Annotated in this window: 50 protein-coding genes and 1 pseudogene (1 of these 51 only partly in view); 38 read left to right on the forward strand and 13 right to left on the reverse strand. The window is 60.9% G+C overall.

What is annotated here, in order from left to right; genetic code table 11:
• Nucleotides 1-69: the start of a hypothetical protein gene (locus tag CVS29_RS05815; RefSeq protein ID WP_110105411.1), read on the reverse strand. It extends 255 nt beyond the left edge of the window; the window shows 69 of its 324 coding nt (coding positions 1-69); the start codon lies at nt 67-69; its stop codon lies off the left edge, out of view.
• A gap of 305 nt (nt 70-374) precedes the next feature.
• Between CVS29_RS05815 and CVS29_RS05820 the strand changes: the two genes are divergently transcribed.
• Both CVS29_RS05820 and CVS29_RS05825 read left to right on the forward strand, forming a co-directional pair.
• On the forward strand, nt 375-614 hold the full coding sequence (locus CVS29_RS05820) for a type II toxin-antitoxin system Phd/YefM family antitoxin (protein ID WP_245932088.1): 240 nt from the start codon (nt 375-377) through the stop codon (nt 612-614).
• Nucleotides 615-633: 19 nt separating this feature from the next.
• Nucleotides 634-891, forward strand: a complete 258-nt coding sequence (locus tag CVS29_RS05825) for a type II toxin-antitoxin system RelE family toxin (protein ID WP_110105412.1) — start codon at nt 634-636, stop codon at nt 889-891.
• A gap of 159 nt (nt 892-1,050) precedes the next feature.
• Here CVS29_RS05825 and CVS29_RS18815 read toward each other — a convergent pair whose 3' ends face one another.
• Nucleotides 1,051-1,350 carry a beta/alpha barrel domain-containing protein gene (locus CVS29_RS18815; RefSeq protein ID WP_245932089.1) on the reverse strand — a complete coding sequence of 100 codons (300 nt, stop codon included), beginning with the start codon at nt 1,348-1,350 and terminating at the stop codon, nt 1,051-1,053.
• Nucleotides 1,351-1,658: 308 nt separating this feature from the next.
• Nucleotides 1,659-2,111, reverse strand: coding sequence for an Lrp/AsnC family transcriptional regulator (locus tag CVS29_RS05835; RefSeq protein ID WP_110105650.1), 453 nt, complete (start codon nt 2,109-2,111; stop codon nt 1,659-1,661).
• A 258-nt stretch (nt 2,112-2,369) separates the two neighbouring features.
• Between CVS29_RS05835 and CVS29_RS05840 the strand changes: the two genes are divergently transcribed.
• From CVS29_RS05840 to CVS29_RS05865, 6 genes are read left to right on the forward strand one after another with little or no spacing between them, the layout of a single operon-like run.
• On the forward strand, nt 2,370-3,551 hold the full coding sequence (locus tag CVS29_RS05840) for a thiamine pyrophosphate-dependent dehydrogenase E1 component subunit alpha (protein ID WP_110105414.1): 1,182 nt from the start codon (nt 2,370-2,372) through the stop codon (nt 3,549-3,551).
• Nucleotides 3,548-4,618, forward strand: coding sequence for an alpha-ketoacid dehydrogenase subunit beta (locus tag CVS29_RS05845; RefSeq protein ID WP_110105415.1), 1,071 nt, complete (start codon nt 3,548-3,550; stop codon nt 4,616-4,618). The genes CVS29_RS05840 and CVS29_RS05845 overlap by 4 nt, the downstream gene beginning before the upstream one ends.
• A complete protein-coding gene (locus CVS29_RS05850) occupies nt 4,615-5,991 on the forward strand; it encodes a dihydrolipoamide acetyltransferase family protein (protein WP_110105416.1) in 1,377 nt (458 codons plus the stop codon). The genes CVS29_RS05845 and CVS29_RS05850 overlap by 4 nt, the downstream gene beginning before the upstream one ends.
• Nucleotides 5,992-6,027: 36 nt before the next feature.
• Nucleotides 6,028-6,300 (forward strand): MBL fold metallo-hydrolase, encoded by a 273-nt coding sequence (locus CVS29_RS05855; protein WP_110105417.1) that lies wholly within the window; start codon nt 6,028-6,030, stop codon nt 6,298-6,300.
• 29 nt (nt 6,301-6,329) lie between these two features.
• The gene (locus CVS29_RS05860; protein ID WP_110105418.1) at nt 6,330-6,542 is read left to right on the forward strand and encodes an MBL fold metallo-hydrolase; all 213 of its coding nucleotides are present in this window, start codon (nt 6,330-6,332) and stop codon (nt 6,540-6,542) included.
• Between the two features lie 31 nt (nt 6,543-6,573).
• Nucleotides 6,574-7,806, forward strand: a complete 1,233-nt coding sequence (locus CVS29_RS05865) for an MFS transporter (RefSeq protein WP_110105419.1) — start codon at nt 6,574-6,576, stop codon at nt 7,804-7,806.
• On the opposite strand, the gene CVS29_RS05870 is transcribed toward CVS29_RS05865, so the two are convergent.
• Nucleotides 7,790-8,275, reverse strand: a complete 486-nt coding sequence (locus tag CVS29_RS05870; RefSeq protein WP_110105420.1) for a hypothetical protein — start codon at nt 8,273-8,275, stop codon at nt 7,790-7,792. The two genes, CVS29_RS05865 and CVS29_RS05870, sit on opposite strands and share 17 nt — an antisense overlap.
• Nucleotides 8,276-8,337: 62 nt before the next feature.
• Nucleotides 8,338-9,240 carry a phosphatase PAP2 family protein gene (locus CVS29_RS05875; RefSeq protein WP_110105421.1) on the reverse strand — a complete coding sequence of 301 codons (903 nt, stop codon included), beginning with the start codon at nt 9,238-9,240 and terminating at the stop codon, nt 8,338-8,340.
• Nucleotides 9,241-9,299: 59 nt separating this feature from the next.
• On the opposite strand from CVS29_RS05875, the gene CVS29_RS05880 reads away from it, so the two are divergent.
• A complete protein-coding gene (locus tag CVS29_RS05880; protein ID WP_110105422.1) occupies nt 9,300-10,304 on the forward strand; it encodes an o-succinylbenzoate synthase in 1,005 nt (334 codons plus the stop codon).
• Nucleotides 10,305-10,458: 154 nt separating this feature from the next.
• Nucleotides 10,459-12,273: a 2-succinyl-5-enolpyruvyl-6-hydroxy-3-cyclohexene-1-carboxylic-acid synthase gene (menD, locus tag CVS29_RS05885; RefSeq protein WP_245932106.1), complete on the forward strand. Its 1,815-nt coding sequence runs from the start codon at nt 10,459-10,461 to the stop codon at nt 12,271-12,273.
• On the opposite strand, the gene CVS29_RS05890 is transcribed toward menD, so the two are convergent.
• The 4 genes from CVS29_RS05890 to CVS29_RS05905 all read right to left on the reverse strand — a co-directional run bounded on the left by CVS29_RS05890 (nt 12,257) and on the right by CVS29_RS05905 (nt 16,409).
• Complete coding sequence (locus tag CVS29_RS05890) at nt 12,257-13,048, reverse strand: amino acid ABC transporter ATP-binding protein (protein WP_110105424.1); 792 nt, start codon at nt 13,046-13,048, stop codon at nt 12,257-12,259. The two genes, menD and CVS29_RS05890, sit on opposite strands and share 17 nt — an antisense overlap.
• A complete protein-coding gene (locus tag CVS29_RS05895) occupies nt 13,041-13,997 on the reverse strand; it encodes an amino acid ABC transporter permease (RefSeq protein WP_170120910.1) in 957 nt (318 codons plus the stop codon). Before CVS29_RS05895 ends, CVS29_RS05890 begins: the two co-directional genes overlap by 8 nt.
• Nucleotides 13,994-14,917 carry an ABC transporter substrate-binding protein gene (locus CVS29_RS05900; RefSeq protein ID WP_110105426.1) on the reverse strand — a complete coding sequence of 308 codons (924 nt, stop codon included), beginning with the start codon at nt 14,915-14,917 and terminating at the stop codon, nt 13,994-13,996. The genes CVS29_RS05895 and CVS29_RS05900 overlap by 4 nt, the downstream gene beginning before the upstream one ends.
• Nucleotides 14,918-15,083: 166 nt before the next feature.
• Nucleotides 15,084-16,409, reverse strand: a complete 1,326-nt coding sequence (locus CVS29_RS05905; protein WP_110105427.1) for an isochorismate synthase — start codon at nt 16,407-16,409, stop codon at nt 15,084-15,086.
• Nucleotides 16,410-16,533: 124 nt separating this feature from the next.
• Here CVS29_RS05905 and CVS29_RS05910 point away from each other — a divergent pair, with 124 nt between their 5' ends.
• The 3 genes from CVS29_RS05910 to CVS29_RS05920 are packed head-to-tail and all read left to right on the forward strand — an operon-like array spanning nt 16,534 to nt 19,705.
• Entirely contained in the window at nt 16,534-17,262 is a 729-nt protein-coding gene (locus CVS29_RS05910; RefSeq protein WP_110105428.1) for a demethylmenaquinone methyltransferase, read from the forward strand.
• 20 nt (nt 17,263-17,282) lie between these two features.
• Complete coding sequence (locus tag CVS29_RS05915) at nt 17,283-18,605, forward strand: geranylgeranyl reductase family protein (RefSeq protein ID WP_110105429.1); 1,323 nt, start codon at nt 17,283-17,285, stop codon at nt 18,603-18,605.
• Entirely contained in the window at nt 18,602-19,705 is a 1,104-nt protein-coding gene (locus CVS29_RS05920) for a polyprenyl synthetase family protein (RefSeq protein ID WP_110105430.1), read from the forward strand. The genes CVS29_RS05915 and CVS29_RS05920 overlap by 4 nt, the downstream gene beginning before the upstream one ends.
• 32 nt (nt 19,706-19,737) lie before the next feature.
• Here CVS29_RS05920 and CVS29_RS05925 read toward each other — a convergent pair whose 3' ends face one another.
• From CVS29_RS05925 to CVS29_RS05935, 3 genes are all read right to left on the reverse strand, one after another.
• Nucleotides 19,738-20,337, reverse strand: a complete 600-nt coding sequence (locus CVS29_RS05925) for a hypothetical protein (protein ID WP_110105431.1) — start codon at nt 20,335-20,337, stop codon at nt 19,738-19,740.
• Nucleotides 20,338-20,400: 63 nt separating this feature from the next.
• Entirely contained in the window at nt 20,401-20,832 is a 432-nt protein-coding gene (locus CVS29_RS05930) for a hypothetical protein (protein WP_110105432.1), read from the reverse strand.
• A gap of 49 nt (nt 20,833-20,881) precedes the next feature.
• Nucleotides 20,882-21,526 carry a trimeric intracellular cation channel family protein gene (locus tag CVS29_RS05935; protein WP_110105433.1) on the reverse strand — a complete coding sequence of 215 codons (645 nt, stop codon included), beginning with the start codon at nt 21,524-21,526 and terminating at the stop codon, nt 20,882-20,884.
• A 126-nt stretch (nt 21,527-21,652) separates the two neighbouring features.
• On the opposite strand from CVS29_RS05935, the gene CVS29_RS05940 reads away from it, so the two are divergent.
• Both CVS29_RS05940 and CVS29_RS05945 read left to right on the forward strand, forming a co-directional pair.
• On the forward strand, nt 21,653-22,615 hold the full coding sequence (locus CVS29_RS05940) for an ABC transporter ATP-binding protein (RefSeq protein WP_110105434.1): 963 nt from the start codon (nt 21,653-21,655) through the stop codon (nt 22,613-22,615).
• 1 nt (nt 22,616) lies between these two features.
• Nucleotides 22,617-23,837 carry an ABC transporter permease gene (locus tag CVS29_RS05945; protein ID WP_110105435.1) on the forward strand — a complete coding sequence of 407 codons (1,221 nt, stop codon included), beginning with the start codon at nt 22,617-22,619 and terminating at the stop codon, nt 23,835-23,837.
• A 25-nt stretch (nt 23,838-23,862) separates the two neighbouring features.
• Here CVS29_RS05945 and CVS29_RS05950 read toward each other — a convergent pair whose 3' ends face one another.
• Entirely contained in the window at nt 23,863-25,194 is a 1,332-nt protein-coding gene (locus CVS29_RS05950) for an NAD(P)/FAD-dependent oxidoreductase (protein ID WP_110105436.1), read from the reverse strand.
• A 156-nt stretch (nt 25,195-25,350) separates the two neighbouring features.
• On the opposite strand from CVS29_RS05950, the gene CVS29_RS05955 reads away from it, so the two are divergent.
• From CVS29_RS05955 to CVS29_RS06070, 23 genes and pseudogenes are all read left to right on the forward strand, one after another.
• Nucleotides 25,351-26,961, forward strand: coding sequence for an MFS transporter (locus CVS29_RS05955; protein WP_373366703.1), 1,611 nt, complete (start codon nt 25,351-25,353; stop codon nt 26,959-26,961).
• A 74-nt stretch (nt 26,962-27,035) separates the two neighbouring features.
• Complete coding sequence (locus CVS29_RS05960) at nt 27,036-27,521, forward strand: CBS domain-containing protein (protein ID WP_110105651.1); 486 nt, start codon at nt 27,036-27,038, stop codon at nt 27,519-27,521.
• A 77-nt stretch (nt 27,522-27,598) separates the two neighbouring features.
• The gene (gene pdhA / locus CVS29_RS05965; RefSeq protein ID WP_110105438.1) at nt 27,599-28,639 is read left to right on the forward strand and encodes a pyruvate dehydrogenase (acetyl-transferring) E1 component subunit alpha; all 1,041 of its coding nucleotides are present in this window, start codon (nt 27,599-27,601) and stop codon (nt 28,637-28,639) included.
• Complete coding sequence (locus tag CVS29_RS05970) at nt 28,636-29,649, forward strand: alpha-ketoacid dehydrogenase subunit beta (RefSeq protein WP_110105439.1); 1,014 nt, start codon at nt 28,636-28,638, stop codon at nt 29,647-29,649. The genes pdhA and CVS29_RS05970 overlap by 4 nt, the downstream gene beginning before the upstream one ends.
• A 9-nt stretch (nt 29,650-29,658) precedes the next feature.
• On the forward strand, nt 29,659-30,972 hold the full coding sequence (locus CVS29_RS05975) for a dihydrolipoamide acetyltransferase family protein (RefSeq protein ID WP_110105440.1): 1,314 nt from the start codon (nt 29,659-29,661) through the stop codon (nt 30,970-30,972).
• A 215-nt stretch (nt 30,973-31,187) separates the two neighbouring features.
• On the forward strand, nt 31,188-31,901 hold the full coding sequence (locus CVS29_RS05980) for a sirohydrochlorin chelatase (protein ID WP_245932090.1): 714 nt from the start codon (nt 31,188-31,190) through the stop codon (nt 31,899-31,901).
• Between the two features lie 137 nt (nt 31,902-32,038).
• Nucleotides 32,039-33,136 carry a thioredoxin domain-containing protein gene (locus CVS29_RS05985; protein ID WP_170120911.1) on the forward strand — a complete coding sequence of 366 codons (1,098 nt, stop codon included), beginning with the start codon at nt 32,039-32,041 and terminating at the stop codon, nt 33,134-33,136.
• Nucleotides 33,137-33,272: 136 nt separating this feature from the next.
• Nucleotides 33,273-35,054 (forward strand): nitrite/sulfite reductase, encoded by a 1,782-nt coding sequence (locus CVS29_RS05990; RefSeq protein WP_110105442.1) that lies wholly within the window; start codon nt 33,273-33,275, stop codon nt 35,052-35,054.
• Entirely contained in the window at nt 35,051-35,764 is a 714-nt protein-coding gene (locus CVS29_RS05995; RefSeq protein WP_110105443.1) for a phosphoadenylyl-sulfate reductase, read from the forward strand. The genes CVS29_RS05990 and CVS29_RS05995 overlap by 4 nt, the downstream gene beginning before the upstream one ends.
• Nucleotides 35,761-36,714 (forward strand): sulfate adenylyltransferase subunit CysD, encoded by a 954-nt coding sequence (gene cysD / locus CVS29_RS06000; protein WP_110105444.1) that lies wholly within the window; start codon nt 35,761-35,763, stop codon nt 36,712-36,714. Before CVS29_RS05995 ends, cysD begins: the two co-directional genes overlap by 4 nt.
• Nucleotides 36,714-38,102, forward strand: a complete 1,389-nt coding sequence (locus CVS29_RS06005; RefSeq protein ID WP_110105445.1) for a sulfate adenylyltransferase subunit 1 — start codon at nt 36,714-36,716, stop codon at nt 38,100-38,102. The genes cysD and CVS29_RS06005 overlap by 1 nt, the downstream gene beginning before the upstream one ends.
• Nucleotides 38,103-38,309: 207 nt before the next feature.
• Complete coding sequence (locus tag CVS29_RS06010) at nt 38,310-39,293, forward strand: urea transporter (RefSeq protein WP_146212999.1); 984 nt, start codon at nt 38,310-38,312, stop codon at nt 39,291-39,293.
• A 70-nt stretch (nt 39,294-39,363) separates the two neighbouring features.
• Complete coding sequence (locus tag CVS29_RS06015) at nt 39,364-41,493, forward strand: HelD family protein (RefSeq protein ID WP_110105447.1); 2,130 nt, start codon at nt 39,364-39,366, stop codon at nt 41,491-41,493.
• A 121-nt stretch (nt 41,494-41,614) separates the two neighbouring features.
• Entirely contained in the window at nt 41,615-42,196 is a 582-nt protein-coding gene (locus CVS29_RS06020) for a hypothetical protein (protein WP_110105448.1), read from the forward strand.
• A gap of 173 nt (nt 42,197-42,369) precedes the next feature.
• Nucleotides 42,370-43,383: a GTP pyrophosphokinase gene (locus CVS29_RS06025; protein ID WP_110105449.1), complete on the forward strand. Its 1,014-nt coding sequence runs from the start codon at nt 42,370-42,372 to the stop codon at nt 43,381-43,383.
• A gap of 124 nt (nt 43,384-43,507) precedes the next feature.
• Nucleotides 43,508-44,686 (forward strand): ABC transporter substrate-binding protein, encoded by a 1,179-nt coding sequence (locus CVS29_RS06030; protein WP_110105450.1) that lies wholly within the window; start codon nt 43,508-43,510, stop codon nt 44,684-44,686.
• Nucleotides 44,687-44,859: 173 nt separating this feature from the next.
• Nucleotides 44,860-46,047, forward strand: a complete 1,188-nt coding sequence (locus CVS29_RS06035; RefSeq protein ID WP_110105451.1) for an ABC transporter substrate-binding protein — start codon at nt 44,860-44,862, stop codon at nt 46,045-46,047.
• Nucleotides 46,044-46,841, forward strand: a complete 798-nt coding sequence (locus CVS29_RS06040; RefSeq protein ID WP_110105452.1) for an ABC transporter ATP-binding protein — start codon at nt 46,044-46,046, stop codon at nt 46,839-46,841. Before CVS29_RS06035 ends, CVS29_RS06040 begins: the two co-directional genes overlap by 4 nt.
• Nucleotides 46,834-47,730: an ABC transporter permease gene (locus CVS29_RS06045; RefSeq protein WP_110105453.1), complete on the forward strand. Its 897-nt coding sequence runs from the start codon at nt 46,834-46,836 to the stop codon at nt 47,728-47,730. Before CVS29_RS06040 ends, CVS29_RS06045 begins: the two co-directional genes overlap by 8 nt.
• A gap of 131 nt (nt 47,731-47,861) precedes the next feature.
• Nucleotides 47,862-49,115, forward strand: a complete 1,254-nt coding sequence (gene cobA, locus CVS29_RS06050) for a uroporphyrinogen-III C-methyltransferase (RefSeq protein ID WP_110105454.1) — start codon at nt 47,862-47,864, stop codon at nt 49,113-49,115.
• 33 nt (nt 49,116-49,148) lie between these two features.
• Complete coding sequence (locus CVS29_RS06055; protein WP_179442487.1) at nt 49,149-50,609, forward strand: FAD-dependent oxidoreductase; 1,461 nt, start codon at nt 49,149-49,151, stop codon at nt 50,607-50,609.
• Nucleotides 50,610-50,727: 118 nt separating this feature from the next.
• Nucleotides 50,728-51,996, forward strand: coding sequence for a hypothetical protein (locus tag CVS29_RS18380; RefSeq protein ID WP_170120912.1), 1,269 nt, complete (start codon nt 50,728-50,730; stop codon nt 51,994-51,996).
• Between the two features lie 101 nt (nt 51,997-52,097).
• A pseudogene (locus tag CVS29_RS06070) lies at nt 52,098-53,071 on the forward strand (DUF320 domain-containing protein); the annotation flags it as partial.

Below are 53,071 nucleotides of genomic sequence, written 5' to 3' on the forward strand. Positions count from 1 at the left end.
CGCGATATTAAGGCCCAGCAGCGTCAGACCACTGAGAATTCCTAGAGCCTTCTTGGTACCTTTTGACATTTGCATTCCTTCTCAGAACCGTTCGAATGCCGCCTAGGAGCCACGTGCGGTCACATCTGAGTCCATGCCCCAGTATTCCTTGTTTGGAGCCTGCAAGAGTGCAGCGAAATGAGCCAGATGGACCTGTCTGTGGTCTGATGCTTATTTCCCTTTGACTCCGGGGCGTTTCCTCTGCTCGATTGCGCTTCGCAGCCGAGGCTGAGCCTCTATGGGTAGATGCATCACTGTGCTCGATATCGTCTCGCTCCGGGTTCCTTCAGTGGGTATCCCGATCAGCGTGATTTTTCTTTCAAGGAACTCATTTGATGTACATTTTGACTATATCCACAGTCAGCGTCGCAGACGCACGCAACCACTTTTCAGACGTCATTGATCGCTCGAAGACCGAAGCGGTGTTTATCGAGCGTCGCGGTCACCGCGCCGCAGTGGTTGTCAGTCCTGAGCGCTACGAGCAGATGCTTGAAGCTCTGGAAGAAGCCGAAGATATCGCCGCGTTCGACGAGGCGATGGCCGAGGAGGCCCCAATATCCCTTGGGCTCAGGTGAAAGCCGATCTGGGCTGGGTATGACCTACCAAGTCGAGTTGCGTCCGGCCGAAGTTCGCGCGTTGAAGCAAATTGATCATCAGGATCGCGACCGCATTCGCGGAGCGATCGCGCTCCTCGGTGAGGATCCACGGCCACCAAGCGCCAAAGCCCTCCAAGGACGTCCCGGTCTGGGAGTTCGCATTGGGGACTACCGGATCGTCTACTTGGTTAACGACAACCTCCTCGTTGTCGCAGTCATCACACTCGGGCATCGCTGTAACGTCTACGAACGCTGACGGCCCGCCGACGAATCCGCTTTTGGTAACCTCCTGTGTGCCTTAGACGTTCCCCATAGGGACAGTGCTCCGAGGGGGTCCTGAAAGTTCGGACGGCGTCTTGACTGCGAAAACCCACCCCCACGGCTGGGTGGGAATACCCGCGCACCGTGCCGCTGTTCATGAGTACAGTGGCGGCATCAGCCATGGCGGTCGGGGTGACCCGTTGCATCCACGGGTCGTAAGAAATACGGGCCACACCCAGTCCCCGCCCAATCCCGGCCGCGAGTGCCTTCGCCATGGTTTTGTCCAGACCAAGATGCGCTTGGCCCCCACCTCAAGCCAGGCGCGGCCACGTTCGACGGCGGCCTCCAGCAATTCGCGCGGTTCCCGGTCCGCGCCGCGAAGGTAAGCGTCGGCGCTGGCGTTGAAGACAAAGTCGATGCCCTCCGTGTCGCCGGCGTCATCCGCTGCTTTCATGCGCGCAACCGACTGGTTTAGCGGCAGCAGGTGGTTCCCGATGGTGCCCCGACGCAGATAGCATTGCGGATGTGCTCGCCGTCCTCGTAACCGTAGACTGCTGCAATCGAGTGGCTGGCGTTGCCAGCACCATGGTGCTGGCAAGTTCGGCAATGACCGTGGCGTTGACCGCATCCCACACATTGGCCAATTGCAGGATGCTCGAGACATGGCGGAGACGGAGAAACTCGGTGGTTTCCATGTCATCAGCGTAGCTTCGGCGCGCCGGTTCCAACAGGCCTGACCCTCCAGCGGAGCGGAAATTTAGCTCACCGTGTGTCCAAGTCCTCAAAAATCAGGAAGGTCTGAGTGTCCAGCACGCTTGCCATCGATTGCAACCGGTTAAAAATTACCCGCCGTAGTCCCTGATTGTCCTCGGCCCGGACCAACAGGATCACGTCAAAATCGCCACCCACCAGCGCAATGTGTTCCACCTCTGGAATGGCTCGCAGTTCCTCACGCAATTCACGCCAGGAGTGCTGGCTGACCTTCAATGTCACATACGCAGAGGATTTCAACCCCGCCTTCACCGGGTCCACCACGGCCGTGAATTTTCTGAGCACCCCTGTAGAAGTTAGTCGGGAAATTCGGGCGTAGGCATGGGCGCGGGAGATGTGCACGTTCTGAGCCACTGCGCTCACAGACATCCTTCCATCAAGGGTTAGCTCGGCCATGATCCGCCGGTCCACCTCATCCAGCGGGACGGGGGTGTGCTCTGCCATGACTCTCCCAAGGGTGCCGGTGACGTTCTGCGACGAGACAACTTGGATGGGCACCGCGCCTCACCACTAGTTGTGTCTTCCAGACTATGGAGATGGTGAGAAAAATTCCAGAGTTTTCCCGATTCCTGGATACAAAGCGGTGAAAAATCCATACTTAGCAGAACGGAACATCTTTAGAGCTACATACCGCTGGATGAGGCTGTGAGGCAGTGCCCAACGTGGCACGCCCGCCATTGCTTGGAAGAAAGTGGGCGTTCAATGACGAACCATCCGGAATTTCTAGAGCACCCGGGAAACGCGGCACTGCTCGCCGGACACCAGGGCGAATATCTGCTGCCATCCGCCACCGCAGTGCAGTTCATCTCCGCTGAAGGCACCGCAATCACCACTGATAAATACAAGGAATGCTACGTATTTCCGGCTCCTGAAATCCTGCTGGAAGGGTACGGGGAATTGGTGCTGGGCCGGCGGATCAATGAGCAAGCCAGCGCGTTGGTTCGGCAGGGGCGGATGGCAGTGTATCCGTCGTCGTACGGGCAAGAAGCGTGCCAGGTGGCGGCATTTATGACACTGCACCGCAGTGACTGGCTGTTCGCAACGTATAGGGACACGGTGGCCGTGATGGGACGCGGCGTAAAACCCATGGAGGCCTTCGAATCGCTGCGCGGGGACTGGCATAGCGGATTCGACCCGCACCAATACAACGCTGCACTGCCCACCACCCCGCTGGCAACGCAGTTATTGCATGCCGTCGGGGTTGCGCACGCGGCCAAACTGCGTGGTGAGGACACCGTGGTGCTGGCCCTGTGCGGAGACGGTGCCACGAGTGAGGGCGATTTTCATGAGGCCCTGAACTTCGCGGCTGTCTTCCACATACCCGTCGTGTTTCTCGTGCAAAACAACCAGTACGCCATTTCCGTTCCGCTCATTCACCAATCGGTGGCGCCCTCGCTGGCCCACAAGGCGATTGGCTACGGCATGCCGGGGGAGCGTGTGGATGGAAATGATCTGGCCGCACTGCTCGCTGTCTTGGGCAGCGCCGTTGAACGGGCCCGCAATGGCGGCGGGCCGGCGCTCGTGGAGGCGCACACCTACCGGATGGAATCGCACACAAATGCCGATGACGCCACCCGTTACCGCAGTGCCGAGGAGGTGGCTCAGTGGGTGCCCAAGGATCCGCTGGTGCGGCTGAAAAAGTACCTGGTCCACGCCGGAGTGTTGGGTTCCGCCGACGCCGAACGTTTCGCCGTGGCCGCTGAAGCTCTCGCGAAGACGCTCCGTGACGGACTCAATGAACGCACCGAGGCGGACCCGCAGGACATGTTCCGCTTCGTCTACAGCGAGCCGACCCCGCAGCTTCGCGAGCAAAGCAGGATGCTCGCAGCGGAACTGGCCGCCGCCGGTGTGGCTCAGACCTCAGTAGATGGAGACTTGCCATGACTGCCGCACCAGTTCTGAATCCGCTGGAACTGACGGGGATCCAGGAACTCACGTTTGCCAAGGCGCTCACCCTGGCCCTGCACGATGCCATGGCGGCGGATCCCGCCGTCGTCGTTTTCGGCGAAGATGTGGGCACGCTTGGCGGAGTGTTCCGTGTGACAGAAGGGCTAACCGCCACATTTGGTTCGGAGCGCTGCTTTGACACTCCATTGGCCGAATCAGGGATTGTCGGTATGGCCACGGGGATGGCGATCAACGGCATACGCCCCGTTGTAGAGATGCAATTCGATGCCTTCGCCTACCCCGCGTTCGAGCAAATCGTCAGCCACGTCGCCAAGATGGGAAACCGCACGCGCGGACACGTCCGCCTGCCTTTGGTCATCCGTATCCCCTACGGTGGTGGCATTGGCGGGGTGGAGCACCACTGCGATTCCTCCGAAGGCTACTACGCTCACACTCCGGGGCTGACAGTGCTGACGCCGTCGAACGTGCAAGACGCCTACGTCCTGTTGAGCGATGCCATCGCCAGCCCGGACCCCGTGGTGTTCATGGAACCGAAGAAGCTGTACTTTTCCAAGGCCACGGTTGACCTGGACGCCCTGCGCGCCCGGTATGCCTCCTCGGGAGAGCGTGGAGGGGCCCGTACCGTGCCGTCCAGCATCGGGCAGGCGGCGATTGTCCGGGAGGGTTCCGATGCAACGCTTATTGCCTACGGTCCGTCCGTGGCTCCGGCGCTCGCCGCCGCCGCCACTGCGGCTGAAGAAGGCAGATCGCTGCAGGTGGTGGATGTGCGCTCCCTTGTCCCGTTCGACGACGAAACCATCAGTGCCGCCGTCAGATCCACCGGGCGCGTGGTGGTCATTGCAGAGGCTTCCGGTTTTGCCTCGATGGCTTCTGAAATTGCCGCCCGCGTTCAGGAACGCTGTTTCCATTCGCTCGCGGCGCCCGTACTGCGTGTGACAGGTTTCGATGTGCCATACCCGGCACCAAAATTGGAAAAATACTACCTTCCGGGGGTCGATAGGATCTTGGATGCCGTGGACCGGCTGCAATGGGGGCAATCATGACTGAACAGGTGTTCCTGCTGCCGGATCTGGGTGAGGGGCTTGTTGAAGCGGAGCTGGTGTCCTGGCTGGTGGCCGTGGGTGACCTGGTCCATGTTGACCAGCCCATCGTTGAGGTGGAAACCGCCAAATCTGTGGTGGAGGTCCCCTCGCCATATGAGGGGACTGTGGCAAAGCTGCACGGAGCCGAGGGCGATACAGTAGCGGTTGGCACACCGCTGATCACGATCCTTGCCGGGGCTGATTTTTCCATGCCGGGCAATTCTGCGCTTGAAACTGAGCCAGCACCACAAAGTCCAGCACAGCAAAGTCCAGCACAGCAAAGTCCAGCAGCGGCTGGCTCCGGGAATGTTCTCATCGGCTACGGAACCACGGGATTGGATGGCACAGGCCGCAGCAGGCCCCCTTTACGCCAGAACCCCCTGGTAATTTCGCCAATAGTGCGGAAAATAGCGCAAGATCACGGGATCGCGCTCGCCGGCCTCCACGGTTCAGGTGCTGACGGGCTGATCTTGAAATCAGATGTTGAGGCAGCCATGCTGACGGCCGCAAACGAGCCGCCCGCAAACGAGCCGGCCGCAACACATGTACTCACCGAAACGGCACCTTTGCTCCCACAGCGCGAAGGTCAGGGCAACGAACAGGGGGCCTTCGGAGCGGTTGATCAGCGCACTGGACTGCCAGTTCTTGCACGCACCCCGCTGACAGGTTTCAAGAAGGCGGCGGCTGCGGCACTGGTACGCAGCCGCCGTGAGATTCCCGACGCCACTGTGTGGGTGGAAGTGGATGCAACAGCGCTGATGGAATTGCGCAGCGGGCTCAAGGAACAAGGAGAGGCGCCGGGGGTGTTGGCGTTTTTGACTCGCTTTGCGGTGGCCGGATTGTTTAAGTTCCCTGCATTGAACATGCAACTGGACTCCAGTACCGGTCAGGATGAGCTGGTTGAATTCGGTGGCATTAATGTGGGTTTTGCCACCCAGACCGAGCGGGGGCTCATGGTGCCGGTGCTCCGCAATGCCCAGGGGCGCAGCGCCCGGGAGCTGGAGCTCGCCATTCGTGCGCTCACCGAGAGGACGCTCGGTGGCCATGCTGGGCCGGAGGAACTGGGGGTGGGAACATTTACGATCAACAATTACGGTGTGCTGGGTGTGGACGGCTCAGCCGCCATCATCAATTATCCGGAGGCGGCCATGCTGGGGTTGGGACGCATCATGGATAGACCCTGGGTGGTGGACGGGCAGCTGTGCGTGCGGAAAGTGACCCAGCTGACCTTGGCGTTCGATCACCGCGTCTGCGATGGAGAAGTTGCCGCCGGGTTCCTACGCTTCATAGCCGACGCCATGGAGCATCCTGCGAAGATGCTGGCCGAGCTCTAAGGCTCACTCCTCATCCTTCTAGGCTGGAAGCACTGGATGGGAGAATTTATGGTGCACAACGGCGTGACCTGGCAGGCGCTGGGCGCACACTCCTTCATGCTGCGTAGCTCAACGGTCCGGGCGCTGGTCAACACGCACGCCCACTGGGACCATTTCTTTGGCAACGCCATTTTTAAGAACGACGGCGTCACCGACTTTTGGGCGCACGCCACCACTGCGCGGGTTATGGCTGAGACGGGTGAATGGCAGCGGCTGGAAGTTGCCAGCCTCGAACCGGTCATGGCTGCCGGTGCCGGTGACTTGAGGTAGGTGTCCTCGGTGAACTTGGCGCCCCATGGGTGCTCTTTGCCGGGGATGTTCTGGAGGAGGGCGCGCCGGCATCGGTAGAGCTGGAATCCTCCGTGCCGGGCTGGGCTGCTGTGCTGGACAGGCTGGCGAAGATGGGCGGAAAGTACTCCATCATGGTGCCCGGACACGGTAACCCCGTTGGCGCAGAATTCGCAGCCGCGATGGCAGTCCACTTCTGGGCCCGCTGGCAGCGCAATAGCTAGTGCCGGCGTAGCCGGGTTTAGAGTTGAGACAGTGAGTAAGCGAACCAATCCCGAAGGCTTTAGCCTACGGTCCATTGCCATTCCGGCGTTTGGGCCATCCTTGTTGTTCGGTATTGGTGAGGGTGCCATTCTGCCCGTCATCCCGCTGAGCTCCATTGGGATGGGATCCTCCTTGGCTGGTGCCGCGCTGGTGGTGTCACTGATTGGTATTGGCTCACTGGTCAGTAACATTCCGGCCTCGATCCTGACGGCGAGGTTTGGCGAGCGTGTGGGCATGCTAGGGGCTGCGCTGTTGAGCCTGTCCGCCATGTTAATTTGTGTCTTTGCCCAGGAACTTTGGCTTTTTGCCGCCGGGGTGTTTTTAATAGGCGCCGCCGCGGCCGTGTTTAACCTAGCCCGCCAAAGCTACCTCACCGAGGCGGTGCCGCCAATGCTGCGCGCCCGGGCTATGTCCACACTGGGCGGGATAGGCAGGATTGGGCTGTTTGCGGGCCCCTTTATTGGTGCTTTGGTGATTCATCTGGTCGGTCTTTCGGGGGCGTATTGGGTGGCGGCCGTGGCTGTTGCGGCGGCAGGTGGTGTGGCGTGGGGATTGCCCGATCTGGTCAGCCCCGCCAGTACTGCTCCCGGCGGTACAGCGCCCGGCAGCGCGGCTCGCAGGGGCCCGCAACCCACTGTGGCATCGCTGTTGGTGGCTCACAGGCGAGTATTTTTCACCGTAGGAATAGGGGTGCTGTTGGTCAGTGCCGTCCGCTCTTCACGCCAAGTGGTGTTGCCCCTCTGGGCAGATAGCCTGGGACTAAACCCGGCCACAACCTCGCTTATTTATGGGCTCTCCGGCGCTATCGACATGCTCGTTTTCTACCCTGCTGGCAAGATCATGGATAAAAAGGGCCGTGCAGCCGTGGCAGTGCCATCCATGGTCCTCATGGGCCTGGCCCTGTTGCTGATGCCCCTGACTACTGGTGCGGCCACGCTCATGCTGGCCGGGTTGCTGATCGGTTTTGGTAATGGCATTGGATCAGGGCTGGTCATGACGCTGGGGGCAGACTATTCCCCACGCCGTGGCAGGGCACGGTTCTTGGGAATCTGGCGCTTCCTGGCGGACAGTGGCGGCTCCGCCGGGCCCGCCATTCTGGCCGGACTGACAGCCGCCGTCTCCCTTTCCTTCGGCATTGCAGCCTCGGGGCTTCTGGGCCTGGCAGCGGCTGCTGTTCTTTGGTATTGGATACCGCGCAACAAGGACGCTATTTCGCCAGAGTGAGTGAAATATCTTCAGTATGACCCGCCAGGCTGACCCTGATAATTGAGTTTGAGAAGACACTTTCCGGCACGGCAATGCTGGATGTCCAGGGTGCCATATCGGCGGTGCAGACCCCGCCACCGTTTTTCATTTGCGTGGTGATTTCAAGGTGGTTTCCATCGGTGAGCGTCAGGGAATTGACCCATGCAGGACAGGAGGAGCTGCCGTAGGTGGTCACGTAGAGCAGTTTCTTTGCTACGGATAGTTCCGCAGCCCAAGACTTATCAGCAGCGTGGACAGCAGCCTCAGAGACGCCCCGTGTGCCTTGCGGATCCGGTGAGGTACCCGCAGGGGAGCACCCGCTCATAGTGGCTGCCAACAGGCCGGTGACCAACAAACCGGAGACGAGAAATCCGGAGCGTAAAATTCTGGCTGCCAGAATTCCCCGCAGTGAGTCTAAATGCCGTGAGCGCGCCCCCTTGGTAGTCATCCAGTCACTGTAGCCGCAGCCCAGCCACTTTTCCACGGTGAGGCAGAGGTGAGGGAGAGGGGTTAACGTACGCGCCGGCGTCGTACGGGCAAGGTCAGCAGCAGCGTTCCGGCAAGGGTGAGCCCATAGCCGGCAACCACAATTTGACCCACGCCGATCAGGAGATAACTGGTGCTGCTGTCGGCATCGAAGCCCCAGATCCGGCGCAGGACCAAGGTCACGGCCAGTGCGGACAGCACGGCAATCACGCCAGGAATGAGCGTCCACCCGCGCGCCGAAGCCCAGTGGGCTTTGGACCCCAACCAAACATTCCAGGTGGAGCCGGTACGCATGACCCACAGGGCGGCCAGAGCCGTCCAGAACGCCACCACGAAGAACGCAGCCAAGACGTCTGAGGGGCGGTGCCACTGGTTGATGAGGGTGGCGATCCCAGCGAGGATGGCGTAAGTTCCGCCCACAAAGGCCGCCGCGGGCCGCCATCGGGGGGAGACCACTAGAAAGACCGCCGCCGCAGCGCTGGCAGCCAGCGTGCTGTGTCCGGACGGGAGAGAGTTCAACGCCAACGTGGCCACGCCCATATCGGGGCGGTCTGGCAGGCCCGCTTTGATCAGTTGTGTGGAGAGGTTGGCAGCGGCCATGGCAGCCAAGGCGATGCCGGCCGCCTTCCATCGCCGCCGGGCCAGCGTGACAAAAACCACCACCACGGTTGCCAACACCACGGACGTGGCGGGCAAGAGATCCAGAATTTGGGCGCTCTGCGCACCGATGCGTGCCTGCGCCACGGCAGCCTCAACCAGCGCTGACTCGTCAATGTACTGGCCCGTGGTGGTGTTGACGAAGATACGGTAACTCAGGATGAGCCCGGCCAGACTGATCAAGGCTGCTATGACAAATGGCCACGCAGCAGTCCGCGCTGGTGCGGAACCTCTGGGGCCTGTGCGGGACAGGGCAGCATGGGTATTCATTGTTCCTAGGTTCCCACATTTTCATGGGAGCTTGCTGACCACCGCGGTACAGTGGCACCATGCTCACCCTCCCGCCACTTGATGAAATCCTTGCCACCGCCCATGTTGTGGCCCTGCCCATGAAAGTAAAGTTCCGGGGGGTGGAGCTGCGTGAGCTCATGGTTTTTTCCGGGCCTGCCGGGTGGGCGGAATTTTCCCCGTTCCTGGAGTACAGCGACGTCGAATCGGCCAGGTGGCTGGCCTCGGCTCTGGAGGCGGGCTGGGTTGGGTATCCGGAATCGGTGCGGGACTGGGTCCCCGTGAATGCAACACTTCCTGCGGTTTCACCCGCAGAGGTCCCCGGCGTGTTGGCAGCTTTCAACATGGGCTCAGCTGGTGCAGCCCAGAGCGTGAAGATCAAAGTAGCTGAGGCTGGCCAGTCACTGGGCGAGGATGCCGCCAGGGTGGGAGCGGTCAGGCATCTGCTGCCCGAAGCCAAAATTCGTATTGATGCGAACGGCGGATGGGATGTGGGGCAGGCAGTTAAAGCGTTACGCATGCTGTCCGTGTTTGGACTGGAATATGCCGAACAGCCAGTAGCCACCATTGCCGAGATGGCCGCTGTCCGCAGCGCACTGGATGGTTCGGTTCTGATTGCAGCCGATGAAAGCGTCCGTAAGGCCACAGACCCACTGGCGGTGGCTCGTGCCGGTGCTGCCGATCTGTTGGTGGTCAAGGCCGCGCCGTTGGGTGGTGTGCGCAGGGCCTTGGAAATTGTGGCCGAGGCCGGGCTGCCTGCCGTGGTGAGTTCCGCCCTGGACTCCTCGGTGGGGATCAGCGCCGGATTGGCGTTGGCCGCCGCGCTGCCCGAATTGCCCTACGCGTGTGGCTTGGGCACGGTATCGCTGATGGCCGCAGACATTGCCTCCCCGAGCTTGGTGGCAGAAGCTGGTGGCATGAACGTGCGTGAGGTGGTGGCAGATCCGGGACTTTTGGCGCAGTTTGCCGCCCCCGCAGACCGCCGTGACTGGTGGCTGGGCCGGCTTGGGCGCGTTTACGCCGTGCTGGCAGGCGCTGAGGCCTAACCCCAACTTCGATCCGTGAGAAATGGTCGCTTCCATCCCGGAAAGTGGCTGATTAGCGACCATTTCTCACGGATCGATGCGGTGCCGCATCGCAGTGCTGATCCGCGCCAGGCTGAGGTTGGCTAGAGTTGGTGGCGTGACTTCACTTAGCTCAATGGATTGTGCCCGCTACGTTATAGATGCGCTGGAGCGTGCCGGCGTGCACCACGTGGTGGTGGCCCCTGGTTCCCGCAGCGCCCCACTCGCCTATGCCTTGGCGGAGGCCGAAGCCGACCGCCGGATCAAGGTGTCTGTGCGCATCGACGAGCGCGTTGCCGGGTTCACAGCCTTGGGGTTGGCGCTTGGCAGCGGCGAGGCCGTTGCCGTGGTGACCACCTCTGGCACGGCTGTAGGCAATCTGCTCCCGGCCGTCATGGAAGCCAACCATGCAGGGGTTTCCCTCATGGTGCTCTCCGCAGACCGGCCCGAGGAGTTGCGCGGAACGGGAGCCAATCAGACGACGGTGCAGCTGGATTTGTTCGGCGAGCATGTGCGATTCGCCACCGATGTTCCGGCCGGAACTGACCCCACGGGGGCCATATCCACCGCTATCAGCGCGGCACGCGGCCGTCTCGAGGGCATTCCCGCCGGCCCCGTGCAGGTAAATCTGGCCTTCCGCGACCCGCTCACACCCGCCCTGGACGGTTCCGAATGGGAGCGGCTTTTACCTGTCATCGAGACCCCTGACGCTTCCGCTGAGCTCCTGATGGACGACGCCGTCAACTCCTCCGCGATCAGCGGCACCGAGGTAGCTCCCGCGGAAGAGGACCGAGCCACCGCGGAAGATGTCCCGCCGGAGATAGTCCAGCCCTCCTCAAATCCCACGTCCAGCCACCGAACAGTAGTGGTTGCCGGGCACGGGGCCGGTCCGGAAGCGGAGTACTTTGCCCGAATGTTGGATCTGCCACTGCTGGCTGAACCGTCATCGAACGCCCGCTTTGGTCCGAACGCGATTGGTCCGTACCGGCTGCTGCTGGAGCTTTTTGGGCCAGGCAGCGCCCAGCCCATCCAGCGCGTGGTGGTCTTTGGGCGCCCCACCCTGTCCCGCCACATCAGCACCTTATTGGCACGCACCGATCTGGAACGGGCCTTGTTTGTGCCCCAACCCGTGCCGTGGTTTGACGCGGGACGCCGCACTGAATTAGTTCTGACCCAGTGGGACCAGCTTGTTGGATTCGCCGGAGCGGGCCCGCACGGATGGCTGGAAGCCTGGCAGGAAGCCGCTGCGAGGGCTGAAGAAGCGCTAGATGCCGCCCTGGATGCTGACCCGGATACGCAACCTGCTCAGCCGGTGCAGCTGACTGGGCCCGCACAGCTGACTGGGCCCGCAACGGCTCGCGCCGTCTGGGCAGCCGCCCACCGTGACGCTGGCAGTAATCTCATGCTCGGCTCCTCAAACCCTGTCCGTGATGCAGACCTTGCGGGCCGGCCAACACCGGCGAACAGTGCCATGGTCTTTGCCAACCGAGGCTTGGCCGGAATTGATGGCACTGTTGCCACAGCCACCGGGCTGGCGCTGGCCTCGGGGCGGCCCACGCGACTACTCCTCGGTGACCTCACATTCCTGCACGATTCCGGGGCCCTTATGATCGGCCCCACAGAAGCGTTACCTCAACTGCAAATCATTGTCCTCAACGATGGCGGCGGGGGGATCTTCACGCTGTTGGAGCACGGTTCGCTGGGCCAGTCACCAGGCTATGCGGGCGCCGTGGAACGCTTCTTTGGTACACCCCACACCGTGAACCTCGCGGCACTGGCCACCGCTTATGGCTGGTCCCACACGCTGGTGCGCACCAGGGAGGAACTCAACGCAGCGCTCACCTCGCCGGTGCTGGCACCGGAAATTATTGAGGTGGCCGCGGCGGAGCGGTCAGGCCTGCGGGAACTGCACGCCCACATTGAGCGTGCAGTTCTTACAGGACGCGGCTAAGGAACTCCTTGGTGCGAGCGTGCTGCGGGTTGGCGATGATCTCGCGGGGGTTCCCGGATTCCACTACCACACCGGCATCCATGAACGTCAGGGTGTCTCCCACTTCGCGGGCGAAGCCAATCTCGTGGGTTACCACGATCATGGTCATGCCGGATTTGGCCAGGTTTTTCATGACTTCCAGGACGTCCCCCACCAGTTCCGGGTCAAGGGCGGAGGTGGGCTCATCAAAGAGCATCAACTCCGGTTCCATGGCCAAGGCCCGGGCTATGGCAACACGTTGTTGTTGACCGCCGGAGAGCTGGGCAGGGTAGAAATTGGCGCGGTCACTTAGACCCACCATCTCCAATAATTCACGTGCTTTGAGCTTCGCGGCTGCCTTGGACTGACGCTTGACCTGGGTAGGTGCTTCAATCACGTTTTGCAGGGCAGTCTTGTGGGGGAACAAGTTGAAGCGCTGGAACACCATGCCAATTTCGCGGCGCTGGGCCGCGATCGCCTTGGTGTTCAGATCGTGCAGTTTGCCGTTGACTTCCCGGTAACCGATCAAGTCATTGTGCACGTAGATGCGGCCTGCACTGAGGGTTTCCAAAAGGTTGATGCAGCGCAACAGGGTCGATTTTCCCGAGCCCGACGGGCCAATGATGACGGAGACCTCGCCCGGGTTGACAGTCATGTCAATGCCTTTGAGGACGTGGTGGTCACCAAAGAACTTGTGCACGCCCTGAATCTCCACCAAGGGCTTAGGTGTGGCGGCTTTGTAGGTTGAGTCAGGCAAGGTTGTTCCCCCTGGGCTTCAAGATGGGGTCAGTGGTGGCCGGTGGTTTCTCTTTGACGGGTGCCTTCATAACGTTGTCAACGCCCTTACCGAAGTGCCGTTCAATGTAATACTGACCCACCATCAACACTGATGTGATGACCAAGTACCAAATCGCTGCCACAATGAGCAGCGGGATGGGTAGGTAAGTCCGGTTAGCAATGGTGTTGGTGACAAATGTTAGGTCCAAGGTGAATGGGATAGCCAACACCAATGAAGTGGTTTTCAGCATGCCAATAGTCTCATTTCCCGTGGGTGGGACTATGACACGCATGGCCTGCGGGAGGATGATCCTCCACATGATCTTTGAACGACGCATGCCCAACGCTTCGGCGGCTTCCATCTGGCCGTTGTCTACCGATTTCAGTCCGGCACGGAAAATCTCAGCCAAGTAGGCGGACTCGTTCAAACCGAGACCAACAATCGCGCCCACCAAGGCAGTGATTACGGTTTCGGTATTGACGGAGAACCATTCAGGGCCAAATGGCACGCCAATGATGATCTTGGGAAACAGCACGGCTACCAGGCCCCAGAAAACCAGCTGGGTGTAGACCGGGGTGCCACGGAAGAACCAGACCCAGAACCAGGCTACGTACCTGAAAAGTGGGTTGTCTGACTGGCGCATGAAAGCCAAGCAAATTGCCAATGCAATGGCCAGCACCATGGAGGAGACAGTCAGTAACAGTGTCCAGCCAATACTTTGAAGTACAAGAACATCGAATAGATATTTGCCAACGGTGTCCCAGCGGAAGTTCTTGTTCGTGACCAGGCTTTGGATCGCCAGTGCAACAAACAGAAGAATAAAGGCGGCGCCAACCCACCGGCCGGGGTGACGAACAGGAACTGCCTTGATCAGTTCAACTCCGCCGGCCCCGCCCGATGACTGCACCCCACGGGCGGGTGTGCTCAATTGCTTGTCACCGGGTTCAGGACAGCCTTGGAGATAGCACCTTCATTATTGTTCCAGTCCTTCAGGATTTGGTTGTAGGTGCCGTCTTCCATGAGCTTGTTCATGACCTTCTCGATGACCTCCGCGAATGCTGTGTCATCCTTGGCGATGGCGATTCCCTGCTCAGCGGAGTCGTAAACGTCGCCGAGCGTTTCCAAAGAATCTCCGGTCTTCTGCAAGGCGTTCTTAATGATGGGGGAGTCTGCGCTCATGGCGTCGATGCTACCGCTGACCAGACGCGTGGTGACATCCGTCTGGTTCTTCAGCGAGATGATCTCAATGGCCGGTTTGCCGTCAGCAACGCACTTTGCGGAACGGTCCTTCACATCGGGATCTTCCTCGACAGTGCCGGTCTGCACGCCAATCTTCTTCCCGCAAATGTCATCAAGGTTGATGTTCTTAGGGTTGCCCTTCTGGACAGCCCACCAAACGCCAGCGTTGAAGTAGCTGACAAAGTTCACGGCTTTTGAACGTTCCGGGGTGATGGTGAACGAGGAGATTCCTAGATCATATTTGGATCCGAGCGAGGGCAAGATGGTGGAGAACTCGGAGGTTTGTACCTTGACGTCCTTGCCCAGTACGGCTCCAATGGCCTTGGCAATGTCAACGTCGTAACCGATGGGAGTCTGGCCGTCGGTGGCGAGGAATTCTGCTGGTTCGTAGGAGGTGTCAGATCCCACGTTGAGGGTCGACTTATCCTTAAGCGCAGCAGGTAGGAGTGCGATCAGTGCATCGTCCGCCTTGACCGTGGAGGGATCGAAGGTGGCGCCGCCGCTGCCCGTTGTGGTGCCTTCCTCAGCGTTGTTGCAACCGGTCAATGCCAACGCTGAAACGGCCAGAACAGCCGCAAATCGCAGGCCCAGTTTGGATGAGATGTGCATGATTTACCCTTTGTGAAGTCCCTGAGGAGCCAGTATTTGAAATCTAGTGTAGCCTGCCAGTGACTTGCGTCACGGTAAACAAGTTTTTACTAGTGAACAACTAAATGTTGGCTCGCGCAAGAGCTCGCACACTGAGGGTGTCTGAAAACCAGGGCAGATCGGTGCCCTACGGGTGGTTGGGGAGGTTCAGAGCCTGCAGCATGGGCCGAAATTTGGCCCATGTCTCGGCCAGTTCGGCAGCCGGATCGGAGGCCTCAACAATGCCCGCGCCGGCGTACAAACGAACGGTGTGTTCGTCCTCCAGGACGGCTCCGCGCAAAGCAATGCCCCATTCGCCGTTGCCCGCCCCATCCAGCCAACCCACCGGTCCCGCATAAGGACCGCGGTCCATTTTCTCCAGATCCAAGATCAGCTTCCCGGCTTCTTCCCGAGGGGTTCCACACACGGCCGCAGTGGGGTGCAGGGCCTCAACCAGCGCCAAAGACGTGGGTAGATGGCCATTTGAGCTAGCTAATTGGGCAGTCACATCGGAGGCCAGATGCCACACGTTGGGTAGCTCCAAAATGAATGGCTCTGCCGGGAAAGAGAGGTCCGTGGAGAAGGGTGCCAGCTGCCGGGTAAGTGAGCGGACGGCAAAATCGTGTTCTTGGCGTTGTTTGAGTGAACCTCCAAGAACCGTATCCGCAAAGCCTGTTGAGCCGGCCGGTTCATCCTCGCGGTCAAGCGTTCCTGCCAGGACACGTGCTTGAGCTGTGGAGCCATCAACCTTGATGAGTATCTCCGGTGTGGCGCCCACCAGACCACGGACGCCGTAGGTCCAACATTGACCGTAAAGCTCCACTAATCGTTGCAGAATTGAAACCCGCCGCACTGGTTCCGGGAAGGACGCCACCACATCCCGTGCCAAAACCACCTTTTCTAAGCCACCTGCGGTAATGGCATTGACCCCCGCGCGGACGGAATCCTTCCATTGCTCTTCGGAGAGTGCCCCTGGTCTTAGCGTTCCAACAGAGGGGGTGGCCGGCGTCGAACTTCTAGCGGTGGCCAGGGCCCGCAGCAGGTTCAGGGCGGATTTAGCGGTAGGGACTGCGCCGTCCAGGGACAGCTGGGTGAGCCAGGCCGTGCCGGAGGAGAAGCCCACCACCAAGGCAGGGACTATGAGTACGGATTCGAAGGCGCTGCTTTTTGAGAAGGCAAAAGAGCCAAAGGCCATGGTGCCGGTGCCGGGCATGCGCACGGGATCGTTCACGGCAGCCGTGGCCACCAGTGATTTCCACCACTGTTCGGCGTCGGCAAAGCGCGTGGGGCCTGTGGCGGCAAAGGAGGCGATTTCGCCAAAACCTAGCAAGCCCTCGCCTAGGCGCAACCAGCACAGCGGTCCAACGCCTGGATCAGCCCCCAGCAAGTCCGCAGGGCCGGTGATGCCAAGCTCCGTCAGCGTGGCCGGGGTGAGGGCCAAGGTGAGGGTACGCAGCGAAAAGGAAACAGTCATGATGAGTCCAGATTACTCTCTGGGGCGCCAAAAACAGGTGCTTGCACGGTGTGATGGCCCACAACCTTGCCCAAACATCGGCGAACAATGCGCGAAGCTGCACAAAGTTTGAGAGACTAAGGGAGTGAACCGTGCATCCTTGGAGAAGCGTCCGGAAGAAATGGCCGCCATGTTTGACGACGTGGCCCCCAAATACGACGTCGTCAACGATATTTTGTCGATGGGACAGACGCGCCGCTGGCGGCGCATTGTCCTCGAAGCCGTGGATGCAAAGCCCGGCCAGCGGGTGTTGGATCTCGCCGCCGGCACCGGCACCTCGAGCGAACCGTTTGCCGACGCTGGCGTGAACGTGGTGGCCTGCGATTTCTCCGTGGGCATGCTCAAAGTTGGTAAACGCCGCCGCCCGGACATTGACTTTATTGCCGGGGATGCAACCAACCTGCCGTTTGCCGATAACTCCTTTGACGCTTCCACCATCTCCTTTGGCTTGCGTAATGTGATGGATCCGAAAAAGGCGTTGCGGGAGATGCTGCGCGTCACCAAGCCCGGCGGCACGCTGGTGGTGGCCGATTTCTCACACCCCACCTTTGCCCCTTTCCGCACTGTTTACACCGAATATTTGATGCGAGCCTTGCCTCCCATCGCCAAAAAAGTTGCCTCCAACCCTGCGGCGTACGTGTACTTGGCGGAGTCCATCAGGGTGTGGCCCAATCAGGACAAGCTCTCCGCCTGGCTCACCGAAGCAGGTTGGGATGCCGTGGCCTACAGGAATTTGAGCGGTGGCATTGTGGCCGTGCACCGAGCCGTGAAACCCCTGACGGTTGATGGCGAATCAGCCGCAACCGATCGCTAAACAAAGGAACTCCACCCACAGTGAAGGTACTCATAGTAGGTGCCGGTCCCGCCGGATCCACTGCGGCCTGGCATCTGGCATCCGCCGGGATTGACGTCACCGTGCTGGAAAAGACCCGCTTTCCACGTGAAAAGGTTTGCGGCGACGGGCTCACCCCACGGGCCGTGCGCGAAATGGCGCTCATGGGCCTGCCGCACGAGCCCTCCGAAGGATGGCGCCGCAACAAGGGCCTACGGCTGATTGCCGCCGGGCGCCAAATTGAGGTGCCGTGGCCCGAACTCAGTGACTTCCCCAATTACGGGCTCATCCGTACCCGGCTGGGCTTCGATGAAGCACTGGCCAATCATGCCCGCGCCGCCGGTGCCACCATCCTTGAGGGCCATTCGGTGACACAGGCACTGACGGACGACGCCGGCACTGTGGTGGGTGCACGGGCATCACTGGTGGACGGGGCTGGGCGCAAGACGGGCGAAACTGTGGACTTCCAGGCCGACGTGGTGCTTGCCGCGGACGGGAACTCCACCCGCACTGCCGTCTCGTTGGGGCACGCCAAACGTGACGACCGGCCCATGGGCGTTGCTTACCGTACGTATTTCACCTCACCTCGGCACGAGGACGATTGGATGGAGGGCTGGCTGGAGCTTCCTTCTCCCAACGGACGGGTTCTGCCAGGGTACGGATGGGTGTTTGGGGTAGGTGACGGAACCTCCAACGTTGGTTTGGGCATACTGAACACCTCTAAGGAATTCGGCAAGCTCGATTACCGCGGCGTGCTGCGTGACTGGACTGCGGCCATGCCCGGGGAATGGGGTTTCACCCCTGAAAACCAGGTGGGACCCATCAGGGGTGCCGCCCTGCCCATGGCCTTCAACCGGACTCCGCACTATTCGGGCGGCCTGCTCCTGCTCGGTGATTCCGGCGGCATGGTGAGCCCCTTTAACGGTGAGGGAATTTCCTACGCCATGGAATCTGCCCGGTTCGCGGCAGAACAGATCATCCAGGCAGCAGGCACCAACTCGCGTCTCGCAGCAGATCACGCACTGTCCAACTACAGCACCCTGGTGCGTGATGCGTGGGGCAGCCACTTCACCATGGGGCGGGTTTTTGCTTCCATGATTGGAAATCCCACCATCATGAAGTTGGCGCTGCGCACGGGCATGAGTGTTCCGGTGCTGATGCGGTTTGTGGTTCGGTTGATGACGAATCTGACGGACACAGACAAACGTGGTTTTGAGGATAGAGTGATTCAACTACTGGAGAAGCTCGTCCCTGCTACCAGCAACCAGGACACTACCCGCACATCCGAGCAACAATCCCTACCAAAAGTTAGTGTTAAGCAGTGACTACTTCCGCGAACCACAGCTGGACCCATGCCGGGCAAGGACGCCCTGAATCTCACGACTCCAACCCCAGCACCATGGCCATTGCCACGGGGCTGGCACTGCCGTCCGGTTTTTCGGCAGTGGCAGAAGACCCGGATCTGGGCCCCTCGATTGCCATGAGCATGGCCAAGGTGGAGAAGGTGCTGCGTGAAGCAATTGCCCACTCTGATCCTCTGGCCGACGCCACGAGCCGGCACCTGGTAGAAGCCGGCGGCAAGCGCATCCGTCCGCTGCTGGTCCTTCTGGCCGCCCACCTTGGGGACCCGAACCGGAAGGAAGTGGTGCAGGCCGCCGTGGTGGTTGAACTGACGCACCTGGCCACGCTCTACCACGACGACGTCATGGACTCGGCGCCCTTCCGCCGCGGCGCCCCCACGGCCCACGAAGTATGGGGCAACACTGTTGCCATTCTTACGGGTGACCTCATCTTTGCGCGCGCTTCAATTCTGGTCTCGGAACTGGGCGGGCGGGCCCTGGGAATTCAGGCACGCACCTTTGAGCGGCTGTGCCTGGGCCAACTGCATGAGACAGTTGGCCCGCGTGAAGACGAAGACCCCATTGAGCATTACCTCTCGGTTATTGCCGATAAAACCGGTTCGCTAGTTGCCGCCTCTGGCCAGCTCGGGGCAATCTTTGCCGGTGTTGATGAGAGCCTTCAAGATGTCATGCTCGAATACGGTGAAAAAGTGGGCGTTGCTTTCCAACTGGCCGATGACGTCATTGATGTCACCGGTTTGAAGCAGGTTTCTGGAAAGTCCCCGGGAACGGATCTGCGCGAAGGCGTCCCTACCCTGCCCGTGTTGCTGCTGCGCAATGCTGCTGCCGCCGGAGACGCCGATGCCGCCGCAGCGCTTGCTCTGGTAGATGGCGATCTGAGCAGCGATGAGTCACTGGCCGTGGCCGTGAAGGCGCTGCGTGAACATCCTGTCACGCTTGAGTCTTGGGCCGTGGCGCGGCAATGGTCGGACGCCGCCATTGCTGCACTGGCTCCGCTACCGGAAGGTATGGTCAAAACAGCGCTGGCCAGCTTCGCCGAAGCCGTGGTCTCACGCGACGTTTAGCTTGGGCGCAATGGGGGCTGGGTGCTCGGGATTTACTTTTGTGCACCCAGCTTCGGCATGACGTAGGGGCTCAGGGCCTCAGCGCTGTTATTCCAGTGCGCCGGCGCATTCCGACGCCGAGCTTCTGCTTCTGAAGCCGAAGCCAAGCCAGCATCGTCGACGCTGACCATGACTCCGCTGTGTTGGAGATTGAAGAATCGAATCACAATGCGGCGGCCGTTGACGTTCCAAACGCACGCCTGAACAATGGGATCGTGCCAAGGATTTGTGCCCTCACCATAGAGGGTTATGAGCCGGTTATGGATGTCATCGTAGCCTTGCCGTGTGGACGGATTATCTGATTGCATGGAGGAATAAACCTGCATGCTGATGCCCAGAAATCTCCCGTTGTAGGAAGTCCATGAGGAGGCGATCTCCCCGCCAGCCATGGGAGTACGCAGCGAGTAATGCGCTACAGCGGGGGCGGCGCTGGCCTCATCCCAAGCGGCCCCAGAGACCAATCCATGGCGTTCAAACCACGCCTTGCGGTCGAAGTCTGAGCGGGGCCACATCCCCTCAACCAACTTTTCAACCAGGCCAACAATTGCAGCCGGTTCCGGATCCAATGTGTTCGAAGCTTCCTGTGCGTTCATAACGCCACGCTACCGCTCCCGGATGAATATTCCCATAGCCATTCGCTGCGTACTTGCTGTGGGTTAGTCCTGGTCGGTGAGTACTTCCTTGAAGACCCAATCAAGCATGTCGAACACAAACTCGCTAAAGGTGCCTTCTTCGTTGATCCATTCACCCGTGGCGTTGTTGCGGCGCCAGACAATGGGATCGGGAACGTCCGCCTGATCTGCCAGCATTCCCCACGTGTAGTTCTCGTCTTTGTCCTCGAGGAAGAGTAGGTAGCCGTCTTCGAGTTCCAGTTCTTCGGGATCCCAGAAGTAGTAGTAGGCCTCCATGAGTTCCTCGCAGTTGCCCAAGGCGTGCAGGAATTCGCGCAAGGCCAGGGGTACTGTGATCTGCAATTCGGAGAAGACTGCGTCCAGGTCCGCCACGGTGATGCCGTCGGCCTCCTGCCAGGGCTCCTCCAAGTACAAGGGGACCAGACCGCGGAACTTCTCTACGAACATGTCAGACATTAAAATCTCCAGAAACTAGCAACAGGTAGCAATGCGCTCTAGAGCAATCTTAGCCGCGCTGGCCCCGTCGCGGTGTCCAGCTACGGGCAGCCAGGGGAGCATGCCAGCCGTAGCGCAGACTCAGCATGCGCAAGGCGAAAACCACTACAGTGGCCATAGCCCCCGTGGTAAAGGTCAGCCAGCCCAGATGCCATAATCCAGTGGCTAAACCGGCACCAATAAAGGCCGGAATCGCGTAAAGGTCCTTGGGGTCAAAAACCTTGGGGACGTCATTGGCGGTGACATCGCGCAGGATCCCTCCGCCCACGGCGGTGGTGACTCCCAGGAGGATGGAGGCCACGGGGTTCATTCCCGCTTCGAGGGCCTTGAGCGTACCTGTGACGCAAAACAATGCCAACCCGCCGGCGTCGAACATGAACAGCAGGCGGCCACTGCGCTGGACGTTTTTCACCGTGAAATAGACCAAGGCGGCAGCTGCTGCAGGGGGCAACAAATAGATCTGATTTGTGAAGGCGGCAGGAGGTCCGGCATTCAAGACGATGTCGCGGATGACACCGCCGCCCAGGCCCACCATGGAGCCCAGCAGGAGCGAACCGACAAGATCAAAACCCTTGCGGGTCGCGAGCAGGCAGCCCGAAACTGCGAAGAAAAAGACGCCGAGTAGGTCAAGGATGAGGAGCAGATCAAAGTTCATGGGAGCATTCGTGGATCGGCAGCCGGTATCAGCTGCAAGGGGCAGGCAGCGCCAAGCTTAATGGGTGCTGGCAGACAATGCCCAATTTCCTATCACACGGGAGCCATTTGTGACTACGCTGGAAAAATGGATGCCGCTCAGCCGCTGATTTACGTTCATGACTTCCACATGCAATTCGGGGCCAAAAAAGTCATTGAGGGACTTTCCTTTGACGTGGCGCGCGGGGAGACGTTTGGATTTCTGGGCAGCAACGGCAGCGGTAAAACAACCACCATCAGGGCTTTACTGGGCATCTACCGGCCCACGGCGGGAACTCTTGAGATCAATGGCAAGGTGTTCAGTGATGATTACGGTGCCCGGCTCGGCTACCTGCCCGAGGAGCGTGGGCTCTATAAAAAGGAGTCGGTACTGGATGTGATGAGTTACTTTGGCCGGCTTAAGGGGTTATCCAAACAGGACGCGGTGGAGTACTCCCGGCAGTTTTTGGAGCGCGTGGATCTTTCCGACAAGGCAGATGTACGCGTGGACAAGCTCTCTGGTGGTGAACAACAAAAAGTGCAGCTGGGTGTGACCATTATGAATGAGCCGGAGCTGTTGATCCTGGATGAGCCCACCAAGGGGTTCGACCCCGTGAACCGGCGTCTGCTCATGGACATCATCGAGGAACGCAAAGAAGCTGGGGCCACGGTCATGATGGTCACCCACCAAATGGAGGAAGTGGAGCGGCTCTGCGACCGGATCATTCTGCTCAAGAATGGGCGGGCGGAGGCGTACGGCACCATTGCGGAAGTCCAAAACCAGTTTGGCGGGCGGACCATTCGGCTGAAATATTCGGGTGTGTTGCCCCGCTCACCGCACTACGCAGTGGTCTTGCAAGAAACCAACTACGCAGAGCTTTCGCTGGAGGATTCCGCAGATGAAGCCGAGGTGTTGAAGGAACTGGTGCTGGCCGGGGTGGTGGTGCGCGGGTTTGTGGCAGCCAAGCGCAGCCTGGAAGACATTTTCATACAGGTGTACGGGGAGGCGGGCGGTGCGCAGGACGGCACAGCCACACCAGCAGCCCGGGGACTTCGAAGGAAGGGGCGCTAAGATGGCGCGGCGTAACTTGGGCACGGTGGTGAAGTTTGAGTTCACCCGCACCATCAAGAAGCGGCGTTTTTGGATTGCCACCTTGGCCATCCCCGTGCTGCTGGGAATAGTTTTTGCTCTGGTTTTTATCAGCAATTCCGCCACGGCAACTCGCTCCGACGAGCAAAAGAACCAGACACTTGCGTTCACCTATACGGACACCTCCGGGATCATCGACCCCAAGGTGGCCACCGCCATGGGCGGGGTCCCGGAGCAGAACCCGGGCACCGCAGCGCAACGTGTTAAAGGGGGTGAACTAAATGCCTGGTTCAGCTTCCCTGCGGACATCACCAAGGAGCCGGTGCTGGTCTATGGGGCGGATCAGGGAATCTTCAAAAACGGCACGTATGAGGCTGTAGCCACGGAACTGGTGGTTCGCTCGGCGCAGGAAAAGGTGGGCTCGGCGGAGCTGACGGCGGCGGTGCAAGGGAATTTCAGGACAGAATCTCAGACGTTCAAGGACGGCGAACCTTCGGGCGGGCTCGCAACAGTGGTGCCGCCGCTGCTGTTTCTGGTGCTGTTTTATGTGGTGATCATCCTGCTGGCGAACCAGATGCTGGCGTCCACGTTGGAGGAGAAGGAAAACCGTGTGACGGAGATGATCCTGACCACGCTGAACCCCACCACGCTGGTAGTGGGCAAGGTGATTTCGCTATTTCTGGTGGGGGCCGTGCAGGCGTTGGTGTTTGCCACGCCCATGGTGCTGGGCTACCTATTCTTCCGCGAGCAACTGAACATGCCCAACTTTGATTTATCCACGCTGCAGTTCCAATTCCTGCCCATGCTGACTGGGGCGCTGATGTTCATTGGCGGGTTCATCCTGTTCACCGGCGTGCTGGTGGGGATCGGGGCTGTCATGCCCACAGCAAAGGATGCCAGCACCGTGTTCGCCCCGGTCATGATCATGATGTTCATCCCGTTCTACATTGTCACTTTGGTGGTTAGTGACCCGGGCTCACTGATCGTGGAAATATTCACGTTCTTCCCATTCACAGCACCCATCACGGCCATGCTGCGCAACGCCTTCGGCTCCCTCCCGGGCTGGCAGGCGGGCATCGTCATTGCCGAATTGTTCATCTTCGGTGCCCTGGCCCTGCGCATTGCCGTGCACTTGTTCCGCTACGGCTCCATTGAATATTCCCGCAAGCTTTCCCTGCGTACAGCGTTTGCGCGGAAAGGCTGAGGCCCGGCCCTGGTGAATGCCGCAACTACTTCTTCTTGAACGTCTCTAGGAAGGCCTGGCGTGGGTGTTCGATCCCTGGCAGCGCGGTGAGGTCGCGCTTGGCGAAGGAGCCGGCAATCCACGCCGTAAACACATGCCACTTGCGGTTAAAGGTGGGCACTGCCAGGCCGTGGTAGAGCCGGTCCGCAAACCAGGCGGGCCGGTTCTTTAGTTCAATACCCAGTACGACGGCGGCACCCCGGCCCACCCCGTAGCTCGCCAGGGTGCCCAGGGACTTGTGCCTGAATTCCACAAGGGGCTTGCCGTCCAGATCGGCGGCGATGTTCCGGGCCAGTACCTTCGCTTGACGCATGGCGTTTTGGGCGTTCGGGGCGTAAAAAGCAGGCTGCTTTTCTGCGTTAGCATCGGGGACCTGGGCGTTGTCGCCAGCAGCCCACGCGCCGGGGACCGGTACGCCGTCGTCAGTGATGACCTGCAACTTGGCATTGGCATTGACGTGTCCCTTGGGCCCGCGGGGAACATCGGTGTCATCCAACACGGGATTGGGTTTGACCCCTGCTGTCCAGACAAGAGTATTGGCGGCGAAGGTGCTGCCGTCGCTGAGCACCACCTGAGAATCAACACACGATGTCATGGTGGTCTCCAGACGAACGTCGATGCCGCGCTCACGCAACTGCATCAAGGTGAATTTGGAGAGTGTGGGGCCCACTTCCGGAGCCACCCGGTCCAACGCTTCCACAAGGACCCACCTGAGGTCGCTGCGGCTCAGTGAAGGGTATTCATCCACTGCAAGTTTGGACAGGTCGCTCAGCTCGCACAGCGCCTCCACCCCTGTATAGCCGCCCCCGACGAAGACGAAGGTCAAGGCTTTGGCGCGCTCCTGTGGATCAGTGGCTGCCGCCGCGATGGCAATGTTTCCCAGTACTTGGTTCCGCACATGGACGGCCTCTGCCAAGGTCTTGAAGCCGATCCCGTGCTCGGCCAGCCCTGGCGTGGGAAAGGTCCGGCTGACGGCGCCCATGGCAAGGACTACGTGATCAAAGGACATAGTGGAGGGTGTACCGGTGAGCGTTTTAAGGGCCGCGGTGCGTCCGGCCAGGTCCAAGGAGAGGAGCCGGCCGCGAAACAAATCCAAGCCCTTCAATGCACGGGAAAGGTCAACAGCAACGCTCCGGGCATCGAGCTCGCCCCCGGCCACCTCCGGTAGCAGTGGCTGGTAGGTCATGTACGGATTAGGCTCAACCACCGTGATGTGTGCCCTGCCTCGCGGTAGCGCCCGGCGCAACCCCCATGCGGTGTAGAGGCCTACGTACCCACCGCCAAGAATAAGGATATGAGGGACTTGTGTGGGGGTCATGGCCCCTCCTAGAGGGTGGAATCTTTAAAGGAACAATTCTGTTGCCGTCCCTTCCACGATCGTCCCATTGGGCCCGGACGTCAATAACTCGAGGTGACTTGGCCGTGGTGCAAGCAAGCCTTGACTGGTTGGCCTCTGAGGGCCTCTAATGGCCACATGGGGACACGGAATAAGGGTGTCAGAGAGTTGCCTTGGCGGCGCAAGGGCAGATTGCCCCGCGCAGGTTCCGGCTTGCCGGTTTCTGGCTCCACGGCCCAAGAGCCCATGACGTCCTTGCAGCGAGGGGTCCTGTGGGTGGCTATTCTTGCCTCCTTCGTGGCGTTTCTTGACGGTGCCATCGTCAATGTGGCGCTCCCAGCCATCAAAGACGATTTGGGAGGCGGCTTAGCCACTCAGCAATGGGTAGTTGATGCCTATCTGCTGACGCTGGGTGCTTTGATCCTGCTGGCCGGTTCACTTTCGGATACCTTTGGCCGGATTCGTATTCTTGGCGTGGGGCTTGGCATCTTCGGCATCGCTTCTATGGCCTGTGCGGTGGCACCCACAGGTGCCTTGCTGATCGCCGCCCGTGCCGTCCAAGGTGCCGGGGCCGCACTGCTGGTGCCCAGCTCGCTGGCACTGATCACCTCGGCCTTCACCGGCCCGGGGAGGGCAAAAGCCATTGGCTCATGGACTGCCTGGACCGGGACAGCCTTCGTCGCAGGTCCGCTGCTGGGAGGGGTGCTGGTGGAATACGTCAGCTGGAGGCTCATCTTCGCTATCAACGTTCTTCCCATCGCGGGGACATTGGTGCTCCTGGCCGGGTTGGGACGGAACAACAGCGCAACACCCCAGCTGGCCGGGGCGAGCTCTGGCAACGATCCGGGCGCAGCAAGAGTTCGCCCGAGCGTTGACGTCGCCGGTGCAGTCTTGGCGGCGGTGGGCTTGGCTGGCACGGTGTTTGCATTGATTGAGCAGCAGCGCTTGGGCTGGAAGAACCCTGCGGTCTCGGTCCCGTTCGTGGCCGGGATGGTGCTGCTGGCTGCTTTCCTTCTCTGGGAGGCCCGGAGCCGGCACCCCATGATGCCTCTGGGGTTGTTCAAAGCCCGCAATTTTGCCGTGGGCAATCTAGCCACAGCCTTCGTCTACGCAGGGGTTTCGTTGGGGCCGCTGATGGTGGTGATCTTCTTACAGGAAGTGGCAGGGTTCACGGCTGCGCAGGCAGGCCTGGCAACGCTGCCGGTAGCGGTGCTTACCATCTTCTTGGCCGGTGTCTTCGGAGGGATGGCAGGGCGCTATGGCCCGCGCTTGTTCATGGCAGTGGGTCCGGTGGTGGCCGGGTGCGGCTTTTTATGGATGATGACGGCAACCGAGCCATTTAACTTCTGGTTCCAGATGCTTCCGGGCCTTATCTTGTACGGAATTGGCCTATCCGTGACCGTGGCGCCACTGACGTCTGCCATTCTCGGTGCCGTCCCTCCATTGCAAAGCGGCATCGGATCGGCGGTAAACAACGCGGTCTCCCGAGTGGCTGGCCTCGTTGCCATCGCTTTGGCCGGGATCATCCTAGGAACAGCTCTAGATGTTGACTCGTTCCGGCGGATCATGGTGGTGGTTGCAATCTTGCTGCTGGTGGGAGGGGTCATCTCCGCCGTAGGCATCAGCAACAAGGACACCGGCGGGTTTGTGCCGGACGAGGCAGCTGCTTGCTGCCAGGACAAGGCGGCCCCCGGAGCTGTTGCGGCCGGCTCCGGTCAGAGTGGCTTCGGGCAGGCGCGCACCGGATGATACGCCGCCAAACGTGGATCGAGCAGGTCCAGGTCCGGCTGGCACAAACTGTTACACGCATCTTAGGAGAAACCATGAACGCAAAAATCCCGGCCACGGCGGCAGACATCATGAGCAGCCCCGTAATAACCATCCCTGCGGATACGGCGGTGGCTCAGATCGCGGAACTGTTGCGTTCCCACCGGATCAGCGGTGTGCCAGTGGTAGACCATTCCGGCCACGTCTTGGGGCTGGTTAGCGAATTTGACCTGCTCGCCAAGGAAGGCAAAACAGCCGCATCCCTGATGACCACCGCGGTGATCTCCGTCAGCGAAGACACTCGCATTGCAGACCTGCGGCATCTGCTGATTGAAAAACGAGTCCGCCGGCTCCCGGTACTTCAGGAGGGCCGAGTGGTAGGGATAGTCAGCCGGGGTGACATCGTCTCCTTGCTTGCCACCGAATGGGTGTGCGGGGTGTGCGGGGAACCTGTCCGCGGACCCACGCCGCCGGACAAATGCCCCCGATGCCAAGGTGATGGCAGCTGGTTTGAGCTCCATGAACAACCGCCCGGAACCTGAGCCGCCACCCCAGAGAGCCGGCCAGCTAGGCGGCACCGGCCACTTCAACGCACACACAGACTTGAAGGAGATGGACAATGAACGAGTCGAGGACAGCGGACGCCGGGGCCCTGGTGGAGTTTTACCGGCGGATGGTGCTCATCCGCAAGTTCGAATTAACCGCGGACCAAATGTACAAGCGGGCCAAGATTGGCGGGTACTGCCACTTGAACTTGGGCGAAGAGGCGTCAGTGGTGGGGCTGATGGATGCCTTGCGGCCCACCGATTACCTGTTCACCAACTACCGGGACCACGGCTACGCCCTGATGCGTGGCATGGATACCGGCAAGGTCATGGCAGAACTGTTTGGCAAGACCACCGGCGTCTCCAAGGGGCGGGGAGGCTCCATGCACATGTTTGACACGAGCACGCGGATGCTGGGCGGCTACGGAATTGTGGGCGGGCAGATCCCACCGGCGACGGGTGCGGCTCTGGCGCTGACGTACCGCGGCGCACCCGGCCCGGACGCCGAAGCGGTCATGTGCCAGATGGGGGATGGAACCACCAACATCGGTGCGTTTCACGAGTCGTTGAACTTAGCCGCGGTGTGGTCGCTGCCCATTGTCTACGTTGTCATCAACAACAGGCTGGGCATGGGCACCACTGTGGAAAAAGCAGCGGGGGAGCCTGAGCTGTACAAGCGCGGCGCGTCCTACCGGATACCCGGGGTCAGGGCCGACGGCGACGACGTTCTGGCAGTGCGCCAGGCAGTCACCGACGCGTTGGATCAGGCGCGGACGCAACGCCGGCCAGCCCTGCTGGAGCTGATGAGTTACCGGCTGCGCGGCCACTCGGTGGTTGACCCGGCCCGTTACCGTTCCGCAGCGGACGTTGAAACCGCCCAAGAGGCTGACCCCGTGCCGGCACTGCGTGCCCAACTAATTGCCGATGGCACTCTCACCGAAAAACAGGCGGACGCCATTGAAACAGAGATGGAGGAGCAGGTGGCGGCTGCGGTCGCGTTTGCGGATGCGGGGCCGGACCCCACCCCCGATCAGCTCTTTGACTATGCGTATGCAACGCCGGTGCCCAATGCGCCCACGGCACTTCCCGGGGAAAGGATGGTGGTGCTGCCATGAGCGCAGAAGCCGACAAGACAAAACTGGTGACCTACCGGCAGGCGTTGAATGACACCCTCCGCAGCGAAATGAGCCGGGACGAAAAGGTGATCCTGCTGGGTGAGGAAATTGGCATTTTTGAGGGTTCCTACAAGATCACGGCAGGGCTGCTGAGTGAGTTCGGCCCGGAACGGGTCAGGGACACGCCCATCGCCGAGGAAGGCTTTGTGGGGGCGGCCATCGGAGCCGCCATGCTGGGTATGCGCCCGGTGGTGGAGATCATGACACTGAACTTCAGCCTGATCGCCATCGACCAGATTGTGAATCACGCGGCCAAGATCTACGGCATGTTTGGCGGCCAGCAAAGCGTACCCCTAGTGATCAGGATGCCCGGCGGCGGAGGGCAGCAGTTGGCAGCCACACACTCACAGAACCTGGAAGTCTGGTATGCGCACGTGCCCGGACTCAAAGTGGTGGCACCCTCCACACCGGCTGACGCCAAGGCGCTGCTATTGGCAGCCATCCGGGACGATGATCCCGTCATCTTTCTGGAGAACCTGGCCCTGTACAACACAAAGGGCGAAGTCCCGCCAGGGGATACGCCGGGCGAAATCGGTAGGGCCGCCGTCGTCAAGGAAGGCACAGACCTGAGCGTGATCACATACTCGCGTGCCACAACCATCGCCGTGGAGGTGGCCCGCCAAATGGCGCAGGAGGGCATCTCCGTGGAGGTGGTGGACCTGCGCAGCCTGCGACCCCTTGACCGGCCCACCATCTGCGCCTCTGTGCGCAAGACCGGACGGGCCGTGGTCCTCGAGGACGATTGGCTCAGCTACGGTATCGGTGCAGAAATCTCGGCCACATTGATGGAGGGCGCCTTTGACTACTTGGATGCACCGGTGCGCAGGGTGGCGGCAGCCGAGGTTCCGCTGCCGTATGCGAAACCACTGGAGCGCCGCGCACTACCCGATGCCGTGGACCTGCGCCGCGTGATCCTTGAACTACTCGATGACACAAGTTTCAGAAGCTAGGAGGTCCCCATGCCCGAGGTAATCATGCCCCGCCTATCCGACACCATGGAGGAAGGGATCCTGGGCCGTTGGCTCAAACACGTTGGCGATCAGGTCAAGGCCGGGGACGTCATCGGTGAGATTGAAACCGACAAGGCCACGATGGACTTGGAGGCCTTCGACGACGGTGTGCTGGAACGCCTGCTGGTGGCCGAGGGTGCCACCGTGGCTATCGGAGATCCTGTGGCGTTCATTGGCGACGGCAGCGGCATAGGATCCGGTGCTGGCTCTAGCTCTAGCTCCGGCGGCGGTTCGGCAGAGGCTGCCACGCCCGGAAGCGCAAACGAAGCCCCGAAGAGGGATACCCACTCGGGTACTGACACCCACGGACATGCCGATGGCAGGGTGTTCGCATCTCCATTGGCGCGCAAGATGGCGGTGGAACGGGGCCTTGATCCTGCGGACATCAAGGGCACCGGTCCCGGAGGCCGAGTGGTGAGGGCGGATGTTCTGGCCGCCGGTGACCATGCCTCTTCCGGCCGTGCCGCTGGTGACCACGGCTCTGCTGACCACGGCGCTGCTGCCAGCCGGGATGGGAAGGCTCCCCCGCCGTCGTCCACGTCTGTATCCACTCCTGCAACTGCACCTGCTGTACAGGAGGACTCGGTAGAGATCCCCTTGACGCAGATGCGCAAGGTCGTGGTCAAACGGCTGACAGAGAGCGCTGCGGTGCCGCACTTCTTCCTGACCGCCGTGGTCCAGATGGATGCACTGCTGGAGTTCCGCAGCGGAATCAATGTGAGGTTTGCGGATGTGGGTCTCAAGGCGAGCGTCACCGACCTGCTGGTGCGTGCCTGTGCAGTGGCGCTGCGGGCCCACCCTGAGGTCAACTCGTCCTGGGCGGGTGAGAAGATCTATCAGCATCGGCACATCAACGTGGGCCTAGCCGTTGCGGTGCCGGACGGCCTAATTGTGCCTGTGGTGCGGGATGCGGACAGGAAGGGCCTAGCGGAGATCGCCACGGAAACGCGGGACTTGGCGAGCAAGGCCAGGGAAGGGACCTTGACGCTGCAGCAGTTTAGCGGTGGGACATTTACTCTCAGCAACTTGGGCATGTTCGGGATCGACAACTTCACGGCCATCATCAACCCGCCCGAGGCCGCGATCCTCGCCGTGGGTGCAACGTCGGAGGAGCCGGTGGTGCGCAACGGTGAACTCACCACACGGAAGGTCCTCAAACTCACGCTGACGGTGGACCACCGGGTGCTCGATGGCGCCACGGCGGCCGCGTTCCTGCAGGACCTGAAGCAGATCCTGGAGGATCCGATGCGGATTGTGCTCTAAAGATGCGCCGGACGCCAGCCACGAGTCCGGTGAACCCACTACAGCAAGGACAACGGCACTACAGCAAGGACAACCCCACTACAGCAAGGACAACGGCAGCACCATAGCGGTCAGTGCAGTGTGTTCTCAACTGGCTGCAGGCAGGTCCCTAAATAACGTACATTGGCACCAAGATCAGCCAGTGCCTTTGCACGCCGGCGAGAAGGAGCCTGCCCATGAGTATGAGAAGAACTGAAGTGACCGAGCCGGGCTCGGAGACGGTGCTGATTGCGTGCGCGCACGGCACCAACAATGCAGAAGGCCAAAAACGCATCAACGCGCTCCGGGCCGAGATTGCTGCACTGCGGCCTGGGCTTTCCGTGCTGGAGGCTTATGTTGATGTGCAGGAACCTGCGCTGCCGGATGTGGTGGCCGGGCTGGCGCCGGGAGTGCGTGCCGTGGTGGTTCCGTTGTTGCTGACGGTGGGATTCCACGTTCAGGTGGATATTGCAGAGGCTGTAGCGTCCCGGCCGAACACCCTGGGGGCTCTGCCGTTGGGGCCCGATCCGAGGCTGGCGAAGCTGCTGGATGAGCGTCTGGGGGAGCTGCCTCATGGGTGGGGCATTGTTCTGGCCGCGGCAGGATCTTCCAGGCCGGAATCGGCTGAGCATATTGAAGTGCTTGCTGCGGATCTTGCCGTGCGGCGGCCCGAGCAGGTGATGGCCGCCTATGGTGCCAGTGCGCTCCCGTCCGTACCAGATGGAGTTGCGGCATTGCGGGCTTCGGGCGCACGCGGGGTTGCTATTGCCTCCTACTTGCTGGCGCCGGGATATTTTCATGACCAGCTTTCGCTGGCAGGTGCCGATCTAGTGACAGCGCCCCTGCTGCCATCTTCTTTACTGGCGGAATTGGCGTTGGAACACTTCGATTCGGCACTGTCCGGGCGGTGAGAGCTGAACACCTCCATATCTCGCTGTGATGGAGGGCAGCGCCGAGGGTTGCCCCAGGTTTTGCAGTCACAGAAATAGTTGAACAGGCCCGCGCCAAGGCCATGGGGACACCAATTGCTGGGATGATGGTGGGAAACATGTTCCACGAAGAAATGCATGCTGTGGGGGAGAACCCGGTCCAAGGCCCAGACAGTCCACGCAATGATCCAACAGATCAGCCACCGTACGGCCAACAACCTTACGGCCAGCAGCCACCGTACGGTCAACCGCCTTTGTATCCCGGAATGATGCCTCTGGGTTCAAAGGTGGAAACAACTAACGTTTTGGCAGTTGTCTCACTCGTGTCCGCCTTCGTGGTGAACGTGGTGGGGATCATCACGGGTCACATTGCCTTGGCCCAAATCAAGCGGACTGGGGAAAAGGGGCGTGGCCTGGCGATCGGGGGCCTCGTTGTGGGCTATGTTTCTTTGGCTTCCACGATCATCCTGGGCACCTTGCTGATCATTGGCATCCTCGCCAGCACGCCAAGCACCTCCAGCCATGAACCTCTGGCTCCCCAGCCGAGTTACGGCGCGCAGGAGATGAGCGGAACGTTGAATGCTTTTGGTGGCATCACTTTTGGTCCCGGAGGCGGCGTGTTTCCGGCAGCGGAGCTCCCCGGAGAGGTGGACCTGTCACAGCTGTCCATGGACCCTGCTGCGTTAGATGAAATTGGCATTGCACCCTCCGCCAGCGGTGAGGCAGTGCAGGTGGTGGTTTACCCGGATTTCCTGTGCCCCTTCTGTGCCGAGTTTGAAACGACAAATGGTCCCGCACTGAAAACGCTCCGCGATCAGGGGAAGATCACGCTCGAATACCGCCCTCTTGGATTCCTGGACCAGCTATCAAATGGCACTAAGTACTCCACCAGGTCCGCGGAGGCTGCAGCGTGCGTGGCCAACAATGCCCCCACCAGTTACGAGCGTTTCTTTGACTCCCTGTTCAAGAACCAACCGGCGGAGATGTCGGCGGGCCTAGACAACGCGGTGCTGGTTGGGCTGGCACAAGAAGCTGGTGCCGGTGACATTTCCAGCTGCCTGGCCAACAGGGATTTCGCAGGTTTTGTGGGAGATTCTTCGATTCTCGCCCAGAATTATGGTGTCGCTGGAACGCCTACCGTCTTTGTGGAGGGGCAGCAGTGGAGCCAAGGCCCCCTGTCAGATTTCACCGCCAAGGCACTGGCAGCCAAAAAGTAACAGCCCGGGCGCTAGTCCCGTACTGACTAGAAGCACACCCTGGCGGCGAATGGCGGGTGTGACGAAATATTGCCCAAGGTGAACGTGCGTTGCAATCGTGATTGGTGCCGGCCCGGGGGCACCTTACGCTCGTTTTATGACACAGACAGCTCTAGCCGGAGCAGAGACCTCTGGCAGTGACAATGCTCCGGCCGCACTGACCGCCGAGGCTCCCGCGAAGCCGGTTCGTACCTCCCGCCCCCGCCCAGCGGCCAAGCCGCATGGGCAGTGGAAGGTGGACGGCAAGGAACCGCTGAACGCGAATGAGGTCTGGAAGCAGGAAGATGGCGGGCTCAGCGTCCGCGATCGCATCGAAACCATCTACGCCAAGGGTGGCTTTGACAGCATTGATAAAACAGACCTGCACGGGCGTTTCCGCTGGTGGGGCCTGTATACACAGCGCAAACAGGGGATCGATGGCGGTAAAACAGCAAGTCTGGAGCCGCACGAACTAGAAGATAAGTACTTCATGCTCCGAGTCCGCATTGATGGCGGATCCCTCACCACGGATCAGTTGCGCGTGATCGGCCAGATTTCCACTGAGTTTGGCCGCGACACCGCAGATTTAACCGACCGGCAGAACGTTCAGCTGCATTGGGTTCGTGTAGAGGACGTTCCGGAGATCTGGAACCGTCTTGAGGCGGCGGGATTGTCCACCACTGAGGCCTGCGGTGACGTGCCGCGCGTCATTCTGGGTTCCCCCGTAGCCGGCATCGCCAAGGACGAGATCATTGACCCCACTTCACTGATCAAGGAAGTCAGCGCACGTTTCATTGGGGACCCTGAACTTGCCAACTTGCCCCGCAAGTTCAAAACAGCCATCACAGGCCACCCATCACAGGATGTGGTTCATGAGATCAACGATTTCGCCTTGGTTGGTGTGATTCATCCAGAGCTTGGCCCGGGTTACGATCTCTGGGTGGGTGGAGGCCTGTCCACGGCGCCGCGTCTGGCTGAACGTCTCGGCGTGTTTGTTTCGCCCGAGGTTGCCGCAGAGGTCTGGCTTGGCGTCACCAGTATCTTCCGCGATTACGGCTACCGGCGCATGCGCACCAAGGCTCGGCTGAAGTTCCTGCTGGCCGATTGGGGCACCACCAAGTTCCGCCAAATTCTTCAGGATGACTACCTGGGCCACAAGTTGCCTGACGGGGAACCGGCCCCGAAGCCCACATCCCCCGGCGATCACATTGGCGTGCACGAGCAAAAAGATGGCAAGTTCTTCATTGGGGTCACCCCCACCGTGGGCCGCGTCTCCGGCACCAAACTAACCGCTCTCGCTGACGCCCTTGAGGCACATGGCTCCTTCCGGTTGCGCACCACGCCGCACCAAAAGCTCGTCATTCTCGATGTGTCCAAGGAGCAGGTGGAGCCACTCATCACCGTCCTTGATGGTCTGGGTTTGTCCGCACGGCCCTCGCTGTTCCGCCGCTCCACAATCGCCTGCACAGGGATCGAGTACTGCAAGCTGGCCATTGTCAACACCAAAGACACCGCCGCCACCGCCATTAGCGAGCTCGAAACTAGACTCGCGGATTTGGTGGACACCGGAGTCCTGACCCAGCCCATTGCCCTGAACATCAACGGCTGCCCCAACTCTTGTGCCCGGATTCAGACGGCAGACATTGGGCTCAAGGGCATGATGCTTCCCACGGACGACGGCGGCACCGCCCCCGGTTTTCAGGTTCACCTAGGTGGTGGGCTGGCTACCGACAACCGGGTTGAGGCAGGCTTGGGCCGCACCATTCGCGGCCTGAAAGTCACGGCAGCGCAGTTGCCCGATTATGTGGAGCGTGTGGTGCGTAAATATGCGGACGTTCGCCTCAGTAATGAAACTTTTGCCGAGTTCGCCCACCGGGTTGATGAGGAGCTGCTGAAATGACTGTGACAACGCTCCGCTCGCATGCCGAGCTCCAAACGATTGCCGAGTCCGGCGCCAAGGAATTGGCCTGGGACGCGTCCGCACAGGAAGTCATCGCCTGGGTGGCGCGGAACTTCGCAACGCAAGCATCCGCCGTCGCCTGTTCCATGGCAGACGCCGTGTTGCCGGCACTAGTTGCCGAGCAGCTGCCCGGGGTGGACGTGTTGTTCCTGGACACCGGCTACCACTTCCCCGAAACCTACGCCACACGTAATGAGGTGGCAGAAAATCTGCGGGTCAACGTGGTTGACGTGCTCCCGGTCAACACCGTGGCCGAGCAGGATGCGCGCCACGGCATGGACCTGTTTGCCCGGGATCCTGCCGGATGCTGTGCGCTGCGGAAGGTGGAACCACTGCACCGTTCCCTGCAAGGCTACGAGCTGTGGTTCACCGGGGTGCGTCGCGATGAGGGGCCCACCCGCACCAACACGCCCCTGGTGGTGTGGGACGAAAAGAATGGGTTGGTCAAGGTCAACCCCGTCGCCACATGGAGCTATGAAGAGTTGATCAGTTACTCCGATGAGAACCTGCTACCCGTGAACCCCCTGCTCAGCCAGGGCTACCCGTCCATCGGCTGCGCCCCCTGCACCAAGAAAGTGGCCCCCGGCGCCGACCCAAGGAGCGGGCGCTGGGCCGGAACCTCCAAGACAGAATGCGGACTACACACATGAGCACCCAAATTACTGAAACCCCTTCGGCGGTTGAGACTCTCGAGGCCTTTGAGCCCGCCGAACTGGATTCCCTGGACCTGCTGGAATCCGAGGCTATCCACATCATTCGTGAAGTGGTGGCCGAGTTTGAGCGCCCTGCGCTGCTGTTCTCCGGCGGCAAGGACTCGGTGCTGATGCTGCATTTGGCCACGAAGGCGTTCTGGCCGGGGAAGGTTCCTTTCCCCGTGCTGCATGTGGACACCGGGCACAACTTCCCGGAGGTCATCGAGTTCCGCGACCGCACCGTGGAGCGTCTGGGTCTGCGCTTGGAGGTGGGTTCCGTGCAGGAGTTCATCGACAGTGGCGAGCTGGCTGAGCGGGCTGACGGCACCCGCAACCCGCTGCAGACAGTGCCGTTGCTGGACGCCATAGCCAAGAACAAGTTCGACGCCGTTTTTGGCGGAGGCCGCCGTGACGAGGACAAGGCCCGCGCCAAGGAGCGCATCTTGTCCCTGCGTGACGAGTTTGGCCAGTGGGATCCGCGCAACCAGCGCCCCGAACTGTGGAATCTGTACAACGGCCGCCACACCGTGGGCCAGCATGTGCGTGCCTTCCCCATCAGCAACTGGACCGAGCTGGATGTGTGGCGCTACATTGCCCGCGAAAACATTGAACTGCCGCACCTGTACTACGCCCATGAACGCGAAGTCTTTGAACGCGACGGCATGTGGCGTGCGGTGGGTGAGGTCTCGGCGCCGCGTCCCGATGAGGACGTGATCATCAAGCAGGTCCGCTACCGCACGGTGGGGGACATGTCCTGCACCGGCGCCGTAGCTTCAGATGCCACCACCGTCCACGATGTGGTGCGCGAAGTGGCCGCCTCAACCCTGACCGAACGTGGCGCCACCCGGGCCGATGACCGGATCTCCGAGGCCGCCATGGAAGACCGCAAAAAGGATGGCTACTTCTAATGAGCACAACAACTTCACTGATCGAGCCAGCAGAGGTCCAGGTCGGAACCCTGTTTCGTTTCGCCACGGCCGGCTCCGTTGATGACGGCAAGTCCACCCTGGTGGGCCGGCTGCTCCACGATTCCAAGGCGATTCTGGCTGACACACTGGCCGCCGTCACCCGCACCTCCGCGGACCGCGGCTTTGGCGGGGAGAATGGCAGCACGCAGAAGATCGACCTAGCTCTGCTCACCGACGGACTGCGCGCCGAGCGCGAGCAGGGCATCACCATCGATGTGGCCTACCGCTACTTCGCCACCGACCGCCGCAGCTTCATCCTGGCCGACTGCCCCGGGCACATCCAGTACACCAAGAACACGGTGACGGGCGCGTCCACTGCGGATGCCGTCGTCGTCCTTATTGACGCCCGCAAGGGGGTGCTGGAGCAGACCCGCCGGCACCTGTCCGTGCTGCGGCTGCTGCGTGTGCCCAACGTGCTGGTGGCGGTGAACAAGATTGACCTGGTGGACTTCAGCGAGGAGATTTTCCGCACCATTGAGGCCGACGTGCAGGACGTTGCTGCGGATATTGGCCTGTCCGGTGTACTGGTGGTTCCCGTCTCCGCGCTGGAGGGCGATAACGTGGTGGACCGCTCCGCCCACACCCCCTGGTACACGGGCGCCACGTTGCTGGACATCCTGGAAACGCTGCCCACCACTGATGAGCTGGAGCGCGGGCTGGAGCCGTTCCGCTTCCCTGTTCAACTGGTGATCCGGCCCCAGGGTGCGCTGGCCCCTGACCTTGCAAACGCGGACGACGCCGGAGCCTCCTTCCGTGATTACCGCGCCTATGCCGGTCAGGTCGCCTCGGGCGGCGTGACGGTGGGAGATGAGATCACGGTTCTGCCCTCGGGGCGGAAGGCCTCCGTGGTGGGCATCGACTTTGCTGGCCGCTCTCTGGAAACTGCGGTGGCGCCGCAGTCGGTGTCATTGCGGCTGAGCGAGGAGATCGACATTGCCCGCGGTGATGTCATTGCCGCCACAGGTACTTTTGGGGAGGTGAGCCAGGATGTTTACGCAGAACTGTGCTGGCTTTCAACGAAGCCGCTGCGCGAGGGTTCAAAGGTATTGATCAAACATGGCAGCAAGACCGTCCAGGGCCTGATCCGTGCCGTGACGGGGAAGCTGGATTTGGAATCGTTCGGCTATGCGGCCGCGTCGGGACTGGAATTGAATGACATCGGCACGGCGCAGATCCGCCTCGCCTCGCCGCTGCCCGTTGAGACTTATGCGCTACATCGCCGTACGGGCGCGTTCCTTGTCATCGATCCGCAGGACGGCAACACGCTGGCTGCCGGTCTGGTGCGTGATCATCCCGGCGATCACGAGGATGAGCGCTATAACATCTAAGCTTGCTGGCCGCCCGGGTTGTGTGGTGGAGGAGAACATCTACCTCATGATGCTCAGGCCCACGGCTTTTCCCACGTTCACGGACAAACCCATCGTTGATCCGGCCACCCGCCTGCAAGGAGCCGCGACCAGCACAAATTCGGCAGCGGATCCACCCACCTGCGCGCCGTGTCATTAGCGGCCCCGAACCGAGAGTAAAGTCTCGATGTGAACCATATTCAACCGGCCGCCCGGCCATCGAGGGAACCGCTGCTGCGCAGAGCTGGCCGTACGCTGCTGCTTGGCTTCTCGCAGATATTCTTTCAGGCTCAAATGCTCCCCGGGCTGCTGATCTTGGCCGCTTTTGCGGTGGCCAGTTGGCAGATGGCGCTTCTGGCACTACTGGGCTGCGCAGCCTCCACGGTGACCGGATTGCTGATGCGGGCACCGGCGGCGATGGTGCGCGCCGGCGACCACGGATTTTGCGGAGCACTCGTGGGAGCCGCGGCGTTCGCGGCTATTGGTGGCGGTCTGCCGGGAGCCATCGCTGCGCTTCTGGGCGGTGCGGCGTGCGCACCCGTGACGTGGGGTTTTCAAAGATTCTTCCGAACCGCACTGCTCGGGCCCCTCAAGTTACCCTCCATCACGGCACCGTTCTGCCTTGTTGCCGGTATTTTGTTCTTCGCCACGGCAGACCGTCGCGTGGCACCGGCCTACATCACGATGGACGGATCGCCTGTTGCCCTTTTCCTGCGCTCCATTTTGGCCAATGTGTCCCAGGTGGTGCTGATTGACTCCGTGATTGCCGGCGGGCTGATCCTTGCCGCCCTATTTCTTGCACAGTGGAAAGTGGGGTTGGCAGCTTTGGTGGGCAGTGTCCTCTCAAGCGTGATAGCTGTGGCCACCGGAGCGGACCCCCTGCTGTTGGGGCACGGCATGTTGGGCTACTCCAGTGTTCTGGTGGCCATTGCCATGGCTGCGTTGTTCGTGGCAGGTTCCTGGCAGCCATGGGCATTGGCCGCGGTGGGGGCGCTACTGGCTGCTGGGCTTTCGATGCTCACTCAGGGTGTGCCCGCCCTTTATACCTGGCCTTTTGTGGTGGTCACGTGGCTGCTGCTAACAGTGGTCCACTTTGTGCCCGGACTCAAAAGGTCGCGTCCGGGCAGCTCAGATGACGCACCGCCGAAGGTACACGCCGGCGAGTTGAGCTAGTTGGAATATTTTCGTAGGTATTGGTGTTGCCTCGTAAGCGAGAACAGTTCTTCGTAGTGAAAGAGTGTAAGTGCCCTTTAATAACGTGACCACACTTGTTACAGATGACGCCGCAGCGCACATAGGAACCGCAGCGGAGGAACAGCTCATCCTCGACGAGGCCTTCGCCCGCCGCGACGGGATACTTGAGCGCCTTGAGGCGGAGCTCGCCACCCCGGCGCAGGACGCAGTTGAGCAGGCCCGGATGCGCATGCTGATCCGCCGCCGTGCGGAACTCCAGCACGCGGAGCAAGGTTTGATCTTCGGCCGGATCGATGCACTCGATGAGACAGTGCGCCATCTGGGGCGCGTGGGTATTCCCAGCCCCAGCGACGACGGCGATCCTCTCGTCATCGACTGGCGTGCACCGGCCGCACGGGCCTTCTACACGGCAACGCCGGTGGACCCCCAAGGGCAGGCCCGTCGTCGTCATATACGCACCCAAGGGCGCAAGGTCATCAGCTTTGATGACGAGCCGCTGGATGGTTCCAGGGCCAGTGAACTGGTGGGTGAGGGGGCCCTGCTCGCCGCCCTCGGCGAGCGGCGCACGGGCCAGATGAGTACGGCAGCGGCAACGTTGCAGCGTGAGCAAGACGATGTGGTTCGCGCGGATTCCCGCGGCCCGCTGGTTGTCCAGGGCGGACCGGGCACCGGAAAAACAGTGGTGGCCTTGCACCGGGTGGCGTACCTACTTTTCACGTATCCCAAGCTCGCCGCACAGGGAGTCTTGGTGATGGGACCGTCACCGCGTTTTCTGGACTACATTGCCCAGGTACTGCCGGCGCTGGGGGAGACCGCAATAGTCTCGGCGACCTGCGACACCCTGGTTCCTGGCATCAGTGTGGAGCGTTCGGAACAGCGTGAGGTCGCAGAGATCAAGGGCAGGGCGCTATGGCAACAAGGGCTCGCCCGGTATTGCGCATCGCGCCTGCCGCAACCAGCCGGCGTCGAACTGCTGTGGGAAGGGGAAGGGTACACGATCGATGAAGCACAGATCGCCCGGACCGTTGCCTCGGCAACCTCGGGACGCTCCTACCATGGTGCGCGCGCAGTGTTCATCCAGCAGGTCCAGGACCAACTCACCGATGCCGTCGTGGCACGCAGCGAAGCGACGATGGCACAGGTTGAAGACGGACTTGAGGACCTGCTCAGCGACTTCGATGCCGTCTTCACCCACGCCGATAATCGCGCTGTGCGCTCCGGGGCAACAGGCACTGACGTCGACGGGATGCTCACCGAGGAAGACATTGACCTCCTCCGTGAGAGGATCGCGGATGACGACGGCGTGAACGCAACGCTTCAGCGGTGGTGGCCAACACTCGATACGACGGCCGAACTGCGCCGGCTCTTAGGCGATGAGGCACTGCTGGAGCAGTGGGTGCCGGAGCTTACCGATGCCGAACGGGGATTGATCGTCGGCGAGCCACAGACGTGGGCCAGCAGTGATCTGCCCTTGTATGACGCGTTGGCTGATTTGTTGGGCGATGTCATCCCCAACAATGGGCAGGGCGAATTTATGAGCGATCGTGCTGGCGCACAAAGGGACTGGGTATACGGCCACATTGTCATTGACGAGGCCCAAGAGCTTTCGGAGATGCAGTGGCAAATGGTTATGCGCCGCTGCCCTTCCCGATCGATCACCGCTGTTGGCGACATCGACCAAGCCGAGGCGCCCCACCGACACGCCACCTGGCAAGAAGCGGTCAGTGCTGCCTTCGGTGAAAGGTGGACCGAGGCGCAGTTGACCATCTGTTACCGCACGCCTCTGGAGGTCATGGCTCTCACCGGCGCAGTACTTCGCAACGCCGGCAGCCAAAATGAGCCTCCTCGCGCCGTTCGCGCTGCTGGCATTGAGCCGTGGGAACGCTCCGTCAGCGAAGATGAGCTGGCCGCTGAAGCAGTACGCGCCGTCGAGCAACTTTCAGCACGCTGGGAGGGCGGGATGGTCGGTGTGATTGCGCCCCTGGAACGCTTGCCAGCTTTGCGGGAGGCCCTGCCCGGCACCCCAGTGCTCTCCGCGACTGATGCCAAGGGGCTGGAATGGGATGCCACGTTGCTCATTGACGCGCCAAGCATTGCCGCTGCGCCGCGCGGGTGGAACGGACTCTATGTGGCGCTGACTCGTTGCACCCAAGAGCTGGGGCAACTGCTGGTGAGGTAGAGAACTCCCGAGCTAAAGGTGCCGGTCTCGAGGCGGATGGCGTCCTCGTCGGGTTGCGCTCAGCCGGAGGAGCAGTGGCATTTTCGTGGCAAATGTTGCTGCCGCAGAGTAGGCTCCCCACATGGAAACCGATCAGCTATTCCTCGCCACTGACGCCGCACTTCGAAGCGTCATTGACCGCATCGCCCCAGAGGATTTTGATAAGCCGGTTCCCGCCGGATGGACGCAAAGTGCCAATCCCACCATCCTGGACATCCTCAGGGCTCACGCCTACGACGAGGCCTGGGTTCCCGCAGTGATTGCCGGTGCTTCGGTTGCGGACGGGGATGAGCTGCGCGATCGCGATCTCCTTGGGGATGACCCGATCGCTGCTTATGACACGCTGAACGACGCCGCAACGGCCGCTGTTCAAGCGGGCGTCGATGGGGAGGCAATCTTCCGTTTTCAGTACGGCGACTACCCTGCAAAGGAGGGCTTCGCACACCTGGCAATGTATCGGGGTTTTCAAGCGTGGCTTATTGCCAAACACCTTTCAATCCCGTTCCATTTGTCCCCCGAGCTGATTGCGGGGATGAATGAACACGTTGTGCCCAACGCGGAACAATGGCGTAGCTTCGGGGTATTTCCGCCAGCGATTGATCCACCGGACGGTGCCGATGATGAGACCCGGCTACTGTGCACAGTCGGGTTCTGGATCCCGTGAACCGGCTCTAGACTCGATGCGCCACCTCACGGACACTGAACCGATGCGCCACCAAGGCGAGCCGTGACATAAACCGCACCGCCAGCCGTATTGTGATGGTCGCAGGGGAGACATTGGCCCGGGCCGTGCGTAGAGTTGTAGCTACAGGGCGCTGGAAGAAATGAGTTGCAATTATGGGGCAGGCAATCGTTCACTTGGACCAGGTATTTGTAGAAAGATCTGCACAAAAAACCGCGTTGGAAGACGCCGCGCAGGCCATTCGCAACACGATTGTGGGCAGGCTCCATGACGATGGGCTCAACCACCACGACGTGCAGTTCAGAGTGAAGTCAGCCGAGTCTGCAGCCGAGAAGATGACCCGTCGCGACCATGACGGCTTGTTGAAATACCCTGGCGGCCTGGCAAAGCTCGATGACTTGATCGGTGTCCGTGTCATCCTCTTCGTGGAATCGGACATTGACGCTGTGGCGATCGCACTCTCTAGCCAGTTCATCTGCCATGACGATGAAGACAAAACCGCCATGATGCGCAAGAACGGCGGCATTGGCTACGCAGGACGCCACCTGACACTTGAAGTGCCGGCCCACAACCCACCCAACGGTTGCCAAGAGTACACCGGTCAGCGTTTTGAGGTGCAGATCCGCACGGTACTCCAACATGCCTGGGCGGAGTTTGAACACGATATCCGTTTCAAGGGATCAAGCGGTGACAACGCCGAAATCAGCCGAGCCTTCACCATGGCCTCCACACTCATTGAGCTGGCGGACCAACAATTTGTGAACATTAGCGACATCCTGAAACGGTTGCAGGTCGAAAGTGCCACTGATGCTGCCCAAGAAACCAAGCTGCTCGACGCCGGATCCCTCCAAAGCGTGTTGGCCCGCGCATTCCCCCAATACCGCACCAGCAAAGAAAATCAGTACGACTGGATGGTCCGTGTTCTTGGCGTCAACGGGATCGACACCGTCAACGCTGCGGAGGAATGGTTCAGCTCAATGGATCCGGACCGGGTTGCCAGAATCATGGAATACAGGTTCTCACCGGGACAAGTCCGTGTGGCTGATGACCTCCTTCTGGAAACGTTGGGAGAATCCTACGTTGATGCCACTAAAGAGGTTGGTAGTGATATCAACAGGGAAAGGAAACTGCGCTCGCGGCTGCGTAAGCTTCGCCCCGGGAGTGACTGAACGTTTCGTCATGCTGGGGAATCGCGTAGCCGAGGGTGCACCAATTTGTGACGTGGAATGACTGTGCGTGACGCAGCACGTCAGCATCATTGTGGGTGACTGGCGCCTTCCCTAGCCTTGATCCATGACGAGAATCCCCGCCACTCCACCGGAGTCCACAGTCGCTCCAGAGTTGAAAACAATCCGCATCGTGGCCGGTCAAAAAACTCGCCACAAGTTGCGCAAGGTGGAAATCGTGGTCCTTGCCGCACTGATTGCCTTGATCAGCGCTGGTGCGGCCATCGCGGCAGGGAGCGCGGGCACCAACACCGCCACCAACTACGCCAACGATGGGCACGCCGTAGCCGGTCCCGCCGCCAGCCTCCGGCTCGGGTACTTCGCAAACGTCACCCACGCTCCAGCCCTGATCGGGGTCAACAACGGCATTCTCGCCAGACACCTCGGGGCAACAACGTTGGAAACCCAGGTCTTCAATGCTGGCCCTTCAGCGATCGAAGCCCTGAACGCCGGGGCCATCGACGCCGCCTACCTGGGCCCCAACCCGGCCATCAACTCCTTCGTCACAAGCGGCGGCGAGTCCATCCGCATCATCGCTGGCGCCACGAGCGGTGGTGCCCAACTTGTGGTCAAACCCGCCATCACCTCGGCGGCGCAGTTGCGCGGGAAGGTCCTAGCCACCCCGCAACTAGGCGGCACTCAGGACGTTGCGCTGCGCTCGTGGCTGGCCGGCCAAGGCATGGCCACCACGCCCAGCGGTGGGGGTGATGTCACCATTAACCCCACCGACAATGCCAGCACCTTGAAACTTTTCCAAGAGGGGAAACTCGACGGTGCCTGGTTGCCTGAGCCGTGGGCCTCGCGCCTGGTGCTCCAGGCCGGGGCAAGAGTGCTCGTCAACGAAGCGAACTTGTGGGACCAGGGTAAGTTCGCCACCACCATTTTGATCGTTAGCAAGCAGTTCCTGGTAGAGCATCCACAAACTGTTGAGGCCCTGCTGGCCGGCAACACCGAGGCCATCGACTGGCTCAACACTCATCCAAAAGATGCCGCCACGGCAGTCAATGCGGCGCTGAAATCGGCAGCTGGGAAAGAACTGCCCAGTGACGTCCTGGACCGTTCCCTGGCGGGACTTTCGTTCTCCGCCGATCCGCAGGCCGGCACGTTCCCCAAACTGTTGGCTGACGGGGTAAATGCGGGGGTTGGCAAGCCAGCGAACCTGTCAGGCATCTTCGAGCTGCATCCGCTGAACCGGATACTGCAGAAGAATGGCCAGCCCGCGGTATCTGCCGCAGGCATGGGCTGAACACGGGCAGCCAGGCCCGCCGGCTACCAACATTTTATGACGCTCAATGACTTTGTATGACCCAAGGAGTCCCGTCATTGAACCGGCTCACCGGCAGTCCCTAACGTTTAACCATGACGACCGGCAGGAGAGTCTTCCCGGCTGCCACCCCACCCATGCGAAGGATCTGTCCCATGACGGCAAGCAACCGCCCTGAAAAACCGCAGAGCCCCGATTCCGTGCACAACGTTCCCGTGCTGCGGCTGCGGCGCATCGTTGCCGGTAAGAAGCCCCAGCACAAGCTTCGCGGAGTGGAAGTTTTTGTTCTCGCTGCACTCATTGCCTTGATCGGGGCAGGGGCGGCCGTGGCCAGCGTGCACGCCAAGGGCACCGATTCTGCTGCGCTCGTCCCGGAAACCGCGCCGGCCGCCGTCGTCAAGCTTGGCTACTTTGGCAACATCACCCACGGACCGGCACTGGTGGGTGTGCAAAAAGGTATCTTCGCCAAAGATTTGAGTGCAACACAACTGAAAACGCAGGTCTTCACCACTGGCCCTGCCACGGTTGAGGCGCTCAACGCAGGCGCCATCGACGCCGCCTACCTTGGCCCTAATCCCGCACTGAACTCCTTTGTGCAAAGCGGTGGCGAATCAATCCGCATCATTGCCGGTGCCGCCTCGGGTGGAGCCCAATTTGTGGTCCGGGCGGACATTACCGATGTTGCACAGCTGCGCGGGAAAACCATCGCCACCCCGCAACTAGGCGGCACTCAGGATGTGGCGCTACGCAAATGGCTGGGAGAGCGGGGGCTGAGTACCAACACCACAGGCGGCGGTGACGTCACCATCAACCCCACCACCAATGCCCAAACATTGCAGCTTTTCCAGGAGGGCAAGGTCGACGGCGCATGGGTCGCCGAGCCCTGGACCTCCCGCATGGTGCTCCAGGCAGGGGCCAAAGTCCTAGTCAATGAGGCTGACCTCTGGGACAACGGCGAGTTCAGCACCACCGTGCTCGCCGTCAATAAAACATTCCTAGAAGCACACCCGCAAACGGTGGAGGGGTTGCTGAGGGGACATGTGGAATCTCTCAAATGGCTCGATGAGCACCCAACCGAGTCTGGCACCGTCATCAACGAGGCGCTGAAGGTGGCCATTGGAAAGCCTTTGGAAAACAAGGTGATTGCCCGGTCCCTCTCGGAACTGACATTCACTGCGGATCCTTTGGCGGCCACATTCCCCACGCTGCTGGACCACGGGGTCAGTGTTGGTGTTTCCAAGCCGGCTGACCTCAAAGGGCTCTTCGAGCTGACGTTGTTGAACAAAGTACTCAAAGCAGCCGGCGGACAACCCGTCACGGCGGCAGGATTAGGAACACAATGACAGAGCTACTGATTGCTGACGCCACGACTGACACGCCCAGTACACGGGAGGCCGGCGGCGCAAACCGGGCACCCGCCGTTGTCCTGGAAAACCTGGGCAAGCGCTTTGGGGACGGCGCGCCGGTGCTCGATAACGTGAACGCGACAGTGGGCCAAGGCGAGTTTGTGGCCCTGCTGGGCGCGTCGGGCTGTGGGAAATCGACCCTGCTGAACATCATTTCAGGTCTGGACGTACCTAGCGCCGGCGCCTTGGAAGTGCCCGAGGACGGGGCAGCGTTCATGTTTCAGGACTCGGCCCTGTTCCCGTGGCTCAGTGCACGCGGAAACGTTGAACTGGCGCTGAAGCTGCGCGGTGTGGGCCGGGCTGAACGCAGGATCCGCGCGGCGGAGCTGCTGGAGCTGGTGAATCTGAGCCATTCGGTGGCAAAGCGTCCGCATGAGCTCTCTGGGGGTATGCGTCAACGTGTGGCGCTGGCCAGGGCGCTGGCGCAGGACAAGCCACTGCTGCTGATGGATGAGCCTTTTGCCGCACTGGACGCCATCACCCGGGACCTGCTGCACAATGAGCTGGAACGGGTCTGGAAGGAAACCGGGCGCACCATCATTTTTGTCACCCACAACGTCCGCGAAGCCGTGCGGTTGGGGCAGCGCGTGCTACTGCTCTCCTCCCGGCCCGGCAAGGTGGTGGCGCAGTGGAACGTCTCCGATGAACACCGAACGGATGCAGGCGCGGCCGGAGAGCTGACCGCGGACATCACCGCCCGATTACGCCAGGAGATCCGTAAACATGCCTGAAACAGTAACGTCACCGTTGATAAAAAGTGGTACTGAAGAGGAGATGCGCTCCCTCGAAGCGGGGCTGGATTCGCTGCAATCAGAGTCAGTTGAGCGGAGAGGGTTCGATTTCTCCCGCGTGCTATTGCCGTTGGCCGCCTTTATTGTGGTGTTGCTGGCGTGGCAGTTTTATGTTTCGCTGGGCCTGCGACGCCGGGATTTGGTACCTGGACCGCTGGATGTGCTGGGCTCACTCGGTGCGTTGTGGCAGAACGGAACCGCGCAGGAAGCGGTGTGGACCTCATTGCAGCGCGGCATCATGGGCTTCACCATCAGCATTGTGGTGGCCACACCGATTGGCCTGCTGCTCTCCCAAGTGAAGCTGTTGCGTCGCGCTTTTGGCCCGCTGATTTCAGGGCTGCAGGTGCTGCCCTCCGTGGCGTGGGTGCCGGCCGCCATCATCTGGTTCGGGCTGACTGATGCCACCGTCTACTTCGTCATGTTCATGGGCGCCATCCCCTCCATCATCAACGGGCTCATCGCCGGCGTGGACCAAATCCCGCCGCAATACCGCCGCGTGGGCCAGATTCTGGGTGCCTCACGGTGGGAAATGGCTGTGAACGTGGTACTCCCGGCAGCACTGCCCGGCTATGTGGGCGGATTGAAACAGGGCTGGGCATTCTCCTGGCGCTCGCTCATGGCAGCGGAGATCATCGCCATGGGCGGCTCTTTGGGATTCGGCCTCGGCTCGCTCCTTGAGCAGGGCAGGCAGCTTTCTGACATGGGGATCGTGATGTCCGCAATCTTGATCATTTTGTTCGTGGGCATCGCCGTTGAACTGTTGATCTTTGCCCCCGTGGAAAAGCGGTTGCTGCGCGGACGCGGCCTCCTCGCAGGGAGCACCCGCTAGCCTGACCCCGGAGCGGAGCTGTTTTGTTGAGCCCCTGACACTACGTAAAATGTGTCCTCCCGTGACTCCACGTGAACAGGTGTAACGCGTTCCTTGTGTGCAAATATCGCTCCTCTCTAAGGTTTTGTGTCATGGCTATTGTTGATCTCTTCCCCACCTCATTGAGGCTGCTGGGCCGTCCCGTCCTGGTGGTGGGCGGCGGCACCGTTGCGGCCCGCCGCGCCAAGGCCCTGCTAGACGCCGGAGCCCAAGTGACGCTGGTTGCCCCGGTTCTCAGCGTCCCGGCGCAGGAGCTGGCGGATGCCGGGCTGCTGCGCTGGCATGCCCGCGGTTATGAAAGCACTGACATGACACAGGCTTGGTATGTTGTGGCCGCCACTAACAACAGCGCCGTGGACTCCCGTGTGGCTCTCGACGCCGAAGCGAACCGCACCTGGTGCGTGAACCACTCAAATGCGCAAGAATCCGCGGCATGGACACCTGCCGTGGCTACTGTTGAGGACATCAAGGTTGCCGTCAACGCTGGGGGAGACCCGCTGCGGGCAGTGGCCATCCGCAACGCCATTTCAGCGGCGTTGGAAATTGGTGAACTGCCCCTGCGGCGTTACCGGACTGCCGGCCAGCGCGGCTCGGTTGCCCTTGTTGGTGGCGGCCCCGGAGCAGAAGATCTCATCACTGTCCGTGGCCGGCGGCTCCTGGCCGAGGCGGACGTGGTGGTTGCTGACAGGCTCGGCCCGCGCGGCCTGCTGAGCACCCTCAGTGATGACGTCAAAATCATAGAGGTTGGTAAAACACCCGGCCACCACCCCGTAACGCAAAGCGAAATCAATGCGATCCTGGTCCGGGAGGCGCAGGCGGGCAACAGGGTGGTCCGGCTCAAGGGCGGGGATCCCTACGTGCTGGGCCGCGGTGGTGAGGAAGCCATCGCCTGCCGTGAAAACGGTGTTGATGTTCAAGTTGTCCCCGGTGTCACAAGCGCCGTCAGCGTTCCCGCAGCCGCTGGTATCCCCGTCACACACCGTGGCCTGGCCAAAGCATTCACCATGATCAGCGGTCATGAGGAACTGGAAAACGTTCCGCAGGGCAGTGATCATACGGTAGTCCTTCTGATGGGTGTTGGCACCTTGAACCGGTCCATCCCCCTTCTCGAAGCTGCTGGACGCGGTCCGGACTGCCCCGTCGCCATCATTGAGAATGGATACGCCAAAAATCAGCGGGTCACCATCGGCACCCTGGGCACCATCGTGGCTCTCGCCCAGGCGGGCCGGGTACGCAACCCAGCGGTCGTCGTCGTTGGTGATGTGGTGCGGGTCAGCCCACTGGCGCCCATTGAATTGGCCACCGCCAATTACGGCACGCGGGAAACTATCAGTTCTCTCTCTTAGACTTATCCATAAGCCCTTTTTGAAAATATAGAAATGAGCACCTCCGTGTCATCACACACTTCAGCTGCGCCAGGAACTGCCGAGCGACCGCTGCGTATTGCCGTCATCGGTTCCGGTCCGGCCGGTGTCTACGCAGCGGACATGCTGACTAAGAGCACTGAAGTGAAGGAAGGGTTGGTTGTCAGCATTGACCTTTTTGACCGCTACCCCGCCCCGTACGGACTGATTCGCTATGGCGTAGCGCCGGATCATCCGCGCATCAAAGGCATTGTGAACGCACTCTACAAGGTGCTGGACCGCGGGGATATCCGCTTCTTCGGCAATGTTGACTACGGCACTGACCTTGCGCTGGAGGACCTGCAAAAGCACTACGACGCCGTCATCTTCGCCACCGGCGCCATCAACGATGCGGACCTGAACATCCCCGGCATTGAGCTGGAGGGCTCCTACGGCGGCGCCGATTTCGTCTCCTGGTATGACGGTCACCCCGACGTCTCCCGCGAATGGCCGCTGACCGCCAAGGAAATTGCCGTGATTGGTAACGGCAATGTGGCCCTCGATGTTGCGCGCGTGTTGTCCAAGCATGCCGATGACATGCTCGTCACGGAAATCCCGGACAACGTTTACCAGGGTCTGAAATCCTCACCCGTCACGGATGTGCACATCTTCGGGCGCCGCGGCCCGGCACAGGTGAAGTTCACGCCCATGGAATTGCGTGAGCTTTCGCATTCCCGTGATGTGGACATTGTCCTGTATGAGGAGGACTTCGACTTCGACGAGGCCTCGGATAACGCCGTCAAGACCAACAACCAGGTCAAGACCATGGTCAATACGCTCACCAACTGGCTGGTTGAGCAGGAGGACGACGCCGCTGACCCCACCACGGGTGCCTCCCGCCGTCTCCACTTGCACTTCCTGCACAACCCCGTAGAGGTTACCGGTCAAGACGGCGTGGTCACGGGTATCAAGTTCGAGCGCACCGAGCTCGATGGCACAGGCAATGCCCGCGGCACGGGCGAGTTCATTGACTACCCGGTCCAGGCCGTGTACCGCTCGGTGGGCTACTTCGGTTCCGCCTTGCCTGACGTTGGCTTTGACCACCAGCGCGGCGTTGTCACGAACGAGGCTGGCCGGGTTCTGGACGCCGACGGAACCCACGTGCCGGGTGTCTACGCGACCGGCTGGATCAAGCGCGGACCGGTGGGTCTGATTGGCAGTACCAAGGGCGACGCCCTGGAAACCATCACGCACCTACTTTCCGACCGCGACTCTCTGCCCCTGGCTACGTCTGCTGCCCCGGAATCAATTGTGGAGCTGCTTGATTCACGCGGAGTGAAATTCACTTCCTGGGAGGGCTGGTTGGAGCTCGACGCCCATGAAAAGGCGCTCGGTGCAGCGGCATCCGAGGCCGGACCGGTGCAGCGCGAACGCGTGAAGGTTGTTCCGCGCGAGGACATGGTTGAGCTCTCGCGCGGAGCATCCGTCCTCGGCTGAGGCTCACATCCTGGATAGTTGAACACTTCGGTGCCCGGTCCGCAAACGTAGCAAAGATGATTATTTCGTTTTTGCTGGAGTTTGCAGGCCGGGCAACGTACTGTTTGTAGTAGTTATTGTGACTGGTGACACCTTGAAGGGTCATCTGGAGCAAAACGGTCTCGTAGTACTTTCTTCACTGGGGGTGAATGCTGTGCATGCTGACGCCAAGTCGCTGATGCTTGACGGCACCCCAGTGCGCCTGGTGCGTATAGCTTTTGGAGTGGCGTTGTTCGCCGCTCTTTTCTTCTTTCTAGGGTCATCAGGAGCGTTTGCTGCTCCCGATGCTCCGGATGCTCCGGCATCCTCCGACCAGTCTCCGGCCAAGGGCAAGGGGTTGATCTCAGGAATTCTCTCCCCCGTGGTTAACGTGGTGGATAAGAGCGTTTCGCAGGTTCCCGTTGTCAAGGACATTGTCGGGAACAACACCGTTTCCAAGGTTGTTGCACCTGTTTCGGGAATCACCGACAGGGCTGAACAGACGGCCTCATCGATTCCCGTGGTGGAAAAAGTTATTGCCCCGGTTCGGAACGTCACCACCTCCGTGGTTCCGCCAATGGTCAACGTTGTGGACTCAATTACTGCGCCTGTACTTGGCACCGTTGACCACGTCACGGCTCCGGTAGTGCAGGTTTTGGCTCCCGTTGTTGCCCCGGTGACCGGGACCTTGAAGCCGGTTGTTGACGGCGTCACAGGGACTGTTGTACCTGTGGGCGACGGTGTGAAGGATGTCATTGATCAAGTTCTGCCCCCGGTAAAGCCCGGCACTCCGGGGACTCCCGGCGCCCCCGGATCGGTAGTGCCGGGCACGCCCATCACGCCTGCAACCCCGGGCGCGGACCTTGAACAGAGCGGGACCTCCGCCACTCCTGGCAATGCAACGTCTGCTGCTGACGGCACAGAGAAGTCCTTAGGCGCGAAGGCGCCTCTCGGAGCTCAGCTGCTTGGAACAGAGCGTTCAGGACTAAAATTGTCCGTGTCAGGGGGTCTTGGCTCTCTGGCGCAATACTTGGCTTCAGGGGCGGTGCCTAGATCATCCGGGGCAGTAAATCCCGCGGCCATGGCTGTGCCCAGCCTCCCTGTTGGAAGTAGCGCTTACTTCTCGTGTGACTCGGATACCAGCGGCCTAGCCGTGGGGCCTTGTGCGCCGGCTGTAAGTTCCAGCCCTGCCTCAGCGACCGGTTCCGGAAGTGGCGCCAGTGGCGCCGGTGGACCATCAGGATCTGGGGCAGCACAGGAAAACTTTGCAGGGCACTTCAGCATCGCGGTCCAGGGTTCAACCCTGCGAGATGTCAGCTGGTCCCTGCCTGCCTCCATGCCCTCAAACCCCGGATCAACACCCGGATAGATAACCGTTGAGCCTCTTCCCGACATTTGGGAAAAGCCACGGTGTTTCCTTGCTTGCGGTCGCAACCAGGGTCAAAAAATCTTATTCAGGAGTTGTTCATCATGCATGCAATTTTTCGTCGATCGCTTTGTGCAGCGGTCTTTGCCGGCGGTCTTCTTGCTCTCGGCACGGGTGCAGCGAGTGCTGCCGATCAGTCAAGTTCAGGAACCTCGGATCTTGTCCCCGCGGTCCAGAGCGCCGTATCCCAGCTCTCCAGCAACCACAGCAGCCACGATGCCTCGGCAAGAAGAGGCATTCTCGGTGACCTGCTCGGTGATGTTGTAGGCAGCGTCCAAGTTTCCGTCCCAGTGACGGTTCCGGTGAATGTTTCCGGGAACGCGGTGGGTGTTGTGGGTAATGCGGTTTCTTCTGATTCGCAGGCCACGAACACCGCGGTGGTACCTCCGGTTCAGCAGACCTCCAACCAGGGTTCCAAGCAGGGATCTGCCCATTCTCCTGCTGACACGGGGCTTCTTGGAGGCATTGTTGGCAACGTTCTGGACAATGTTCAGGTGGCTGTTCCTGTGACGGTTCCGGTGAATGTTTCCGGGAACGCGGTGGGTGTTGTGGGTAATGCGGTTTCCTCTGATTCGCAGGCCACTAACACCACTGTGGTACCTGCGGTTCAGCAGACCTCCAACCCGGGTTCCAACCAGGGATCTGCCGGTAACGGTGGCCTCTTGGGTGGTTTGTTGGGCAACGTTCTGGAGAATGTTCAGGTGGCTGTTCCTGTGACGGTTCCGGTGAATGTTTCCGGGAACGCGGTGGGTGTTGTGGGTAATGCGGTTTCCTCGGGCTCCGAGGCCACGAACACCACGGTGGTACCCCCGGTTCAGCAGACCTCCAACCCGGGATCCAACCAGGGCTCTGCCGGTAACGGTGGCCTCCTTGGAGGCATTGTTGGCAACGTTCTGGAGAATGTTCAGGTGGCTGTTCCTGTGACGGTTCCGGTGAATGTTTCCGGGAACGCGGTGGGTGTTGTGGGTAATGCGGTTTCCTCTGATTCGCAGGCCACTAACACCACTGTGGTACCTCC

It is taken from the genome of Arthrobacter psychrochitiniphilus, assembly GCF_003185915.1.
Lineage (GTDB): Bacteria > Actinomycetota > Actinomycetes > Actinomycetales > Micrococcaceae > Specibacter > Specibacter psychrochitiniphilus.

Excerpts from the sequence above, each read along its gene's own strand:
- CVS29_RS05835 (WP_110105650.1), bottom strand. The coding sequence starts at position 2,111 with ATGGCAGAGCACACCCCCGTCCCGCTGGATGAGGTGGACCGGCGGATC.
- CVS29_RS05850 (WP_110105416.1), top strand. The coding sequence starts at position 4,615 with ATGACTGAACAGGTGTTCCTGCTGCCGGATCTGGGTGAGGGGCTTGTT.
- CVS29_RS05840 (WP_110105414.1), top strand. The coding sequence starts at position 2,370 with ATGACGAACCATCCGGAATTTCTAGAGCACCCGGGAAACGCGGCACTG.
- CVS29_RS06040 (WP_110105452.1), top strand. The coding sequence starts at position 46,044 with ATGACAGAGCTACTGATTGCTGACGCCACGACTGACACGCCCAGTACA.
- CVS29_RS05990 (WP_110105442.1), top strand. The coding sequence starts at position 33,273 with ATGACACAGACAGCTCTAGCCGGAGCAGAGACCTCTGGCAGTGACAAT.
- CVS29_RS05970 (WP_110105439.1), top strand. The coding sequence starts at position 28,636 with ATGAGCGCAGAAGCCGACAAGACAAAACTGGTGACCTACCGGCAGGCG.
- CVS29_RS05925 (WP_110105431.1), bottom strand. The coding sequence starts at position 20,337 with ATGAACGCACAGGAAGCTTCGAACACATTGGATCCGGAACCGGCTGCA.
- CVS29_RS05975 (WP_110105440.1), top strand. The coding sequence starts at position 29,659 with ATGCCCGAGGTAATCATGCCCCGCCTATCCGACACCATGGAGGAAGGG.
- CVS29_RS05940 (WP_110105434.1), top strand. The coding sequence starts at position 21,653 with ATGGATGCCGCTCAGCCGCTGATTTACGTTCATGACTTCCACATGCAA.
- CVS29_RS05825 (WP_110105412.1), top strand. The coding sequence starts at position 634 with ATGACCTACCAAGTCGAGTTGCGTCCGGCCGAAGTTCGCGCGTTGAAG.
- CVS29_RS06035 (WP_110105451.1), top strand. The coding sequence starts at position 44,860 with ATGACGGCAAGCAACCGCCCTGAAAAACCGCAGAGCCCCGATTCCGTG.
- CVS29_RS18815 (WP_245932089.1), bottom strand. The coding sequence starts at position 1,350 with ATGAAAGCAGCGGATGACGCCGGCGACACGGAGGGCATCGACTTTGTC.
- CVS29_RS06025 (WP_110105449.1), top strand. The coding sequence starts at position 42,370 with ATGGGGCAGGCAATCGTTCACTTGGACCAGGTATTTGTAGAAAGATCT.
- CVS29_RS06020 (WP_110105448.1), top strand. The coding sequence starts at position 41,615 with ATGGAAACCGATCAGCTATTCCTCGCCACTGACGCCGCACTTCGAAGC.
- CVS29_RS05905 (WP_110105427.1), bottom strand. The coding sequence starts at position 16,409 with ATGACTGTTTCCTTTTCGCTGCGTACCCTCACCTTGGCCCTCACCCCG.
- cobA (WP_110105454.1), top strand. The coding sequence starts at position 47,862 with ATGGCTATTGTTGATCTCTTCCCCACCTCATTGAGGCTGCTGGGCCGT.
- CVS29_RS05960 (WP_110105651.1), top strand. The coding sequence starts at position 27,036 with ATGAACGCAAAAATCCCGGCCACGGCGGCAGACATCATGAGCAGCCCC.
- CVS29_RS05870 (WP_110105420.1), bottom strand. The coding sequence starts at position 8,275 with ATGACTACCAAGGGGGCGCGCTCACGGCATTTAGACTCACTGCGGGGA.
- CVS29_RS05935 (WP_110105433.1), bottom strand. The coding sequence starts at position 21,526 with ATGAACTTTGATCTGCTCCTCATCCTTGACCTACTCGGCGTCTTTTTC.
- CVS29_RS05880 (WP_110105422.1), top strand. The coding sequence starts at position 9,300 with ATGCTCACCCTCCCGCCACTTGATGAAATCCTTGCCACCGCCCATGTT.
- CVS29_RS05820 (WP_245932088.1), top strand. The coding sequence starts at position 375 with ATGTACATTTTGACTATATCCACAGTCAGCGTCGCAGACGCACGCAAC.
- CVS29_RS05950 (WP_110105436.1), bottom strand. The coding sequence starts at position 25,194 with ATGACCCCCACACAAGTCCCTCATATCCTTATTCTTGGCGGTGGGTAC.
- CVS29_RS05985 (WP_170120911.1), top strand. The coding sequence starts at position 32,039 with ATGTTCCACGAAGAAATGCATGCTGTGGGGGAGAACCCGGTCCAAGGC.
- CVS29_RS06055 (WP_179442487.1), top strand. The coding sequence starts at position 49,149 with ATGAGCACCTCCGTGTCATCACACACTTCAGCTGCGCCAGGAACTGCC.
- CVS29_RS05980 (WP_245932090.1), top strand. The coding sequence starts at position 31,188 with ATGAGTATGAGAAGAACTGAAGTGACCGAGCCGGGCTCGGAGACGGTG.
- CVS29_RS05955 (WP_373366703.1), top strand. The coding sequence starts at position 25,351 with ATGGGGACACGGAATAAGGGTGTCAGAGAGTTGCCTTGGCGGCGCAAG.
- pdhA (WP_110105438.1), top strand. The coding sequence starts at position 27,599 with ATGAACGAGTCGAGGACAGCGGACGCCGGGGCCCTGGTGGAGTTTTAC.
- CVS29_RS05855 (WP_110105417.1), top strand. The coding sequence starts at position 6,028 with ATGGGAGAATTTATGGTGCACAACGGCGTGACCTGGCAGGCGCTGGGC.
- cysD (WP_110105444.1), top strand. The coding sequence starts at position 35,761 with ATGAGCACCCAAATTACTGAAACCCCTTCGGCGGTTGAGACTCTCGAG.
- CVS29_RS05945 (WP_110105435.1), top strand. The coding sequence starts at position 22,617 with ATGGCGCGGCGTAACTTGGGCACGGTGGTGAAGTTTGAGTTCACCCGC.
- menD (WP_245932106.1), top strand. The coding sequence starts at position 10,459 with ATGGATTGTGCCCGCTACGTTATAGATGCGCTGGAGCGTGCCGGCGTG.
- CVS29_RS06030 (WP_110105450.1), top strand. The coding sequence starts at position 43,508 with ATGACGAGAATCCCCGCCACTCCACCGGAGTCCACAGTCGCTCCAGAG.
- CVS29_RS06005 (WP_110105445.1), top strand. The coding sequence starts at position 36,714 with ATGAGCACAACAACTTCACTGATCGAGCCAGCAGAGGTCCAGGTCGGA.
- CVS29_RS05845 (WP_110105415.1), top strand. The coding sequence starts at position 3,548 with ATGACTGCCGCACCAGTTCTGAATCCGCTGGAACTGACGGGGATCCAG.
- CVS29_RS05995 (WP_110105443.1), top strand. The coding sequence starts at position 35,051 with ATGACTGTGACAACGCTCCGCTCGCATGCCGAGCTCCAAACGATTGCC.
- CVS29_RS05930 (WP_110105432.1), bottom strand. The coding sequence starts at position 20,832 with ATGTCTGACATGTTCGTAGAGAAGTTCCGCGGTCTGGTCCCCTTGTAC.
- CVS29_RS05875 (WP_110105421.1), bottom strand. The coding sequence starts at position 9,240 with ATGAATACCCATGCTGCCCTGTCCCGCACAGGCCCCAGAGGTTCCGCA.
- CVS29_RS05900 (WP_110105426.1), bottom strand. The coding sequence starts at position 14,917 with ATGCACATCTCATCCAAACTGGGCCTGCGATTTGCGGCTGTTCTGGCC.
- CVS29_RS06045 (WP_110105453.1), top strand. The coding sequence starts at position 46,834 with ATGCCTGAAACAGTAACGTCACCGTTGATAAAAAGTGGTACTGAAGAG.